The sequence below is a fragment of the Alistipes sp. AF48-12 genome, assembly GCF_003477565.1.
Taxonomy (GTDB): Bacteria; Bacteroidota; Bacteroidia; order Bacteroidales; family Rikenellaceae; genus Alistipes_A; species Alistipes_A hominis.
On sequence record NZ_QUDJ01000002.1, the window covers coordinates 1 to 57,671 of the forward strand.

Sequence of the window (57,671 nt, forward strand, 5' to 3'; positions counted from 1 at the left end):
GGCAACAAACCGGGGAAGTCTCGCGCGAGACTTCCCCGGAATTGTCGAAGCGACGGCGGTTATTCGTCTTTATCGGTATCGGCATACGCTTTCAACAGTTTCTCCTGCACATCGGCCGGCACCTGCTCGTAAGAGGCGAACTTCATCGAATAGGTCGCGCGCCCGTTGGTCAGCGAACTGAGCGTAGTCGAATAACGATACATCTCGGCCAGCGGAACCCGGGCTACGAGACGCTCGAATCCTTTGTCGCTGCTCATCCCTTCGATCATCGCGCGGCGGTTCTGCAGATCGCTCATCACGTCGCCCATCTTGTCGGACGGCACGAGCACCTCGACGCTGTAAATCGGCTCCATAATCTTCGGGCCGGCCTTTTTGAAAGCTTCCTTGAAAGCATTGCGGCCCGCCAGTTTGAACGACAGCTCGTTCGAATCGACTGGATGCATCTTGCCGTCGTAAACCACCACCCGGATATCGCGAGCATACGAACCGGTCAGCGGCCCCTCTTCCATCTTCTCCATAATCCCTTTCAGGATGGCCGGCATGAAACGGGCGTCAATCGCCCCGCCCACGACGGCGCTGCAAAATACGAGCTTCCCGCCCCACGGGAGCGCTACTTCCTCTTTGGTTTTGATATTCAGCACCAAATCCTTACCGTCCACCTTATATCTCCCGGGATCGGGCATCCCCTCGAAATAAGGCTCGATTATCATCCACACCTCGCCGAATTGGCCCGCGCCGCCGGACTGTTTTTTATGACGGTAATCGGCGGCAGCCACTTTGGTAATCGTTTCCCGGTAAGGGATTTTCGGCGCGAAAAACTCCACGTCGATCTTATTCTGATTCGCCAGTTGCCATTTCAGGATATTCAGGTGGTGTTCGCCCTGCCCCTGCACGATCGTCTGTTTCAGTTCTTTCGAGTACTGACCAGGATCGTCGGATCCTCGAAATGAGCCCGATTCAGCAGCTCGCCGAGCTTTTCGTCCTCTCCCGTCTTGACCGACCGGACGGCCGCCCGGTAACGGGGTTCCGGGAATTTGATCGGTTCGATCTCGATTCCCGATCCGGCGGCGGCCAGCGTCTGGTTCGTACGCGTGCCCTTCAGTTTCACGGTGCAGCCGATGTCCCCGGCCTCCATTTCCGTCACTTTGACGCGCCCTTTGCCTGCCACGGCGAACAACTGCGATATCTTCTCTTTATTTCCCGTTTTCGAATTGATCAGTTCCATGCCTTCGGCCACCCGACCCGAAACCACCCGGAAGAAGGTCATCTCGCCAAGATGCGGTTCGACGGCGCTTTTGAATACGAACAGCGCGGTCGGAGCTTTGCTGTCGGCCGGGACTTCGCCGCCGTCCACGTTCCGGAAAGCGGGAGCCTTGATCGGGCCGGGAGCCACGTTGATAATAAACTCCATCAGCCGTTTCGCCCCAATATCGCGTTTGCCCGAAGCGCAGAACACCGGCACCAAGTCGCGTTTGGCCAACCCGAGTTTCAGCCCCGAACGCATTTCGTCCTGCGTCAGCACGCCTTTGTCGAAATAGAGTTCCATCAGCGACTCGTCGTTCTCGGCGGCCGCTTCGGTCAGTATTTGATTCAGTTCGCGGGCCCGCTCCATTTCGGATTCGGGGATTTCGAGTTCCTCGCGGATCCCGGTATCGCCTTTGAACTTGTACATTTTCATCAACAGCACATCGACGAACGCATCGAAACCGGGCCCCGGATTGACCGGATACTGCACCAGCACGGGTTTCACGCCGGAAGCCACCTTTAGCGATTCGAGCGTATTTTCCCACGAAGCCTTTTCGCTGTCCAATTGATTGATCACGGCGATGATCGGTTTCTCGTGCGCACGCGCATAGCGCGCCTGAATTTCCGTCCCCACTTCGAAACCGTTCTGCGCATTCAGCAACATCACGCCCACGTCGGCTACTTTGAACGCCGAAAACAGCCCGCCGCAAAAGTCGTCCGAACCCGGCGTATCGATGATGTTCAGCTTACACCCGTTGTACTCGGCGAACAGGATCGTCGGGTAAATCGACCGTTTATACAGATGTTCGACCTCCGTGTAGTCCGACAGCGTATTGTCGTTTTCGATACTGCCGCGGCGGTCGATCACCTTTCCGTCAAAAGCCATTGCCTCGGCCAGAGTCGTCTTTCCCGAGCCTGAGGCGCCGAGTAGGACTACGTTTTTGATCTCGTGCGTTGTGTACTTCATAATCGAAAAAAGTTTTAGGTTCGACTTCGATTCAGATTCACTAAACAGCTTTAAATTTAGAAAAATAATCGCGAAAATGCAACGGTTTCAAAAGATTTTCATAATTTTCAACCCGTTTACGGCAGTCCTTTTTCTCCGACGTTGGAAGGGATGCCGCAAATTTCGGAAAATCACAAAATCCGAAAAAAATGGATACCCTGTTGATCATTCTCGCGATCCTCTGTACGCTGGGCGGCGTCGCCGGCTGCATCCTGCCGATATTGCCGGGGCCGCCGCTGAACTTTCTCGCCCTGCTGCTGATGCGCTGGAGCGGACACGCCGGTTTCGACAGCCGCTTCCTGTGGATATGGGCGGCCGTTACGCTGATCGTCTCGGCATTGGATTATCTGCTGCCCGGCTACCTGGCCAGGCGTTTCGGCGGATCGAAATACGCCGCGACCGGATCGACGGTGGGTATGATCGTCGGACTGCTGTTTTTCCCGCCGGCAGGGCTGATCGTCGGGGCTTTCGCGGGCGCGCTGATCGGGGAACTGCTGTACGACCGCGACGATCTCCGGAAAGCCGTCCGGGTAGCGATCGGTTCGTTCGTCGCATTTCTGCTGAGTACCGGATTGAAACTGGCGGCATCGCTCGCAATGGGTTATTACGTGATCCGGGCCCTGTTCGTATAGAAAGCGTCAATAGCTGAAATAAGGAATGGTATCGATGGTTTTGATATTCAGTTCGCGCAGCGCCCGCACCCCCCGTTCGTAAAAAACCGTATTCTCAAGCATCCGGTTGTCGTGCGCATCCATGCCGACGATGGCCGTACACCCTTCGTCGGCCGCGATTTTCCAGAAGTCGGGATGCGGGAACATAACCTCTCCGCGCTCCTCCCGGTAACCGAGCAGGCTGACGTTGTATTCCAGCGGCAGGCCCGTCCGGTATGCTTTGCGGCAAATCCGGCGGCTGATCCGGGCACAGTGCTCGTCGAACGTTTTATAACTGTTTATGAACAGATCGGGATGCGCCAGGTAAGCAAACATTCCGGCTTCCATCCCTTTGAGTACGCTCTCTTCGTACATTTCGAGCATTTCAAGCGTCCGGGTGTGCATACCGAAATAAGGATATCGCTCGTCCGATTCGTAAAAATGATTGCCGAAAATCACGTAATCCAGCCGCTCGCGGCGAATCGTCTCCCAAAGCCAGGGCATGTATTCCGGAAAATACTCGCACTCGAGTCCGACCCTGATCTCAATCCGATCGCGGTATTTCTCGCGCAGGGCGCGCACGCTCGCCAGATAGCCGGGCAGTTCGTCGAGCATCATCCGCACTTCCGGAACAAAAGGAGAATCGTATTTCCACGGCGTATGGTCGGAAAATCCGAGTACTCGGAACCCGCCGGCAATGGCGCTCAGCACGTAATCTTCATCGCTGCCCACGGCATGATGGCAACGGGCGGTATGGGTATGATAGTTCGTTTTCAGCATGATTTCGTAATCGGTCCGCCACAGTAAAACGGCAAAATCCTGCGGCAAAATTAATTTCTTTATCTTTGCCGCACAAATAAAAACCGGCATCCGGCCGGCAAACACGCAACGACCATGATTAAAGCGGTATTTTTCGACATCGACGGCACGCTGGTAAGTTTCAAAACCCACCGGGTTCCCCCGTCGACGGTACAAGCGCTGGAAAGACTGCGCGCCCGGGGAATCAAACTGTTCATCGCCACCGGACGTCACCACGCCGATCTGAACAACCTCGGCGGGCTCGCATTCGACGGTTACATCACGCTGAACGGCCAGTACTGTTACGACGACCGCGGCGTGATTTACAAGAACTGCATCCGTGCGGAAGATATCCGAACGACTGTCGACCTGCTCGCCCGCGACCCGTTCGGCTGCCTGTTCATCGAAGAGCACCGGATGTACATCAACCGGATCGACGACAAGGTAAAAATTTCGCAAAAGCTGATCAACTTTGCCGATCCGCCGGTCGTCCCGGCCGAAACCGCACTGCACAACGATATCTACCAACTCATGGCGTTCGTAGGCCCCGAACAGGAACGCACGCTGATGGATTCGCTCCCGCACTGCGACTCGACGCGCTGGAACCCGTACTTCATCGACGTCGTCCCGGCAGGCGGCAGCAAACGACTCGGGATCGACGCGATGATCCGCGCGCACGGAATCGACCTCGCCGAAACGATGGCTTTCGGGGACGGCCAGAACGATATCGAGATGCTGCGCCACGCAGGAATCGGAGTCGCGATGGGAAATGCGGCGGACGAAGTCAAACGGGCGGCGGACTACGTCACCACCGGCGTCGACCGCGCAGGAATCGCCAAAGCGCTGCGTCATTTCGGACTGTAAACCCCGCTCGCAAGAACGAAACGGCCTGTCTTCGAAGACAGGCGTTTTCGTCTTCGCACCGGAAGCTATCGTGCGGATTTGGATTTGAAAACCCACGCATCCGGGAACAGGCCGGACACCTCGTTCTTCATCCGATTCGCCTCGGTTTCGGCCGTAGCCCCGAAAACGGAAACCAGAATCTTTCCGTTCGGCATCGGGATTTTCGCATATTCCAGTTGATCGTTTTTCTTTTTGGCCGACGCGATGAACTTCTCGGCATTCTGATCCGTGCTGTAAGTACCCACGATCACGTAATAGTGCATTGCAGCAGTCGCAGGAACTAATTTTGCCGCAGGAACGGTCGCCGGCTCGCGCACCGGTTCGGGCTGTTTCGCAGGCACAGCGGCAGACGAATCCACTCCCGCCGGAGCACCGGACTCTCCGGCCGAGGAATCGGAACCGGCCGCCGCAGGAACCTTCACGGCCGGAGAATCCGGCGCGGCCGGGACAGACGCCGGCAATACGGGCTGTTCAGACAGCCGCACGATCCGCATCTGTTCGCTGTATTCGTACCACACGATCGCGCCAACCGAAATTCCGACGCCGATCAACACCGCGAAAACGACCCACATCGCCACCCGTTTCGCATCGATCCGCCCGGGCAGGCGCACCGCACCCGTATCCACCGGATTCAACGCCTCCTCCAGACCGGGATCGGGCGTAAAAACGCCCTCGCGGATATTGCCCACCGCCCCGATCGTCACTCCCTCCTCCGAGCAGTTTTCGGCGAGCCAGCGGTTATAGATCTCCCGCGCCTGTTCGGGATCGGTCTGGTCGTACCCAGCGATCAGATCCACGATGTGCGGAATCCCCGGCAGTTCGTCCGTTACGAGTTCCACCCGGTTGACCGGCGGCGTTACGACGCCCGGCTTCTGCATTTCTGCGGGAACCGTCACCGCATACAGCGTTCCGATCCCCGGCAGGACAACGCCCTGACGCTTCGCCAGCGCGTTATACACCAAATTACTGACCTGATCCATTATTTCGTTTTCTTAGAAAGTTCTTTTGCAGGACGTTTAAGCGCCCGGTACAGGATGACGACGCCCAGAATCACGAACGGGACGCTCAACCACTGTCCCATATCCAACAACATGCCACGTTCGAACTCTTCCTGCGGATTCTTGATGAATTCGACGAAAAAACGGAAGCCGAACAGCGCGATCAGGAAGATACCGAACATCACGCCGGGCCGCTTCCGGGCGACGTCCTTGCGGTAATACATCCAGCACAGCACGACGAACAGGATCAAGTAGGCGAGCGCCTCGTAGATCTGGGTCGGGTGCATCGGCACGGTCTCTCCGGCCCTTACGAAAACGAATCCCCACGGCAGCGAAGTCGCCTCGCCGTAAATTTCGGAATTCATCAGGTTCCCGATCCGCACCAGCGCGCCGGCAATGCAGACGGCAATCGCGATGCGGTCCAGCGACCACATGTAAGGCATCTTGTTTTTCCGCGAAAAGAGCCACAGCCCGACGAGCAGCCCGACGGCGGCTCCGTGACTGGCCAGTCCCCCCTGGTGAATATACAGGATTTCGACGGGATGGGTCAGGTAATAACCCGGATCGTAAAACAAGCAGTGCCCGAGACGAGCGCCGATGATCGTCGACAGGACGCCGTACCAGAAGATCGAATCGAACATCTTGTCGCTGTACCCCTCGCGTTTGATCAGGTTACTGAATATATAGGCGCTGATTCCGAGCGCCAGCGCCCACATCAGACCGTAATAGCGGATCTCGACCGGCCCGAACGTAAACAGGGTCGGATGCACGTCCCATCGGACAAACAACGGTAAAAGCGAATTCATCATTTCGATTCCAGGAATTGATCGGGTTACTACGGGTCGTACGAACCCGGTATTTCGAACAAATATAGCTATTTTTAGCCAAAGTAGCACACCCGGCAGCCCTTTGGCGATTATCCGGAAAGCGAAAGCGCCGCGACCCGGGTCGCGGCGCTTCGTTCCGGCGGCGGGAAACTCACGCTTGATATATTGTTTCACCAATTTGGTAATGTATTTACCGACGATATCGAACTCCAGGTTAACGACCGTTCCCACCCGAAAAGTATGGAAATTGGTATGCTCGTGCGTGTACGGGATAATCGCCACCTGAAACGAACCCTCGGCCGAATTGACAACCGTCAGACTGACCCCGTTCACGGCGACCGACCCTTTTTCGACCGTGATATTGCCCGCCGACGGATCGTATTCGAACGTATAGTACCAACTGCCGTCGGCCTCGCGGATCGCCGTACAGCGCGCCGTCTGGTCGACATGCCCCTGCACGATATGACCGTCCAGCAGCGCGTCGGGCCGCATACTGCGCTCCAGATTGACCAAATCGCCTTCGGTCAGCCCTCCGAGGTTCGACTTGAGCAGCGTCTCGCGGATTGCCGTGACCGTATAGCGGGAGCCGTCCAACTCCACAACCGTCAGGCACACGCCGTTGTGCGCGACGCTCTGATCGATCTTCAACTCCCCGGTAAACGGACATTCCAGCGTGAAATGCCGGTTTCCCCGCTCCTCGCGGATCGCCACGATCCGCCCCGTCGTCTCTACAATTCCCGAAAACATAATCTTACAAACTTTTTTTGATGATAATCCCCCTTACGATAAACAACTTCGTAATTTCGCTGCTGCGGATCGAAATGGGATCGTACTGTTTGGTATTACTCGCCAGCAGCTGGATATCGGTCGGATCTTCGCCGAAACGGATAATGCGTATTCCCCGGAAATACTGGGTCACCACCAGATAAGCCTCCCCGGGAATAATGGCCGGAACCGTCCACTTTTTCAGAATGACGATCGACCCCGCCGGAATCTCGGGTTGCATGGCCGTCCCGATATTCAGGGCGGCGAGATCGCAGTCGTTGAACAACGGGACATTGATCCGGAAACGCGGTTCGGAACGCAAGTCGGACTCTACGGCCGAAAGCACGTCCATCCCGTAATAAGGCACTCCGCCTCCTTCGGGGACGGTCGCCGGCTGCGATTCGATAAACATATCCCCTTCGCCGGTCAACAGCCACCCCTTGCTTACCGTCGGATACTTGGTCGTAATCAGGTTCGCCAGGTCGCGGCTGATCCCGTTATTGCCTCGTTTTATCTGGTAGAGGTTTTCACTCCTCTTTAAACCGATATTCAAGGCGAACGAGTTTACAGACAACCCGGTCCACTTTATTACGCGTTCAAGTCTATGCCACGTATCCAACATGCGGTATTATTATTTTATTTTGCAAATGTACATCATTTGTCCTGAAATGACGCAACATATAACAAGATAATATTGCAAAATAGCATTAAAAATTGAAAAAACGCGCTCTTTTTCAAGAACAAATCGGTCAATACGGCAAACCGTCTTGAATTTATTCAATCTTCCGAAAATATAAAAAGCTCTTTTTATCCCACTTTTCAACGCGCTGCGCAAATTTCGTTCGCTCCGCCGCTCCCGTCGAAAAAACCGGCTCCGTTTTCCGGCAGAAATCCCGCCGGGAAGCCCCGCAAAACCGATCCGGAAGCGCCGCGCGACAAAAATTACAAAACGCAGACCGCACATCTTGCGTCTCCCGCAAAAAAAGGCGGAAGCGGCGAAGAGCCGACCCGGACAAAGACGCACGCGCGACGGTCAGGGACGGAATCCGGCAACCGGAACGGATTCCGAAACCGGGATTTCACGACAAACGAAACGAACCCCGCCACGAACGCCGTTCCGTCGGCGCATAAAACCGACGATATGTACGATCGTTTCGCTATTTTTCTTATCTTGCAATCAATTAACCGCCCGTACCCGCCGGATCGCTCCCGGCCGTGTCCGGACCGATCCGCAGACTCAACCTATTTAATATTAAAAATGCGCCATTTTTATCTATCAGTCGTACTCCTATCGGGAATACTTCTTTGCTGCTGCACCCAACGCGAATTTACGCTGGAATGGGCGCTCAGCCTGGCAGGCGACAACCGGGCCGAACTGGAACGGGTGCTCGACCACTACAAACAAAATCCGGCCGACAGCCAGAAATACCGTGCCGCAGTCTACTTGATTACGAACATGCCGGGGCATTACAGCGTCGACTCCGTTCTGGCCAACCGTTTTTGCGACAAGGCCGACTCGGTGATGGCGATCCCGCTGGACACGTCGTTCCTGGAGCTATCGAAAACGGATTTCAACATGGCCCGGAATCTGGACTGGGAAAAGTTCAAAGTCCCCGCCCTCGAAAAGATTTCGAAAGAGATGCCTTTCAAACAGGAATCCCTGAGACCCGACATCCAGGTAATCAAGGCCGATTACCTGATTAAAAATATCGACAGCGCTTTCGCGACCTGGAAGACGTCGCCGTGGTCGGCACATCTGAATTTCGACCACTTCTGCGAATTCATCCTCCCCTACAAAGTGCAAGACCCGTTCCTGCCCGACGACTGGCGCGAATACTGCCGGAAATTCTGCGATTCGATCGTGGATCTGAGCGACATGGATCGCTGCCAATATTACAAAAACTCGATCCATTGGGCCGCCCGGTTCGTCAACAGCGCGCTGCTCCCGAACATGCGGATCATCGGCCCCTATACCTACAACGGCAACCAACCTATCAGGATGTCGACCTGGATGAAAAAACACTTCGTCTCGTGCGGCGAAAAAGGGATCGTCTGCATGGCGGTCATGCGGAGCAAAGGCATTCCGATGGCCGTAGACTACACGCCCCAGTGGCCGACCGGTTACGAGGGCCACTCCTGGTGCGCGGTGCTGACCACCGCCGGCGGCAACTACGAAAAGTTCGATCCGTTCGAAGGGTTTCCGGGCGAAGCCTACCGTCCGGGAGAAACCATGGCGAAAGCTTTCCGGGAAGGGTACGCCATCAATCCGCTGCTGTTCCGTATCAACCGCTCGGGAGAAGACGTTCCTCCGTTTCTGCGCAACAGTTTCATCAAGGACGTAACGTCCGAGTACATGTCCACGCAGACGATCGAGGTATCCATTCCGGACAGCCTGAAACAGCAGAACAGGTTCGCCTACCTCTCCATGTTCGACAACAAGAACTGGGTTCCGATCGCATGGGGCGAAGTGAAACGGTCGAAAGTCCGCTTCGAAGACATCGGGCGCAGCGTCGCCTACCTGCCGTCGTATTACATCGACGGTAAAGTCGTCCCGTTTTCCTATCCGTTCACGCTCGATGCGAACGGACGGGCGGAGTATATGATCCCGGACACGACCCGGCTGCAATCGGTAGACCTGACGCGCAAATACCCGCCCCATTACCACGTGTACAACACGACCAAAAGGTTGATCGGCGGCAAATTCCAGGCGGCGAACCGACCCGACTTTCGGGATTCGGTCACGGTATTCGAATTTCCGGAAGGGTGGAACGATCCGACCGGGACGATCGACCTGAGCCGGGATACGGCCAAATACCGCTACTGGCGTTTCCTGTCTCCGCCCGACCGGCACAACCAGATGGCCGAAGTCCGCTTTTACCTCGCCGGCGACACCGTCCCGAACACAGGTAAAATCATCGGCACGCCGGGCACCCGAATCGGGGACCCGAAAAACCACAAGGAGGCCATGTTCGACAACGATCCGTTCACGTTCTTCGACGCGCCGTTCCCTTACGACGGATGGGCCGGCATGGACTACGGGAAACCGGTTTCGATGGACCGCATCCTGTTCGTCTACCGAAGCGACGACAACAACGTGTGGATCGGAGACGAATACGAGCTGTTCTACTGGAAAGACCGACACGGTTGGGCCTCGCTCGGCAAACAGAAGGCAGAAAACCTGAAACTGCACTACGACAGCATCCCCACCCACGCTCTGTTCTTCATCCGCGATTACACGCGCGGGGTTCAGGAACGCATATTCACCATCGAGGACGGCAAACAGGTCTGGTGGTAAACGCCGCGAGCAGAGCCCCGGCGCCGATTCTCCGCAGCATCACCAATCGTTCCGCCGGAGATGCTTCAGGTAATTCCGGGCTTCGGCTTTTATGCGGATCGACGTGGAATTCATGATCCGGACGGGAAAGGCGACGAGCGCTTTGGCCGTTTGTCGGGCACGGAGCGTATCTCCCTGCGACCGATACAGCCGGAACAGACAGTACCGCGGATAGATACGCGTCGGAATCATCTGCCGGGCCTGCGCGAAACACGCCTCCGCTTCACGGAACCCGTAAACGTTCAAATAAGCGTTTCCCAGATCGCACAGCGTTTCCGACGTCTTCCGCACATGGGCATGATAAACGGGGAATACGCCCAGGCAATCGCAATACCGCCGGTTCAGATAAAGATGCCGGCAGTATTCCCACATGAAACCGGGATGATAGATCACGTCCGGGAGACAGTCTTTCACCCGGTTCAGGCTCTCTTCGGAAGGAGACCGCATATAATCCTGCAAACGGCCGGAAGCGCGTTCGTAACGTCCCTGAAACCGAACGGCCATGCCGGCGACCGCCAAAACGAGCGCGACCGCGACGCCCCGTCCGACAGCCGGCACCGTCGCAGTGCGAAGCGGACGCAGTCGCAACAGCCCCGGCAACAGGGCATAATAAAATTTCAGCGGATAAATATCCGACGTATAGGAAAAAAACGAAAAGACCAGCAACGCCAGTATCCCGCCCCGGATCGGATCGCGGAAACGGCCCGCACGGGATTTTCCGAAAAGGGACAGCAGGAATCCGCCCGCGAGCAGCAGGCCGACCGCGCCCTGCTCGCATCCCACACGAATAAACTCGTTGAACGCCCGGTGATTGTTCCCGGCGACATCCAGGAACGGAGACTGAGGATTCTCCGCAAAATATTCGCTCTGAGCATCCATATAGCGCGAAGCGTAAGAAGCGATCCCGCTGCCCGTAACGGGCGACTCGACGAACATCCGGCAACTGACCCGCCAGATCAGCAGCCGAGCGTCGGCCGAACCTTTTTTATACCCGTACAGCGCGCACAGGACGCCGGCAAAAACGACTGCCGCCGCGATCTTCAGTCCGACGGGAATCCCCGTCCATCGAATCCCGGCGGCCCGGCAAAGCAGCCAGGCCAGCGCCAGTAGCACGGCAAGCCAGGCGGCACGCGAATCGGACAGAGCCAGCAGACAGCCGACGACCAGCACGGCAACCGCCCATCCGGCAGCCGACGGCCAGCGTCTCCGACGTACCGCCCGGATCGCCAAACCGGCGCCGACGACCCAGCAAACGGCCAAGTAACCGCCGTAAGGCCCCGGATTCATAAAACTGCCGGTAACCGGAAAAAGGTTGTGGTTGGACGGAAGTACGTCCAGCCACTGTAAAAATCCGACCGCCGCCTGCACGCAACCCGAACAGACGATCGCTCCGAGGACGAGCGGCACGGCGCGCTCCGGCACGCTGCGAGCCAACAGGTATCCCAGCAACAGGGAAATCCACTCGAAAATCGGCAGGGCGTCCGTTCCCCCGGCCTTAACGAACAACAGGTTGCACGCGCCCCACGACAGGTACAGCGCGAGCAGCACGTCCGGCAGCGCGATACGGAGCCGTCTACCGGGAACCAGCAGCGCCTTCAACAGAAAAATAAAACCCAGAGCATACAGGCAGACGAACGCCGCCCGGAAACGGCACAGCGCGGAAAAGCAATCGAAAACCAGCGGGCACAAAACGACGAAGCCCCCGAACAGACCGTAAACCAGGTATCGTACTTTTTTCATTCCGATCCGACAAAGATTAGATAATCAAAGATATAAAAAAGAAGCGCGACCGGCGAACCGGACCGCGCTTTCTTTTGCACCTTACCGCATATTCCGGCGTTCCGTTACTGTAGCGGCGTTTCGTTCCCGTTCCAGATATCGGCGGTTTCGAGGGTCGTCATAGAATAGTCCTTCGGCTGATATTTCTTTTCGGACAGCTTATTGACCTTGCCGTCGTCGTCGATCTGGTAAACCGTGTCGATCCGCTGGGCATTCAACGAAGAGATCTTTTTCTGGATATAATCTTCGTAAAAATAGATCGGCGTCGGCGAAGTCGGCTTCAATTCGTAAACGAAAAGCTTCATCTCTGGCGTAATTTTGTATTGCTTCAGTTTGATATCGCTAAATTTTACTTCAACCTCAACCCAATCAATCTGATTAGCATTAAAATCATAAGTAACCAACAACATATTCCGGGCATCCGATTGGCCCACATTTACACCTAATGTCGTATAATTAGAATTTCCCGGTTTACGGAATTGAAAACAACCAACACAAAATTCTTCCTTATCCGGATCAGAATAAGTCTCTGGTTTTGTCCGTTGAAAATCCTGATAAATTATATCAGGAAATTTACGGTCTTCTTTTTGAATGTAAATCCATTTTTGAGACTGTTTAGGCACGTTGGCCGTTGGCGTAGGAAGAACGGGAACGCCTTCAATAACTTCTTTTATCGTTTGCGCCTGAACCGTACTTTCAACAAAAAAAGCAAAAAGCAAAAAAACAATCAAAAAAATCTTTCTCATTTTCAGGACAAACAAGAATTACACTGTTACATAATATATAAAAAGAAGCGCGACCGGCAAGCACCGGCCGCACTCTTTTTACATTATCGCCGGGAAAACGCCTGCAGGCTCGTCGGTTTACTGAAGAGGTACTTCGTTCCCGTTCCAGATATCGGCGGTTTCGAGGGTCGTCATGGAATAGTCCTTCGGCTGATATTTCTTTTCGGACAGTTTATTGACCCTGCCGTCGTCGTCGATCTGGTAAACCGTGTCGATCCGCTGGGCATTCAGCGAAGAGATCTTTTTCTGGATATAATCTTCGTAAAAATAGATCGGCGTCGGCGAAGTCGGCTTCAACTCGTAAACGAAAAGCTTCATCTCTGGCGTGATTTTGTATTGCTTCAGTTTGATATCGCCGAATTTAACCTCCACATCGACCCAATCAATCGGAGAACCGTCGAATTCATAGGTCGCCAGAAGTATGTCCCTGTAATCCCCTTCGTCGATACTAATCCCCAGAATCGTAAATTCGGAATTCCCCGGTTTGCGAAATTGACAATATGCAGTACAATCCGTTTCCCGATCCGGATCTTTATAAGTAATACGTTGATTACGTTGAAAATCCTTGTAAGTATAATCCGGGAAACCCCTGTCTTCACCAGGGACATTATAAGCAGCTCGACGTTGTTTAGTTATATCCGAGGATGGAGGAGCCGTAACAGGAATATTGTCAATAACCGTTTTCATCCATTCCGATTGGGCTATGCCATGAGTTGCAAAAATCAAAAGCAAAAATCCAGTTAAAAATATTTTTTTCATAACTTTAGTTTAATTATTCTTTACGGTTTTGTCGGTTGCGATATGGTTTCTTCAAGATTTTTTCCGTCATTCGGTCTAACTTGGCTTACAGTATAGCAACTTTTATTATCATTTGCGGACGGATTAAATAATACAACTTTCTCAATTTCATAATACAATCTGTTCGTACTATTATTACAACCTTTATCTACAAAGTCTGTTCCCGTTTCAATATAAGTAAAATAATACATTTTTTGGCGGTCATCGTACCCCCTCCCGGTAACGAGAATCCAATGATCGGTCGTTCCTTCGTTAGAATTTAGCCCCAATTTACGATCAACACCAACTATAATTGGCCTCCCCGCCTCTAAATGCCGTTTAATACATTTATAAGCCAACCCAAAAGTAGTCTTGTAATCCACTCCATAATGTTTAAGCATTCCTCGCTCTTCCCACATCAACTGATACACATGATCCGCCCCCCCCATATTGTCCTTTCAATCCATAATTATCCATTATTGCCTTCGCTGTAAGCAGGCAATCTCCGGTTTGATGATATCCTACAAATTTACTCCTATCCAGCAAATCAGTATGCATTCCGGCCGGAATCCCCGGAGTAGAGGGCGTTCCTCCACCGCCTCCGCCGCTGCCGCTTCCTCCTCCTCCGCCGCCGTAACCGCACAACCCGTTGCAATTTACACCGCCGCCATACGGACATTCCGGATTCGTACAAAACGTGTGAGGCCCCGAAGGATCGGGATTCTGGTCGGGAGTGACTATGATCGGATAGCATATCTCGCACAACGTCGCGTAAGGGTACGACGTGCCGCATCCCGAACAAACGAAACCTATATCGACCGGACCGTCCTCTGAATCGTTGGTTCGCATCAGCATTGCCGACGGCGTCTGCCCCAGATTCAGCCGCATCAACACCGAATCTTCACCTTGCGAAGCACGCTCCGATTGCGGAATGCCCCGGCTCAGCTTCACCCGCTGCTGCCTCCCGTCTTTACGGAGAAATGCGCTCAAATACTCCCCGTGTTCATTAGAAAGGATCACCAGCCCGCTGTAATCCACATCTTTCATGTAGCGGTAATTTTTAATATCCTGCTTCCGCTTCGCAAAACAAGCCGAATCGGGGATAAAGGTAGCGATAAAATAAAATGTTTCGCCGGTCTCGACGTTCTTTTTCAGGATCAGTTTGCTCAGACCGGTCGACAGGTAGGACGACGGCTTGCGACCGTTCCGCTTTTCCGACACGGCGGCCTGCAGCGGAGTCCCTTGAACCGCAAGCGGAATTTCGATCGACACGGCCAGGCCGTTATCGTCGGTCTGCCGCCCTTTCGACCACTGAGGAGTCAACACCGGGCCGCCCTCGACTTCGTCGGCGCCGGGCAGCGCCTTGGTGACGGGAGCGTGCGCATGGCCTGCGCCGATGGTTACGCCGCGAAGGTCCTCGGCCGTCCGTTCGAAATAGGCGCGGGCCTCCGCGACCGAAAACTGATCTGAAATTTGTTCGACATCGTTTTCAAAAATGTCGTACTCGCTGCTGCAGCAATATAAACACGCAGTGCCAGCCAGACATATCAGTCCGGGTAAAAATTTTTTCATAAAAATACGTTAAATTGAGTTTAAAATAAGGTTCGACGTTCCCCGCGACGGGAATGGAAAGCGCGTAACTCTCCCCGCTGTTTGCATTTCTTTTTCCGATTGAATTCCTCCTTTTTCAAATTACGAGGTAAAAGGATCGATCCGGAACGGCCGGCGCTTACACAACACCGGCAGGATCATCGTCTTTCCTTAAGATTAAATAATTTGTTGAATAAAAAATGTTATTTTTATTAAATTGCCGCAACACGCTGCAAAACAACCTACAGCATGATACGATACGCTTTTCGTCTTATTTTATTACCTATATCCGACAAATTTAAAGTTCAAATATAGTAAAATTCGCCTGTTTGCAAAAAAAACCGGCGAACGTTCGCACTACCGCAGGGGCAGAAATACCGCTGTACTTTTGGGTTTTACAGTACGAATCGTAATTTTGTATCTATATAGAAACGACCCTATGAACCTGCCCGAACGAATCATTCTCCTGGTGTCCGTATTATTCACCGGGATCTCATGCAGCCGCAACGAACGCCTCGAAGCGGTTCTGCGGCTGGCCGGAAGCAACCGACCCGAACTGGAAAAAGTGCTGGACCGTTATGCCGCAGACGAGGCGGACAGTCTGAAATACCGCGCCGCGGTTTTCCTGATCGAAAACATGCCCGGCCACATCGGGTACGACCGGACGCAAATGGACTCGCTGACTTCGCTGATGATGCCCGTATTCCGGTCTTCAACCCCGATTCCCGAAAAAAAGGAAGCCGTGGAACGGATATGCCGGCAGTGGGACGAAGACCACGGTAAATTGACGATCAGGCAGGATATCGAAGTGATTACGGCCGACTATCTGATCGACCATATCGACCTGGCGTTCGAAACCTGGCGGAGCGATCCGTGGTGCCGGCATCTGAACTTCGACGAATTTTGCGAGTTCATCCTCCTTACCGGTGCTTCGAACTGCAGCCGCTGGACGACTGGAGACGGGACAACCGCAGCGTATTCCGCCGGGGACTGGACCATAAACTGAAATACGCGGTACGACTGGAAAAATATTCGTTGCAGGCGTGCCGCGAAGTGTATTCCGAAATGCGCAGGCAATTCGGTATGACCGAATCGAATTTCCCGTTCTCCCGGGACTATTCGGGCTACCCGCTGCTTTCGGCTAGAATGCTGATCGAAAACAGGGTTTACCGTTCGTGTTTCGAAACCGCGCTGATGACCATGATCAACATGCGGAGCACCGGTATTCCGGTCGCATTGGATTTTACCCCCCAGTGGGCGGAACGAAGCATCGGGCACACGTGGAACGCACTGCTGACGAACGAGAAAAAAATCATCGCTTTCGGCAGTTTCACGGACGAAGAGCCCGGAATCTTGCACAAGGCCTGCGAAAACATGGTCAAGGTTTTCCGATATACCTACACAATGAACCACAAGTTACTGGAACTGAACCTCAAAGAAAAGGAAGTGCCGGGAACTTTCCGGAACCTATTTATACGGGACGTTACGGAGCAATACATGCAAACGACGGATCTGACCGTTCCGGTGAAGTTCAATGCAGATATCGAAACCCATTACGGTTACCTGGCTGCTTTCGACAATTCGGAATGGGTTCCGCTGGATTTCGGGAAAAGGGACGGATCGAAAATCCGTTTCGGCAACATCGGCCGCACGGCCGCACTGCTTCCGGTCGTCATCGATGCGTCCGGATTCGTCCAGCCCGTGAATTATCCGTTTTCCATTACACGGGACGACGAAATACGCTATTTCATCCCGGACACGGTCAACCGGACGACTCTTACGCTGAAAAGAAAATATCCGGCGGCCTATCACTCGGCGGAAGGCGGACGGCGGCTGATGCAGGGAGTCATGCAGGCCGCGAACGAACCGGATTTCTCGGATGCCGTTTCGTTCCGGGCTTTCGAAACCTGGCAGCCCGCCGTAACGATCCGCGCGGACACTTTGCCGCCCTACCGCTACTGGAGATACATCGCTCCGCCGGAAACGCCGATCGCAATCGCGGAAATGATGTTCATCGACCCAGTCGACACGGCCCGGAAAATAACCGGGAAAATCATCGGAACGGAAGGTTGCAGCGGATACAATGTAAAAGAACATCTGACCGACGGCGACTTGCTGACCTATTACGAATCTCCGAACTGGGGCAAAAACGACTGGATCGGGATGGATTTCGGCGCCCCGGTTTCCCTGAGCAAAGTAATTTGCTATGCCGTTTCCGATGCCAACAGCATCGAATTCGGCGACACTTTCGAACTGTTCTATCACAACGGGAAAGAATGGCGTTCACTCGGAAAAAAGACGGCTTACGATGCTGTGCTCCATTACGGAGACGCCCCGTCAGGCAATGCGCTGTTCGTGTTGAAAAACCTGACCAAAGGTGTCGAAACACGCATTTTCACTTACGAGAACGACGAACAGGTCTGGTGGTAAATTCGCTGGGGACAGAATTTTAGAAATCGTCGTTCAGAAAAAAGCGAACGGAATTTCTGCAGGCGCGCAAAATCATCCCTGCGGCTTACAGCTACCAATCCCTGCCTGAACGCCGTTTCTCAGGACAAACGGCAAACCGGTCACCGCATTGCCGACAAGCATTAGAAAAAACCTCCTCTGTCCACGACCCGCAATAAAAAAAGGTTTAAAACTTCCGTTTCAAACCTTTTCGACTTTAACTGCTGTGGGAGCACAGGGATTCGAACCCCGGACCCTCTGCTTGTAAGGCAGATGCTCTGAACCAGCTGAGCTATACTCCCGAATGCTTATGAACGTCGGCAACCGTCTTATTCCCGATTGCGAGTGCAAAGATAGGCAAAATATTTATTCCTCCAAATATCCGGGAGATTTTTTTGAAATTTTTACGCCCGGAGGAGCGATTGCACGCAGGCGGAAGACACGAAAGCGCGGAGGTGCAAAACGAAAAATACCGGAAAGACACGGTCTCTCCGGTATTTTTCAAATCGGCAGGCTGCGCGATAACTTACTTGCGAATCGCAGCTACGCCCGGCAGTTCGATTCCTTCCATGTATTCGAGCAGGGCGCCGCCGCCGGTCGAAACATAGCTTACCTGGTCGGCCAGACCGAACTTGTTGATGCAGGCAACCGAGTCGCCGCCGCCGATCAGCGAATAAGCGCCTTTCTTGGTAGCCGCCACGATTGCATCAGCAATCGCGCGCGACCCTTTGGCAAAGTTATCCATTTCGAACACGCCCACCGGGCCGTTCCACAGGATCGTCTTCGATTCGGCGATCACCTTCGTAAACTCGGCGGTGGCCTTCGGGCCGATGTCGAGACCTTCCCAACCGTCCGGAATCGCATTCGACGGAGCGATCTGAGTTTCGGTGTCGTTCTTGAACTCTTTTCCGCAAACGGCGTCTTCGGCGAGGTAGATCTTGACGTTCATCTCTTTGGCCTTGGCCAGGATGCCGAGCGCCGTTTCAAACTGATCGGGCTCGCAGATGCTGGTTCCGACCTTACCGCCGAGGGCCGCTTTGAACGTATAGGTCATACCGCCGCCGAGGATCAGATTGTCCACGCGTTTCATCAGGTTTTCGATCACGCTGATCTTGGTGGAAACCTTCGATCCGCCGAGAATGGCCGTAAACGGACGGGCCGGCGCTTCGAGCACTTTGTCGATCGCTTTCAGCTCGCCGAGCATCACGTAACCGAACATCTTGTCGTTCGGGAAGTATTCGGCGATCAACGCCGTCGAAGCGTGCGCGCGATGCGCCGTTCCGAACGCGTCGTTGATATAACAGTCGGCATAGGAGGCCAAGCGTTTGGTAAACTCTTTTTGGCTCGCCTTCAACGCTTTTTTTGCAGCGGCTTTCTCCTCGTCGGTCGCATTCTCCGGCAGTCCGCGCGGTTTGCCCTCTTCCTCGGCGTAGAAACGGAGGTTTTCGAGCAACAGCACCTGTCCGGGTTTCAGCGCAGCGGCCTTCTTGGCAGCTTCTTCGCCCATGCAGTCGCCGGCGAAATCGACTTTCACGCCCAGACGGGCTTCGATTCCCGGGATGATGTTCTTCAGCGAAAACTTGTCTTCCGGGCCTTTTTTCGGACGTCCCAGGTGCGACATCAGAATGGCGGAACCGCCTTCGGCCAGCACCTTCTTGATGGTGGGGATCGCCGCACGGATGCGGGTATCGTCGGTAATTTCGAGTTTTTCGTTCAGGGGCACGTTGAAGTCCACGCGGATAATCGCGCGCTTGCCCTTGAAATCGTAGCTGTCGATCGATTGCATAATACCAAAAATTATTAGGTTAAACTTTTTAAATATCTTTAAGAATTCCCCAAAGTTAAGCAATGTCTCGATATTTTTTCCACTTTATTAGAATTTTTTCAGGGAAAAACGTAACTTTGCTTATAATTAACTTGGGTGGAAAGGCCCGAAATTTACGGAAGGAGGAATATGGCAAAAATTTCACTGGATGCGGTCGACCGCAAGATACTGGGATTTCTGATCAAAAACGCACGGATGCCATTCCTCGAGATCGCGCGGGAATGCGGCGTTTCGGGAGCAGCCATCCACCAACGGGTCAAAAAGCTGGAAGACGCCGGCGTCATCCTCGGCTCCCGGTTACAGGTAAATCCGAAAGCGATGGGCTACGACGTCTGTGCGATCATCGGCATCCGGATCTCCGACCCGACGAAAACCGTACAGACGGTCGAACACCTGCGCAAAATACCTGAAATCACCGAATGTCATTTCATTACGGGCAAATACAACATCCTAATCAAGCTCTACTGCACGAACAACGAACACCTGATGCATACGATCTTCGACCATATCCTGAAACTGCCCGAAGTCTCGCAAACCGAAACGTTCATCTCGCTGATCGAATCGTTCGACCGGCAGGTGGAAATACCCGATCTGGAGGAATAACACGATGGCAGCAATTCGACTTACCAAGGAATTTTCGTTCGAAATGGCCCATACGCTGGCCGGATACGACGGTCCGTGCCGCGAAATCCACGGCCATTCCTACAAGTTGTTCGTCACGGTAAAAGGCGAGCCGGTCGCCGACGCCGCCGAACCGAAATACGGCATGGTAATGGATTTCGGCGAGTTGAAACGGATCGTGGGACGGCTGATCGTCGACCGGTACGACCATGCGCTGGTCATGCGGGCGACCGCCGATAACGGCGAACTGATCCGAACGCTGCGCGGCAACTACGCGAAAATCGAAGTCGTCGACTACCAGCCGACCTGCGAAAACATGGTCGCCCGTTTCGCCGCCGCGATCGGAAAAGAGCTGCCGGCAGGGGTCGAACTGTTTTCGATCCGCCTGCACGAAACGGCCACCTCGTTCGCCGAATGGTTCCGCTCGGACAACCGTTAACTCCGACCGCCATGCAGCAGCCCGTCGTCTATTTTCAAAAAACGTTTTCGAAAGAGGAATTCCCTTTCGAAAACCTGTCAGGGGCCGAATTCGAACGATGCAGCTTTACGGAGTGCGATTTTTCGTACGTAAACCTGTCGGGGGCGCTGTTCACCGGATGCGCTTTCCGGTTATGCCGTTTCGTGGTTCCCGACCTGAAACGAGTCCATCTGCAAAGCGCCGTTTTCGAAGAGTGCCAATTGTCCGGCGCGGATTTCGGCCAGTGCGAAGCCCTGGGATTCTCGGTAGATTTCCGGCATTCGAAACTGGACAACTGTTCGTTCCGCAAACGCAAAATGTCCGGAACGCCGTTTTCGAAAAGCGTCCTGAACGACTGCTTTTTCACCGAAAGCGACCTGACGGGCGCCTCGTTCGACGACTGCTCCTTGCCGGGAACCGTGTTCGATCGCTGCACGCTGAAAGGGGCGGACTTCCGCTCAGCATCGGAATTCGCGATCGACCCGGCGCAGAACAACCTGCGGAAAGCCAAATTTTCAACCTATAACCTGGCCGGACTGCTCTCCGGATACGGCATCGTAATCGAATGACGCCCGGCCCGCAAACGAAAAGATGAAAAAACTATTCCTGATCGACGCTTACGCGCTGATATTCCGATTCTATTACGCATTCATTGGTCGTCCGATGCGGAACGCCGACGGCGTCAACACCTCGGCTGTTTTCGGCTTCGTCCGCTACATCAACGAGATCATTCGCCGCGAAAACCCGCACTACCTCGGCGTGGCGTTCGATCCGCCGGGCGGCAATTTCCGGCACGAACTGTTCGCCGACTACAAAGCCAACCGCGGCGAAACGCCGGAGGACATCATCGTCTCGGTTCCGTACATTAAGGAGTTCCTCGAAGCGATGCGAATCCCGGTGATCGAAGTCCCCGGATACGAAGCCGACGACGTGATCGGCACGCTGTCGCGCGAAGCGGCCGAAGCCGGATTCGAAGTGTTCATGGTCACACCGGACAAGGACTATGGCCAGTTGATCCGTCCGAACGTCTATATCTACAAACAACGCAAAGGCGGCAACGAAGGAGTCGAAATCATCGGCTGCGAACAGGTCTGCGAGCACTACGGCATCGACGACCCAAAACAAGTAATCGACATTCTCGCGCTGTGGGGCGATGCCTCGGACAACATCCCGGGCGTGCCGGGCATCGGCGAGAAGAGCGCCGTGAAGCTGATCTGCCAGTACGGTACGGTCGAGAACCTGCTCGACAATACCGAAAAACTCTCCGGCAAACAGCGGGAGAATATCGAACGATTGCGCGAACAAATCCTGCTGGCCAAACGGCTGGCAACCATCGAACAGCACGTTCCGGTGGCTTTCGAACCCGAAAAAATGGTCATGGAATCGCCGGACGCCGACCGTCTGGCCGAGGTTTTCCAGGAACTGGGGTTTCGCTCGCTGCTGCAGGAAATGCGGCAAGGACATCCCGACGCCGGCATTCTGACGGACGGCAAACCCGCGCGGCCCAAATCCGGCGTTTCGCCTTCCGCACCCCAGACGACCGGGGCTCCGAACCTGTTCTCGGCGCTCGAACAAACGGCAGGCGGGAGTTCCGGACAGGCCGACCTGTTCGGCGCAAGCACCTACGAAACGATCGACACCGTCGCGCACACCTACCACATCGTCGAAACGCAGCAAGCGCTCGAAGCGCTGCGCGACCGGCTCGCCGCCGTCCGTGAATTCTGTTTCGACACCGAAACCACCGGCTTCGACGTATTCGGCGACCGGCTGGTCGGTATTTCGGTCGCCGTCGAACCGCACGAAGCCTGGTACATCCCGTGCAACCCGGAAAACACGAAAAGAATCATCGACACGCTACGCCCGGTTTTCGAAGACGAGCGAATCGCTAAAATCGGGCAGAACGTCAAATTCGACATCATGATGCTGCGCAGCGCCGGCACCGAGGTGCGCGGTATGCTTTACGACACGATGATTATCCACTACCTGCTGGACCCCGAATCCCGGCACGGCATGGATCACCTCGCCCGCACGCTGCTGAACTATTCGCCGGTACCGATCGAAGAGTTGATCGGCAAAGGGGTCCGCCAGATCACGATGGACCGCGTGCCGATCGAAAAAGCGGCCGCTTACGCCGCCGAAGACGCCGACGTGACGCTGCGGCTGCAACTGCGCCTATGGCCGCAGTTGCAACAGGCCGGACTCGAAGAACTGTACCGGACGATCGAGGAACCGCTGATCCGCGTGCTGGCCGACATCGAGATGACCGGCGTAAAGATCGACGCCGAAGCGCTGGCGGCCTCGGGCCGCGAGCTCTCCGGACAACTTGTCGGACTCGAAGAACGCATCCGGGAACTGTGCGGCGATCCGTCGCTGAATGTCAACTCGGCCAAACAACTGGGCGAGGCGCTGTTCGCCCGGCTGAAGATCGACCCGAACCCGCGCAAGACCAAAACCAAACAATATCGCACCGACGAGGAGTACCTGCAGATGCTCTCCGACCGCCACCCGGTCGTCGGACTGATCCTCGAATACCGCGGCCTGCGCAAGCTGCTTTCGACCTACGTCGAAGCGCTGCCGCAACTGATCAATCCGCAGACCGGACGCATCCACACCTCGTTCAACCAAGCCGTCACCGCAACCGGGCGGCTCAGTTCGACGAACCCGAACCTGCAAAACATCCCGGTGCGCGACGAACAGGGCCGCGAGATCCGCAAGGCGTTCGTACCGTCGGACGACGAACACCTGCTGCTCTCGGCCGACTATTCGCAGGTCGAACTGCGGCTGATGGCGCACTTGAGCGGCGACGCGGTCATGATCGACGCCTTCGCGCACGATGCCGATATCCACACGGCGACCGCCGCGCGAATCTTCGGCGTCGCTCCGGCCGACGTAACGCGCGAACAGCGGCGGCAGGCCAAAACGGCCAACTTCGGCATCATTTACGGCATCTCCGCTTTCGGGCTCGCCCAACGGCTGCAAATTCCGCGCACCGAAGCGAAAGCGATCATCGACGGATATTTCGCCACCTTCCCGGGCGTCAAAAAATACATGGAGGACGTGGTAAGCAAAGCCCGCGAAACCGGCTACGTCAGCACGCTGTTCGGACGCAAGCGGATGCTGCCGGACATCCGTTCGGGCAATGCGGTCGTCCGCGGGCTGGCCGAGCGCAACGCGATCAACGCCCCGATCCAGGGCGGCGCGGCCGACATCATGAAACTGGCGATGATCGCCGTACACCGCGAGTTGCGCGAACGCGGACTGCTGTCGCGCATCATCCTGCAGGTACACGACGAACTGGTCATCGACCTGCTGAAAAGCGAAGAAGACGAAGTGCGCGAACTGGTCGTCCGTTGCATGGAGAACGCCGCGCGACTCAAAGTAGCGCTGATCGCCGACTGCGGTATCGGGAAGAACTGGGTCGAGGCCCATTGACTTCCCCTGAAAATCTGACGGACGACCGGGAAAACCGGACAAAACCGCCTGCAACGCAAACGGCCGGAGCGATATCGCTCCGGCCGTTTGCGTTGCGTTCCGTTTCGGGAACCGCGCGCCTTCCCGCGCCGTTATTCGACCCGAATCGCCTCTTTCGTATCGAAATCATACGATGCCACGAGGTCGAAATCGAGCTGCTTGCGTTGCAGATCGGCCCGCGTCACGCGGATGCGCACTTCGTCGCCCAGGGTAAACGTCCGCTTGTGCTCGCGCCCGCGAACCGCGTAATTCTCCTCGTCGAACACGTAAAAATCGTCGGTCATGTCGCGCAGCGCGACCATCCCTTCGATCTTCGTATCCTCCAACTCGACGTAAATGCCCCACTCGGTAATGCCCGAAATATGGCCGTCGAACTCCTGATCGAGCTTGTCGAGCATGAATTCGACCATTTTGTACTTGATCGAGGCCCGTTCGGCATCGGCGGCACGCACCTCCATCGCCGACGAATGCTCGCACAGGCGTTCGTAATACTCCTTATCCTCGGACTTTCCGCCGGCCAGGTAGTGCGCGAGCAAACGGTGCACCATCATATCCGGATAACGACGGATCGGCGAAGTAAAATGCGTATAATAGTCGAACGCCAGCCCGTAGTGCCCGATATTGTCGGTCGAATAGGTCGCTTTGGCCATCGAACGGATCGCCAACGTCGAAATGATGTTCTCTTCCTTACGGCCGTGTATTTTCTTCATCAGCCGGTTGATCTCCTTCGCCACGGCCTTGTTTCCCTGCGCCTTCATCTGATAGCCGAACCGCGTTACGAAACTGCGGAACTGCGCCATTTTATCGGTGTTGGGCTTGTCGTGAATCCGGTATACGAACGTGCGATCGCTGTTCTGCACTCCTTTGCGCTTGCGGCCTACGAATTCGGCCACCTTGCGATTGGCCAGCAACATGAACTCCTCGATCAGTTGGTTCGACTCTTTGATCTCCTTGAAATAAACGCGCAGCGGTTTGCCGTTCTCGTCCAGTTCGAACTTCGCCTCGTCGCGCTCGAAATTGATCGAACCGTTGCGGAAACGCTCGGCGCGCAACTTTTGAGCCAGGTCGTTCAGCAGCAGGATTTCGTCGGACAGATCGCCTCGTCCCGTTTCGATCACGTCCTGCGCTTCCTGATAAGTGAACCGGCGGTCGGAATAAATCACCGTCCGCCCGAACCATTCCTGCTGCACTTCGGCTTCGGGGCTCAGCTCGAAAATCGCCGAGAAACACAGTTTTTCTTCGTTCGGGCGCAGCGAGCACAGTCCGTTCGACAACCGTTCGGGCAGCATCGGCACCGTTCGGTCGACCAGGTAGACCGACGTGGCGCGGGACTGTCCCTCGGCGTCGATCATATCGCCCGGATGCACGTAGTGCGTCACGTCGGCAATGTGTACGCCGACTTCGAAATTACCGTTCGGCAGGCGCCGGATCGAAAGCGCGTCGTCGAAATCCTTCGCATCGGCCGGGTCGATCGTAAAGGTCGTCACGCCGCGCATATCGCGCCGGCGGGCGATCTCCTTCGCATCGATCGTATCGGGAATCTTCTCGGCCTGCTGTTCGACCTCTTGCGGATAACTGTACGGCAGATCGAATTCGGCCAGAATCGCATGCATTTCGGTATTGTTGTTCCCCGGAGTGCCGAACACGTCGACGATCTCCCCTTCGGGACTCTTCATCGTATCGGGCCAGCCGACAATGTTGACCAGCACTTTCTGTCCCTGTTTCGCACCGTTCAGCGAACGTTCGGGAATAAAAATATCGTGCGCCATCTTACGGCTATCGACATGCACGAAAGCGAAATTGTCGGAACGTTCGACCACGCCGACGTACTTTTTCGGCGAGCGATCGATCACTTCGACGACCTCCCCTTCGGGATTTCCGCCGCGCCCCTTACGCGTAATGGCCACTTTCACCCGGTCGCCGTGCAGCGCATGTCCGGCGCGCGACGCATTGACGTAAACATCCTTGTCCATCCCTTCGACGATCACGTAAAGCGCGCCCGAAGAGGTCATATCGACCGTTCCTTCGACCGTTTCGCGCTGCGAACCGCTGAGGCTGTATTTTCCCTCGGATACCTGACGGATCACTCCCTGCCTGAGAAAGTCGTGCACGATCGCGCGCACCTGATCTTTCTGCTCCCGGGTCGCGGCTCCGGCGGCCGCACTCAGACTTTTCACCGAATAACGTTTGTCCGGCAACGTGCGGAACAGCTCCATGATCAGCGTTGCGGGATCGGTGTACAGACCTTTTTCCTTGCCGGAGGTCTTTTTTCCTTTTGCCATAATCTCTCTTTTAAACAGGTACAAAGTTAGGCAAATAGTTCGCATTCTTCCAAAACAGTCGGAAGAATTTGTACGAAACTGCGGATCAGCGGATTTTCCCGTCCGTAAAGCGGTGCAGTCCGCGATCTTTCATCCACAGGCCGAGGTAGCAGAACGCCGCATGGTAGGCGACCCACTCCTCGCGCGACGGATAAAAGTCTTCCTGCCGCTGCTGGTAATACTGTCCCGTCGTATCGCGGGCCTGCATCCGCAACATCTCCTGCGCCCGCACGTCCGCCCAGGCCGACGCCGGGACGTCGAAACCCTTGTCCCAGCCGAAAGCCATCGCCATCACGTCCATCATCAGAAAATTCGCCTGGCGGCCGTACCCCCAGTCGTTGCCTTCGGGGTAGTAAATCTGCGGAGTCGCCTCCCCTTTATCGCCGCGCACGTACATCGTGCGACCGTCGCCGACCGGGCGGAGCGCCAGCGTCCGGTACAGTAAATCGCCGTTGTAAACCGTCGCCCGCGGCATCCGCAGACCCGCCAACCGCCAGATCCAAGCGTTGTACCCGTTGTGCATGAAAGCGGTCATGTAATCCGGATGCAGGATATTGTGGTTGACCACGATTCCGTAAGCATCCACATTGCTGCCGCGCAGGATTTCGTTCAGTCTGAAACCATTGATCTTCCGTTTACTGCGCAAATCCTGCGGTGCGGCGTAGGCCGAAAGCTGCAACTCGACCGACTTATCGTACCAACCCTTCCAATGCGGATGCTCCGGCATCATCGCGGCGGCGATCACCAGAATCGTCGAGTTCCACGAATTTTCCTCGGCCTTGCTGTCCCCCTTGAAGACCACTTTCCCGTTCGCATCCCTGTAATACGGAACCTCGTAGTCGATCAGCCGGTCGGCCTCGTCGACGGCCATCCGGCGTACCAGCTCCCGATCCTGCGGCGTCAGGTCGTCCCACAGCAGCCAACCCGCCGTAGCGGCGAAACTGGCCCACAGCGCGCTCTGCCACTCGTGTCCCCAGCCTTTGTCGCCGGCATTCACCCGATGCCGCGCCGCGAGCGAGGCAGTCATTCGCACCGCCTTGGCGACCGCTTCTGTTTCAGAAACGCCGGTAACCGCCGGATCGTATACCCCGAATTTCAACGACACGGCCAACGCGAGCGCTTCGCTGGCCACCGGACGGATATGATGTTCGCGGATCCCGCCGAAATTGAGGTATTCGCCCGACTGGCCTCCCAATTTTTTCACCTGGTCGTACCACTTGTTCAGCGCATATTTGTTGCTGTTCAACAGAATCGTTCTCACGCGGTCTTCCAACCTCCCGCTTACCGGAGCCGGATCGAACCGGGCCCAGCGTACCGGCGCTACCGCTTCCGGATCGTTCCCCGACGGACGGACGGTCCCGACAGCGCGGGAACACCCGCAAACGCAGGCGAAAACCAGTAAAAATCTCAGCGGATCGTTTTTCATAATATCGGATTCAAGTTAGTCTCATACGCGAGGCATCCGGCTTATGCAACCGTTTGCACAAAGATATGGATTTTACTGCAGAAACGAAAACCGTCCCCCCGGAATCCGGAGGGACGGCCACGATATCGTCCGTTTTTTCTAACGGTGTTTCTCTTTATACTTATCGATCTGCTTTTTAATAGCGTCGAGACACTGATCGATCGCTTCTTCAAAAGTTTTGCAACGACGTTCGGCAACCAATTCGCTGCCGGCGACATCCATTTTTACGACGGCCACTTTATTGCCCAGTTCATCGTCTTTGTCGACTTTCAGGTTTACCTGCGCGGAGAGAACACCCTCAACAAACCGATCCATTTTGTCCATTTTGTGTTGAATGAAGTCGACGAGTCTCTGGTCGGCATCAAACTTTACGGATTGAATCTGCACTTTCATAATTATCCTCCTTATCTTTTTTAGCCCTCGGATGGGCGTGATTATAGATCTCTTTGAGCTTCTCGATGCTGTTGTGCGTGTACACCTGCGTCGTTTCGAGACTGGCGTGTCCGAGCAGCTCTTGAATCACTCGGATATCGGCCCCGTGGTTCAGTAGGTGAGTGGCGAACGTATGCCTCAGCACATGCGGGCTGCTCTTGCCTTGTACGCCCGCTCCTTTCAGCACCTCATGCACCGCATTGTACACTTCACTGCGCCCGATCGGCTTTCCTTGTTGCGTTAAAATTAAGAAATTATTTCCGTTTTTACAAATATTTTGCGCTTCGATCAGCTCCCGATAATGCCGTACCCGCGCGGCTACCGGCTCGATCACCGGGACGATCCGCTCCTTATCTCCTTTGCCCCTCACCTTCAACGTCCGGTATCCGTCCGAGAAATCTTCCGTCCGTATACCGGTCAGTTCTGCAAGACGGATGCCAGTCGCGTAAAACAACAGCACCACGACGGCGTCCCGTTCCGTAGAAAAATCGTCGGATGGTTGCATCAGCGATGCGACGATGCGCTGCATCCGGCTTTCTTCGACGAACGACGGCAGTCGCTGCGGCGTTTTCAGCGCCGTGATATGCGCGAAAAGATCCGATTCAACGATCCGTTGCTTGCGAAGGTAGCGAAAATAGGCCTTTACCGACGAGATTTTCCGGTTGATGCTCCGTGCCGCCATTTTTTCCGTGCCGCCGAGCGAGACGATCCAAGCCCGCAGATCGTCGGCCGTCACCCGCGCCGGGTCGAACGGTTCCGCCCCGTCCCGCGTACAGAACCGAGCGAAGCGGCGGATGTCGTCTCCATAGGCTTTCACGGTCAGTTCCGAATAACGCCTTTCGGCGCGCAGGTATGTCAGGAATTCGTCCATTGCCGTAAAGGTAAATAAAAAACCGTCCGGAACGTAGTTCCGGACGGTCTCGTTTATGATAAAAACACGCGTACTATTCTTCCTCCCGCTTCAACTGCTCGACGTAGATCGCATGCAGCTTGTTCTCACGCGCCGTAATGGACGGCTTCGTAAAATATTGGCGGCGACGGAGTTCTTTCAGCACACCGGTTCTTTCGTATTTTCTTTTAAATTTTTTGAGTGCGCGTTCAATGTTTTCGCCCTCTTTGATCGGCATGATAATCATTTTGCAAAAATGGTTTTAAATTTTTTAGTAATCAAAATTCGTAAATCGGTGTAAACCGACGCTCCCGCGCGGGTTTACTGCACTCTGAAACAGAGATACGGAGAGAGCTTCTCAGCCTGCTGCTCCGAAATGATATGTTGCTCTGTCAAATCTCTTATACTACGCCAACCTCCTTTTAATTGTCGGTATTTCAATAACCGGTTTAAAACTCGTTCCGGCAGGTAGGATGATCCCTCAACTGCAACGGGAGTGCAAAGTTAATATCAATTTTTTGAATTTTACTACTGTCTACCCAAATTTGTTGCAAAATGCGGCGATAATTTTCATCGGTCATCCCCTCGATCTCGCGTAGCTGCCCGATCCGGGCGAATCCGCCGAGCCGTTCGCGGTAACGCACGATTCGGCCGGCCGTCAGCGGCCCGATCCCCCTCACCGCGACCAACGCGGCCGAATCGGCTCCGTTCAGCTCGACCGGGCCGGAAACCGAATCCGGCGCACCGCGCTTCTCCAGAAGTTCTTCACGGCGCCCGACAACCGAATCAATCCGGATATAGGGTTCCAGTTTTCGGTAGCGGTCGGCCGACACCATACGGCAGCGCGCGAAGTCGGCGGCCGTGCGGAAAACGGCTCCGGCCTGCCGGTAATGCACGATGCCGTCGGCCTGTTTCGGCGAAAAGCCCAGGCGCAACAACCCGTCCCGGTCGATCGTGTTCGGATCGAAAAGAAACAGCGAATTCTGCGCCGGAATCCGCCCCTCCCGGACGGAATCCGTCCCCGTCTCCGGTTTCGAAAAATTTCCTCCTGCGCGGATCGCGATATAAGGCGACAATTCGCGGAACTTCCGGTCGGAAACCATACGGCAGCGCGCGAAGTCGGCGGCCGTACGGAAAACGGCCCCGGCCTGCCGGTAATGCACGATGCCGTCGGCCTGTTTCGGCGAAAAACCCAGACGCAACAACCCGTCCCGATCGACCGTATTCGGATCGAAAAGAAACGGTCGGACGGAATCCGTCCGGTACTCAGCCGCCCGCGCACGGGAATTTTTCGCCCGATACGACGAATCGAGCGCCCGATCGCCGTACATCGTGAAACTCCGCTCGAAACGGGGTTTGCCTTGCCACAGAAACAGCAGCGCGATCAGCACCAGCAACGGAATCAGCAGCAGGATCCGCCTCCCTTCGCGGCCGGAGCAGGTCGTCCAGGCCTTCAGCAACGCTTTCAGACGCTCTTTCATCGGATTCAGTATTCGGCGGACGCGCGCCGTTGCAGTTTCAGGTAGCGCAACGACGGGGACTCCGTCCGCGGCCCGAGTCCGTACTCCTCCCAGCGGGCGTCGACCCGCGCGATCGTTTCGGGCGACGACGCCACCACGTTCGGCCAGCGGCGCGCGAACCCATTCACTCCGCCGGCTTTCGTCCGGGCGTCGAAAATCGCCGTGCCGCCGGAAAACGCCACGTCGCGCGACGGATCGCAGTTCGACGAAGCGAGCCACAGCAGATCCCCGTAGGAAAATCCGTAGGCCCCGGCATCCAACAGGACGGCCAGCGGCAGGTCCGAGACCCCGTTCCGTCGCAGAAACGCCGGAACATCGGGTACGACGGACGAGGCGGCATAGAGCAGCAACACGCCCCACGACGCGCACAGCGAATCGTCCGCCCTCTCCACGCCGCAACAGTTTTCCCACCGCTGCGGCAGTCCGACGGGCGGTACGGCGCCGTCCGGATCGACCCCGGTCAGATCGAGGCCAGTTTTCCGCCGAGCCCCATCCGGGGAGCGGCATGATCGAGCACATCCAGCGGCCCGCGCGACAGCACGACGTCTTCCGGAACGCGCACGCGGCGCAGCAACTGCCGCAACACCTCCGGATCGCGGACGTCCCTGCCAGACGATGCGACCGCCATGTATTTGTTGAACATCATCTGCCCCGCGCCCCACAACGACGAAGCGACCTTCAACGCTTGCCCCGGATAGTTCCGCACGATATCGACGACCGCAATGTTATGGGCCGCACCCTGCACGGGCATATACAGATCCCTGACCTCCGAAAGCATAGCCCGGCGGATCGGCGCGAGGAAAATCTTTTCGGTAGCCTTGGCGATGTAAGCGTCCTCCTGCGGCGGCACGCCGACGATCGTCGCCGGATAGACCGCGCCCCGGCGGTGCGTAACGGCCGTGACGTGGAACACCGGATAAGCGTCTTCGAGCGAATAGAAACCGGTATGGTCGCCGAAAGGTCCTTCGGTCGTCTTCGGCTCGGCCGGATCGACATAGCCCTCGATCACGAAATCGCAGTCTCCGGGCACCCGCAGATCCGAAGTCAGGCAGCGCACCAGTTCGACGGGACGGCGACGCAGAAACCCGGCCAGCAAGTACTCGTCCATGTTATCGGGCATCGGCGCCGTCGCAGCATAAGTGTACGCCGGATCGCCGCCCAGACACACCGCCACCGGCATTCGCCGTCCCAGCTCCGCATACCTGCGGTAGTGGCGCTCGCCGGTCTTATGCAGGTGCCAGTGCATTCCGGTCGTATGCTCCGACAGGATTTGCATCCGGTACATCCCCACGTTGCGCACGCCGCTGTCCGGATCGACCGTATTCACCAGAGGCAGGGTCACGAAGCGGCCGCCGTCGTGCGGCCAGCACCGGAGCACCGGCAGCAGACTGAGACGGGCCTCTTCGCCTGTCAGCACGACCTGCTGGCAGGCTCCGCGCCCGCCGCGGTTGCGCGGCAGCCAGCGCGACATCTTTTCCAGCACCGGCAGCATACGCAACTTGTCCATCAGCGACGGCTTCGGCGAAGTCAATTCGCCGAACAGCGCGTCGATCCGCTCGGTAAGCTCTCCGAGCCGTTCCACGCCGAGCGCCATCGCGATCCGGCGGTCGGAACCCATCATGTTGGTCAGCACGGGGAACGCCGTCCCGGTATTTTCGAACAGCAGGGCCCTTCCCCCTCCGGGCCGCTTCGACTCGCGGTCGGTCAATTCCGCAATCTCAAACTGCGGATCGACCGGCACGCGGACCCGGGCCAGTTCGCCGGCCCGTTCGAGCGCCCCGATATAATCGGTCAGATTTTTATACATAGCACGATTCGAATGAAATCTTTCGGATACGGTCTCCGTACGGACCGATCCGGAAGGCGCGGATCACTGCACCAGCAGGTTGCACCCCCGGATTTCGCTGCCCGAAATACGTCCCAACATCCGGAACGCCCCGTCGCCGCACACGACGCCGAGGTCTTCGGTCTGTACGAAAGAACACGAATAAAGGTTCGCCAGATCGATGACGTTGATCCCGCCCGTCCGCCCGGCAGGCAGCGTGCAGAACGGATCGTTCAGATCACGCACCGACACCCGCATCCACGACGGCGTCCGGAAGATGCCCTCGCCGGCGGAATAGGCCTGCGACATCAGCTCGGCCATCCCGTATTCCGAATGGACGGACGGTACGGAGAACGCCCGGCACAACAGTTCGTGAAACGCCTCGCGCGGCAATTCCTCGCGGTGTCCCTTCATGCCGCCGGTCTCCATCACCACCGTATCGTACAGCGGTCCCGGACGCCGTTCGGCCAGATCCCACAGCGCATAACTCACTCCCAACAACACTTTCCGCGCCGTACACGCCCGCATATCGCGCAACAGGGCCTCGTGGTCGTACAGATAAAAACCGCCGCCGGCCCCGTCACGGATCAGCCGGTCGGCCATGTATATCAACGACGACCCTTCCCGTTCGAGGTAGCTGGGCAGCAACGCAAAAACGGCGACCTCGCCGACCGGCCCGTAAAACCGTTCGAAAGCGCGCGTAAAAGCCTGCCGGTAAAGCTCCAGGTCGGCGACATAATGTTTCGCCGGCGTCTGACCGGTCGTGCTGCTACTGGTAAAGACCGTCTCCGGCTCGCGGTCGGCCGCATAAACCCGACGGTTCTTGAAAACCCCGATCGGTAAAAAAGGGATTTCGGAAACCCGCCCGACGGATTGCGGCCCGATCCCGAGCAGGCCGAGGTACTCTCGGTACGGCGCACAAGCCTCCGCCTGGAAGCGGAACACTTCCAGCGCCAGCCGGTCGAACTCTTCGTCGTCGCGGACAGAAAAAATCCGGTTCGGATCGATCATCGCCCGACCTTTTACAGTTGCAACAGGAACCGTTCGCATTCCAGCGCGGCGGCGCACCCCGACCCGGCCGCGGTGATCGCCTGCCGGTAATGCGGATCCTGCACGTCGCCGGCGGCAAAGACGCCGACAATGTTCGTGCGGCAACTCCCCGGCGCCGTTTTGATATATCCTTCGTCGTCGAGTTCCAGCGAGCCCCTGAAAATCTCCGTATTGGGCTGATGCCCGATCGCCACGAAAAAACCGGTCACGCCGAGTTCTTCCTCCCGACCGTCGGCACGGCGCACGCGGACCCCGGTTACGCCGGAATCGTCGCCGAGCACCTCCTGCGTCGTGGTCTCGAAACGGATCTCGATGTTCGGCGTGGTCATCACGCGTTCCTGCATCGCCTTCGACGCCCGGAAACGATCCTTACGCACGATCATATACACTTTCCGGCAGATCGTCGCGAGATAGGCCGCCTCTTCACAGGCCGAATCGCCGCCGCCGACCACCACGACGTCCTGTCCCCGATAGAAAAAGCCGTCGCACGTAGCGCACGCCGACACGCCCATCCCCCGGAACCGCTGTTCGGACTCCAAACCCAGGTAGCGGGCTTCCGCCCCGGTAGCGATAATCAGCGCTTCCGCCTCGATCCGCTTCTCGCCGTTGACGGTCACCCGAAACGGACGCATCGTGAAATCCACCCCGGTCACCGCACCCATCCGGATATCGGCCCCGTATCTGATCGCCTGCTGCTTCATATTCTCCATCAGGACGCCCCCGTCGATCCCGTCGGGGAATCCCGGAAAATTCTCAATCCGCGTCGTGGTCGTAAGCTGTCCGCCCGGAGCCATCCCTTCGTAAAGGATAGGCGTAAAACCCGCGCGCGAAACATAAATCGCCGCCGTATAACCCGCCGGCCCGCTGCCGACGATCAGGCATTTCGTTTTTTCGGTCTCCATATCGTTATTTTTAATCGTTGCGTAAGTAGCTGCAAAAATCAAACAGATTATACAAATATAGAGGATATTTTCGAAACGGCGCGAATCCGGACGAATTCGTTCCGCCGCGACGGGCCCGGCCGCAGCCGGCGTCGCGGAAATTATGATTTCCCGAAAAAAATGCCTATTTTTATAGCCATAAAAAACAAATCGCCGTATGAGACTGCGTTCATTGATCTTGTCTATTGTCGTAACCATTTTACTTTCAGGATGTTCGTCCGTAAAATCGTTTTTCGGCAGTTCGAAAAAACAGCAGCGGCAAAAGGCCGGAACGGAAGTCGTGGCTGAAAATATTTCCGCACGGACATCCGAATCCGACGGCAATTCGCTCTCTGAAAATTTAAAATCCGATAACAACGTGTGCGCAATTCCGGGCGTAGAACGTCCGGAAGCGATGATCAAACCGCTGAAGGCGCGACCGGAGATGAGTTTCGGCGAAACCGAAAGCGCGAACGTCCGCATCCCGTTGCGTTATAACAATCCGTTCCCCGAATCGGGCGAACTGGTCGTTCCGCTGTGCGAGCTGGAGACGGAATTCTGTTATCCGTATCCGGGAAAACTGATCTCCCCGTTCGGGCGACGCGGACGTTCGAACCACACCGGTATCGACATCAAGGCGATCCCGAACGACACGATCCGGGCCGCGATGCCGGGCGTCGTGCGGATGTCGAAACCGTACAGCGGATACGGCAACCTCGTCGTGATCCGGCATTACAACGGCATCGAGACCGTCTATGCGCACCAGTCCCGGAATCTCGTCCGGGTGAACGACGTCGTCGAAGCCGGCGACCCGATCGGGTTGGCCGGAAGAACCGGCCGGGCGACCACCGAGCACGTCCATTTCGAAGTACGCGTCGCCAGCGAACCGGTCAATCCGACGCTGCTCGTCGATCCGGACAACCGTTGCCTGCGCAGCGACCAAACTCTTTACTGTTATAACCGGGGCGGAGCGATCCGCGTCTCGACAAAACGCGCGACGACTTATATTCCGGACAGCGACGGCAACCAGCCGATTTTTGCCCAGACCCTCGAACCGGCGGATAAAACGGCCCCCCGGGAATCGTCGCCCGCGACAGCCGCCGAGAGAGACAACTCGCCGCAACAAACCGCGCCGACCTACCACTATGTGAAAAAAGGGGAAACCCTGTCGCACATCGCGGTAAATTACTCGACGACCGTCTCGAAGTTGTGCGCACTGAACGGGATCAAGCCGAACAGTCTGTTGCAGATCAAACAGAAATTGCGCGTCAAATAGCCGTCCGCGGATTTTGAACCGCTCCGCACATGAAACTGCTCGAATTTATCGTCGCCTCGTCGTTACTGACCCTGATGCCGGGTCCGGATATTTTGTTTGTCATGGCCCAAAGCATCGTCCAGGGACGTAAGACGGGGATCGCGGTGGCCTTGGGGCTTTGTTCGGGATTGTTCGTACACACGGCGCTGGCCGCGCTCGGCATCTCGCTGATCATCGCCTCTTCCCCGATCCTGTTTGCCGCCATCCGTTACGCGGGAATCGCCTACCTGATCTATATGGGCATCGTTTCGCTCAGAAGCCGTAACGACGCATCCGTCTCCATCGCGGACAGCACGGCCACCCTGCAAAACGAATCCGCCGGCACGTTCGGCAAGCTCTACCGGACGGGAATCACGATGAACCTGCTGAACCCGAAAATCATCCTTTTCTTCCTCGCGTTTTTTCCGCAATTCCTCGACAAAACATCCGCGACGCCGCGCATCGACATCCTGATCCTCGGCACGACGTTCGCAGCAGTAGCGATTACGATCTTCACGATCGTAGCCCTGGTCGCCGACTGGGTCTCCGCACGGTTCGGCGCACGGCAGATCCCGCCGGCCACGCTGGCCTGGATCCGGGCCGGAGTCTACTGGACGATCGCCATGCTGTTCCTGTTCTACTGACGTCAGCGGCAATTGCCGTCCACGCAGCCCCGGAATGAAAAATATTTCTGCATCAGGTAGCTGTAAGCGACCGAGATCGCTTTGGTGAGGGCGTTCGACGGCGTAGGATAGATCCCGATCACGCCGACGAACAGTTTCATGCACAGATAATTCAACAGGATCGAGCCGCACACGCTCATCAGGTAACGGAACAGTTGCACGCGTCCGCGCAATGGCGAACCGTGAAACGCGATGTGACGGTTCAGCCAGAACCCTGTGAAGAACGTGATCGGAAAAACGATCATCCAGGCGGCGTTATACGACGAAACGGCGACAAAGTCGCCAAGATGCACGACGCCCTCCTTGTCCAGCACGAAATTGTAAAGAATGAAATAAAGCAGCAGGTCGAACCCCATGTTCGCCCCGCCGCAAACCGCGTAACGGAACGTCTGTAACGGCACCAGCCGCCGCAACGGCGGCAGGTAGAAAATATCGATGATGCGGGTCAGTCTCCGGGCGAACGTCATTTCTTTTTCAGGTTTTGCTGTTTTTCCTGCAACGCGTACATCTGGTCGCGGTAAGCGGCGGCGGCGGCAAAATCGAGTTCGCGAGCGGCATTTTCCATCGCTTCGCGGGCGATCTTGATCGCCGATTCAAGGTCGTGCTCGGTCATGTAGGCGGCCACCGGATCGGCCGCCACTGCAAAGCCGCGGTCCCCGGTCAGGTCGTACAGCGCGCCTTCCCCTTTGCGGCCCTGCAACGCTTCGCCGGAAAGGATCGCCCGGCCGCTCTTGATCGCCTGCCGCGGCACCACGCCGTGCAGGTTGTTATAATGTATCTGCTTTTCCCTGCGGCGGTTGGTATCCTGTATCGACAGCCGCATCGAATCGGTGATCTTATCCGCATACATAATTACCCGTCCGCCGACGTTTCGCGCCGCGCGCCCCGCGGTCTGCGTCAGCGAACGCGCGCTTCTCAGAAAGCCCTCCTTGTCGGCGTCCATGATCGCCACCAGCGAAACTTCGGGCAGATCGAGCCCCTCGCGCAACAGGTTTACGCCGATCAGCACGTCGAACAATCCGGCGCGCAGATCGTCGAGGATCTGCACCCGTTCGAGCGTATCGACGTCGGAATGAATATACCGGCAGCGGATTCCCATCCGGTCGAAATATTTATAGAGCTCTTCGGCCATTCGTTTGGTCAGGGTCGTCACCAACACCCGCTCGTCCGCTTCGGCGCGGATTTCGATCTCCTCGACCAGGTCGTCGATCTGGTTCAGCGTCGGACGCACCTCCACCGGCGGATCGACCAGCCCGGTCGGGCGGATAAACTGTTCGACCACCGAACCCTCCGATTTGATCAGCTCGTAGTCGGCCGGCGTGGCGCTCACATAGATCACCTGATTTTCGAGCGATTCGAATTCATTGAACTTCAACGGTCGGTTGTCCAACGCGGCCGGCAACCGGTAGCCGTAATCGACCAAGTTGTTTTTACGCGAACTGTCCCCGCCGAACATCCCCCGTATCTGCGGGATCGTCACGTGACTCTCGTCGATAATCAACAAAAAGTCTTTCGGGAAATAATCGATCAGGCAGAAGGGCCGACTGCCCGGCGAACGCCCGTCGAAATAGCGCGAATAGTTCTCAATCCCGGGACAATAACCCAATTCCTTAATCATCTCCAGGTCGTATTCGACGCGCTGTTTGAGCCGCCGGGCCTCGGTCGGCTTACCGATCGACTCGAAAAACTCGCATTGTTTCCCCAGATCAAGCTGGATCATCCGGATCGCCTGCTCGACCCGTTCGCGCGTCGTCACGAACAGATTGGCCGGATACACGATCACGCGTTCGAGCGATTCGAGCCGCTGTCCGGTCACCGGATCGATCAGGCTGATCATCTCGATCTCGTTATCGAAGAAAACCACCCGATAGCACTTCTCGCCGTAAGCGGCGAAAATATCGACCGTATCGCCGTTTACACGGAACGTGGCCGGCCGGAAATCGTTCTCGCTGCGGGTGTAGAGCGCATCGACCAGCGCGTACAGCAGTTTGTTGCGACTGATCACATCGCCGACTTTCAGCTCGACCGACGTGGCGTGGAAGTCCTCGGGATTGCCGATCCCGTATATGCACGACACGCTCGATACGACGACGATGTCGTTACGGCCGCTCAACAGCGACGAAGTGGCGCTGAGCCGCATTTTCTCGATCCCTTCGTTGATCGACAGATCCTTTTCGATAAAAGTGTCCGTCGTCGGCAGATAGGCTTCGGGCTGGTAATAGTCGTAATAGGAGACGAAATATTCGACCGCATTTTCCGGGAAAAAGTTTTTGAACTCGCCGTAGAGCTGCGCCGCGAGCGTTTTGTTATGGCTCATGATCAGCGTCGGCTTATTCAGCGCGGCGATCACGTTGGCCATCGTAAACGTCTTGCCCGAACCGGTAACGCCGAGCAGCGTATTGTGCCGGCAACCGTCCCGCAACGCCGACACGAGCTGCCCGATCGCTTCGGGCTGATCCCCGGTGGGGCTGTATTCCGATACCAGTTTGAAATCCATGGTGCAAAGGTAAGAATTGATTTAAAAATCCGGTCACGTCGTACCGTTTATTCACAAAACCGGAATTAATGGCTATTTTTGCATAAAATTTAGCACTTTTCCGGATGGGTTTACTTGGGGTCTTACTGTTGGGAGTCGGATTGAGTCTCGACACGTTCGCCGTCTCGCTGTCGCTGGGATTCGCCGGGTGCACGACGCACCGGCAGCGGATGCGTTTCCTGATCGTCATCGGCATCTTCCACTTCCTGATGATCATGGCCGGCTGGTTCCTCGGCGAAAACGTGAGCCGGCTGATCGCCGACTACGACCACTGGGTAGCCTTCGGGCTGCTGGCGATCGTCGGCGGCAAGATGATCAAAGAGGGCCTTTCCGCCGAAGGAGAATCGGTCAACTGCAACGACCTGTTATCGCTACGCAATACGCTGCTGCTCGGCGTGGCGCTCAGCATCGACGCGCTGATCACCGGATTCAGCCTCGGGATGGTCAAGATCAGGTTGTTCGACGGACCGCCGCAGGGCAACACCCTGCTCGCGGCGCTGCTGATCGGCCTGTCGGCTTTCCTGATCTCGGCCGCCGGACTGAAGATCGGCAAACGCGTTTCGTCGCGGCTCGGCCCGAAAGCCGAAATCTTCGGCGGCTTGATCCTGATCGGCATCGGCGTCAAAATCCTGATCGAACACCTCAGCTAGAGCGTTCCGGCCGGCGCGCCGCATCCTACAATCCGAAAATTATCGTAACTTTGGATTCCGGAAACACCGTTTATCCCTATGATCGACAAAGCAACCATAGACCGTATTTTCGCCGCCGCCAACATCGTCGAGGTGGTCGGCGACTTTGTCACCCTCAAAAAGAAGGGGATAAACTACCAGGCGTGCTGCCCTTTCCATAACGAAAAAACGCCGTCGTTTGTTGTCTCGCCGTCGAAGGGGCTATTCAAGTGCTTCGGCTGCGGCAAGGGAGGCAATGCCGTGACCTTCGTGATGGAACACGAAAACATGACCTATCCCGAAGCGTTGAAATACGTCGCCCGCAAATACGGCATCGAGGTCGCCGAACGCGAACAGACTCCCGAAGAGGTGCGCCGCAACGACGACCGCGAGAGCATGATGGTCGTCTCGTCGTATGCCGCCGACTATTTCGTCCGGACGCTGCACGACACGCCCGAAGGACAAAGCATCGGTATCGGCTATTTCCGCGAACGCGGGTTCTCGGACGCCACGATCCGGAAATTCGGACTCGGCTACTGTCCCGACGGCGGCGACACTTTTACGCGGCAGGCGCTGGCCGACGGCTACAAAGAGGAGTTCCTGGTCGGCACCGGACTGACGATCAAACGCGAGACGGGCGGCTATTACGACCGTTTCTGCGGCCGGGTAATGTTCCCGATCCACGGGATCAGCGGACGCGTAACCGCATTCGGCGGCCGGACGATGCGCACCGACAAGAAAGTCGCGAAATACCTGAACTCGCCGGAATCGGAGATCTACCACAAAAGCGACGTCCTGTACGGAATCTATTTCGCCAAACGGGCGATCACGCAGCAGGATTGCTGTATCCTGGTCGAAGGTTACACGGACGTCATCTCGATGCATCAGTCCGGAATCGAAAACGTGGTCGCCTCGTCGGGCACCTCGCTGACGGACGGGCAAATCCGGTTGATCGGCCGCTTCACGCGCAACGTGACGGTGATCTACGACGGCGACAGCGCCGGCATCAAAGCCTCGCTGCGCGGGATCGACATGATCCTGAAAGACGGCCTGAACGTGCGGGTCGTGCTGCTGCCGGACGGAGACGACCCCGACTCGTTCGCCCGCAAGCACAACGCGACCGAACTGCGCGATTTCATCCTGTCGCACGAAGAAGATTTCATCTCGTTCAAGACCCGGTTGCTGTTGGCCGAGGCGGCGGGCGACCCGTTGCGCAAGGCGGCGTTGATCGCCGACATCGTGCAGAGCATTTCGGTGATTCCGGACGCCATCACCCGTTCGGTCTACACGCGCGAATGTTCGCGGCAAATGGAGATCGACGAACAGATCCTGCTGCGCGAGATCGCGCTGCGCCGCGTCGAACACACGGCCGGCAACGAAGCCAAAGAATTTATCCGCAACCAGGAAATCATCCGCCGGCGCACGGAAAACCAACCGGCCGCCATAGCGCAAGTCGAAGCGGGCAGCAGCATCGAAGAACTGGAAAACGAACTGATCAAATACCTGCTCAAGTACGGCGAGCACGACTTCGAGTACGTCGAAGGAAAGGAGGTCGTCGAACTGAACGTGGCCGAAGTGATTATAAACGACCTCGACCAGAACGGCATCGTGATGAAAAACGCCGTACTGCACAAAATATACGAAGAATACAAAACGCTACGACAGAGCGGCGAAGGAATCGGCATGAACCATTTCATCAACCACCCCGATCCGGAAGTCAGCAATGTCGTGGTAAACCTGCTGACCTACGACGACAATTACATGGTCAGCAAACTGTGGAAAAAATTCGACATCGTCGTCGAAAGCGAACAGGAGCGGCTGCCGGTGGCGGTTCCGCGGGCCGTGATCCTGTACAAGTCGAAAGTGATCGACGACATCATCGCCGGGCTGCGGGCGAAGCTGGCCGACCAGTCGCTGCCGGAGGAGGAACAAGCCACCCTCACCCACCAGATTTCGGTTCTGAACCAGGAACGGACGCTGATCTCGAAAAAACTTTCGCGGCTGATCGTCTGAATGATTGCCCCGCGGAACCGCCACCGGCAGCCGCTCCTGTTCGCTTTCATCCGTTTGCAAAAAATATTTGCCGCATTTTTTCGTATCTTTGAATCCGGAATATTTAAAAACGGACTATGAGACGACTGACCCTCCTTTCTTTTGCATTCGCCTTGCTGCTGCCGCTCTCGGTTTTTTCCGCAAAAACAAAAAAAGCGGTATACGTTATTCTGGACGGAATTCCGGCCGACGTGATCGAACGGCTCGATCCGCCGGCCATCAAAGCCGTCGCAGCCGAAGGCGGTTACTCGCGCGCCTACTGCGGCGGAACCGTCGGCCGGTACGACCAGACGCCGACCATTTCGGCCGTCGGTTACAACTGCATCCTGACGGCCACCTGGGCCAACAAGCACGAAGTCTGGGACAATTCTCCGAAACCGGACTATAATTACTGGTCGATTTTCCGGATCGCCAAGGAACAGAAGAAAAATTTCAAAACGGGGCTTTATTCGAGCTGGACGGACAACCGTACCGTCTTGCTCGGCGAAGGGCTTCCCGAAACGGGCAATTTGAAGATCGACTACGTCGCGGACGGGCTCGACCTCGACACGAAAAATTACCCGAAAGAGAAAGACGACCTCCATATTTTCAAGATCGACGAAGCGATCTCCGAAGCCGCCGCCGAAGGAATCCGCAACGACGCCCCGGACATGAGCTGGGTTTACCTGTGGTACACGGACGACGCGGGACACTATTACGGCAACGGCGATTTCATGGACGAATACGTGATGAAAGCCGACAAGCAGGTCGAACGAATCCGGGAAGCCGTGAAATACCGCGAAGCCAACTACGACGAAGAGTGGCTGCTCATCGTGACGACCGACCACGGACGCGGCCCCGACGGATACCACCACGGCGGGCAGTCCGAACGCGAACGCACTTCGTGGATCGCCACGAACGTGCAGCCGAATGCGCACTTCGCCGCTCCGCTGCTGTCGATCGTAGACATCGCCCCGACGATCTGCCGCTACCTGGGCTTCGAAGTTCCGACGGACGTGCTGTGGGAGCAGGACGGGATGCCCTTTATCGGCAAGGCGGACATCGCCGGCATCCGGATCGACCGCAAAGGCAACGCCGTCGAACTGGGATGGACGAGCCTGAACGACAAAGCTACGGCCACCGTATACGCCGCCCGCTCCAACAACTTCAAACAAGGTTCGCCGGATCGGTGGGTCAAGGTCGGCAAAGTGAAAGCCGGCGCGGGAAGTTTCACCTACGACCTCTCCGCAAACCCGGACGGTTTTTATAAATTCGCCGTCGTAACGCCGAATAACCACCTGACCTGCTGGGCTCCGGCCAAGTAACCGTTCGGGAAACAGGCAGGGGCTCCCGCAAGCGAAAGCGGCCGTCCGGAGATTCCGGACGGCCGCTTTTTTATTCGGGGAAACAGGTGGGCAAAGCAGCCTCGACGGACGCACCGGAATCCATACTCGGAACCGATTGTCGATTCTCGGTCCGGCCGGAAGGGCCCCGTTCCTCCCTCAAAACAAACCGGGCCGCCCGAAAGGACGGCCCGGCCTCGTCTATGCATACAACCTATTCGGCATTCAAAATCTCCAGGATCTTGATCGCAGCGGTCGAGATCGGAGTTCCGGGACCGAAAATAGCGGCGGCGCCGGCTTTGTACAGGTCGTCGTAATCCTGGTGCGGGATCACGCCGCCGACAATCACCACGATGTCCTCGCGGCCCAGCTTCGCCAGTTCGGCGACGATCTGCGGAACGAGCGTCTTGTGGCCGGCGGCCAGCGACGATACGCCCACCACATGCACGTCGTTTTCGACGGCCTGTTTGGCGGCTTCGGCCGGGGTCTGGAACAACGGCCCCATATCGACGTCGAATCCGATGTCGGCGTAACCGGTAGCGACTACCTTCGCGCCGCGGTCGTGCCCGTCCTGACCGAGTTTGGCGATCATGATGCGGGGCTGGCGACCCTCCTTTTTGGCAAACTGCTCGGCCATTTGTTTGGCCTTCGCAAAACTTTCGTCGTTTTTCACTTCTGCTGAATATACTCCTGATATTGAACGAATAACAGCTTTGTATCGTCCTACGACCTCTTCGCAGGCATCCGAGATTTCACCGAGCGACGCGCGCACTTTGGCGGCTTCGACGGCCAGTTCGAGCAGATTCCCCTTCTTCGTGCGAACACATTCGGTAATAGCGGCCAGCGCGGCTTTCACTTTCGCTTCGTCGCGGTTGGCGCGAAGTTCGTTCAGACGCTTGATCTGGGCTTCGCGGACAGCCGTATTGTCGACGGCGAGAATGTCGATCGGATCCTCTTTTTCGAGACGGTAACGGTTGATTCCGACGATCGTATCGTTGCCCGAGTCGATGCGCGCCTGTTTGCGGGCGGCCGCCTCCTCGATACGCATTTTCGGAATACCGGTTTCGATGGCTTTGGCCATACCGCCGAGCTTTTCGACCTCCTGGATCAAATCCCAGGCCTTGTGCACGATCTCGTTGGTCAGCGATTCCACGTAATAGGAACCGGCCCACGGATCGACCGCGCGGGTAACGTTGGTCTCTTCCTGAATATAGATCTGCGTATTACGCGCGATACGCGCCGAGAAATCGGTCGGCAGCGCGATGGCTTCGTCGAGCGCGTTGGTATGCAGACTCTGGGTGTGCCCCAGCGCGGCGGCCATCGCTTCGATCGCGGTACGCGCCACGTTGTTGAACGGATCCTGTTCGGTCAGCGACCAACCGGAAGTCTGCGAGTGCGTACGCAGCGCCAGCGATTTCGGATTTTTCGGGTCAAACTGCTTGACAATCTTCGCCCACAGCAGACGGGCGGCGCGCATCTTGGCGATCTCCATAAAATGATTCATGCCGATAGCCCAGAAGAACGACAACCGCGGAGCGAATGTATCGACGCTCATGCCGGCATTAACCCCCGTTCGCAGGTACTCCAGACCGTCGGCCAGCGTATAAGCCAGCTCGATGTCGGCCGTAGCCCCAGCCTCCTGCATGTGGTAGCCGGAGATCGAGATCGAGTTGAACTTCGGCATATTCTTCGACGTGTACTCGAAAATATCGGCGATGATCTTCATCGAAAATTCGGGCGGGTAAATATAAGTATTGCGCACCATGAACTCCTTCAAGATGTCGTTCTGGATCGTACCGCTGAGCTGGTCGAGCGTGCAGCCCTGCTCCAGACCGGCCACGATGTAGAACGCCAGCACCGGCAGTACGGCGCCGTTCATCGTCATCGAGACGGACATCTTGTTCAACGGAATGCCGTCGAACAACACCTTCATATCCTCCACCGAGCAGATCGACACGCCGGCCTTGCCGACGTCGCCGACTACGCGCGGATGATCGGCGTCGTAACCGCGGTGCGTAGCGAGGTCGAACGCCACCGAAAGCCCTTTCTGGCCGGAAGCCAGGTTACGGCGATAGAACGCGTTCGATTCGGCCGCGGTCGAAAAACCGGCGTACTGACGGATCGTCCACGGACGCATCACGTACATCGTACTGTACGGACCGCGCAGGAACGGCGCGATACCGGCGGCATAATTCAGGTGCTCCATGCCTTCGAGGTCTTCGGCCGTATAGGTTCCTTTCACGGCGATGTGCTCGGGAGTTACCCAGGGCTCGTTTTCCTTGCACCCTTTCGCGCTGCAGCACTTTGCCGCGGCGCCTGCATATTTTAAATCTGAAAATTTTGCTCTCATGACAATCCCTGTTTAAATACCGAGTTCTTTAAGATAATACTGGAGGGTTTCGAGCACGTTGTTGCGGACGCTGATAAAGTTCTTGATCCCTTGTGCTTCGAGCTCCTCTTTGCAAGCGGGCGCCCCGGCAACCACGAAAATCGCCTTGTCGCCGAGCAGCTTGAACGCCTCGGGAGCCAGCGTAGCGTAGTCGTCGTCGGCCGCGCAGATCACCACGATCTCGGCCTTCGCTTCCAATGCGGCTTTCACGCCTTCTTCGACGCTCTTGAAATAGGTATTGTCCTGCACGCGGATCCCGGCGCAGGCGAAGAAATTGCACGAGAACTGCGCGCGGGCGCGGGCAAAAGCCAACGCTCCGCAGGTCAGCATGAAGGCCTTCGGCTGTTTGCCGCTGCGGTCCACCTTCAGGCGCATCTGTTCGAAAGCCATCGCGCCGCGGTACGGCTTCAACGGACGTACGCCGTCTGCCGCCTGGGACGCGCAACCGCATTTGCAGGTCGATTTCCCGGTAACGACGTCTTCGGTAATCGCCTCGTCGGCCACTTCATTGAAATTAGGGAACTGGTTGGTTCCGAGCAGCGTCTCGCGGCGGGTCGCGATATTCGAATTCTTTTTGGCGGCGGAAGCTTCGACCTGATCCTGGATAAAACCGGCTTCGAACGCGGCGATGTAACCGCCTTTCTCTTCCACCTGCCGGAACAGGTTCCACGCCTGCTCGGCGATCGAATTGGTCAGGTTTTCGATATAGTACGATCCGCCGGCGGCATCGCAAACCTGGTTGAAATGCGACTCTTCTTTCAGCAGCAACTGCACATTGCGGGCGATACGCGCCGAAAAATCGGTCGGTTTTTCGTACGGCGTGTCGAACGGCAGCACTTCGATCGAATGAACGCCCGATACGGCGGCGCTCATCGCTTCGGTCGTGCCGCGCAGCATGTTGACATACGGGTCGTAAACGGTCATGTTCCATTTCGAGGTCACCGCATGCACCTTCATCTTGCTTGCGCAGCCGCGCGAAGGATTGTACGGCGCCATGATATTGGCCCACAGCAGCCGCGCGGCGCGGAACTTAGCGATCTCCATGAAGTAGTTCGAACTGATCGCCATCGAGAAACGCAGCGCCGGAGCGACCTGATCGACGCTCAGGCCCTGCTCCATCAGTTTCACCACGTATTCGTGGCCGGCAGCCAGCGTAAAGGCCAGTTCCTGCACGATCGTGGAACCGCTGTTATGGAAAATCTCGCCGCTGACGTTGACAAAACGAATCCTCTTGTATGCGGCTCCCTTCGAGATCAGCGACGCCAGATTCTCAAAACCCTTGCACTGCCCGTTCTTGCAGGCCATCGTTCCTTTCAGCGTCAGCTTTTTGACGATCGGGTCGAGCACGAAAGAGGCTCTCACCGTTTCGGGATCGACTCCCTCCTTATCCATTTTATCGATAAAAAGGCCCGCTACTTTTTTGGTGGCACAGCCGCTGAAAACGAGCTCGGTATTTTTTACCGAAATCCCGGACAGCAGCGTATCGAGGTCGGCTGCGGAAAACTCCTTGTCCCCGATCACGAAACCGATCGATTCGACCCCTTTGGTCAACAGGACGGTAGCCTGTGCATTGGCCTCTTTCGGACATCCGACCTCGATGGTCTGGACGATCCGCCAGTTGTTGTCTTTCCCGGTACCCCGTACGTACGGAAATTCCCCGCACTGCGAACCGAGGTACTTGATGCCGTCGAGATTCTCGGCGCGGTAGTACGGGCGGACATTGAATCCCTCGGCCGTTCTCCACACGAGTTTTTTCTCATAATCGGCCCCTTTAAGGTCTACCGCGATCACCGATTCCCACTGCTCGGTCGAAACCGGCGGAAATTCGGCGAACAGCTTCTGTTCCTTATTTGCCATAGTTTTATGATTTGATAAGATTAGTTTTCCCCGCATCTGAAAAATCAAATGCATACAAAGTTATAATTTTTTTACGAACAGACGGCAAACCGCCGGACATTTTCGCCCTTCCCCTACGAAAACAGACCGACGCGATGCGACAATACGGCTACGCGATCGCACGAAGAGTCCGGATCGACGGTCGGCAAAAAGCGGACGGATACGACGCGGTTTTGCGAAAAAAACGTATTTTTGTTCCACCGAATCCAAAATTTAAAAATCTGACCTATGAAAAAACTGCTATTCTTCTGCGGCGTCGCGGCCGTCTTATGCAGCTCTTGCGGCAAACGGATCGCCCGCGTCGAATCGGTCGACATCGTACCGCAGCCGGTATCGGTCGTCGCCTCCGACGGGGCGTTCGACCTGACGAAAAACACCAAAATCTGCCTGCTGTCGGACGACTCGACGCTGAACTACTCCGTCCGCCTGTTCAACGGCCTGCTCGACAAATCGTTCGGCAAACCGCTGCCGGTGATTAAAAGCACGCAGCCCGAAGCGGGCGCGATCAACGTGCGATTGGGCGGCCTGCAACCCGAGGAATATACGCTGAATATCCGTCCGGACGGCGTCGACATTACCGGAGGAAGCCCCGCCGGCGTATTTTATGCCTTCCAGACGCTGCGGCAGTTACTGCCGGTAGCCGTAGCGCGGGGCGAAAAAGCCGGCGTCATCGAATTGCCCGTCGCGGAGATCGCCGACAAGCCGCACTTCGCCCACCGCGGCGGAATGCTGGACGTGTGTCGTCACTTCTTTACCGCCGACGACGTGAAAACTTTCATCGACATCCTCGCTATGCACAAACTCAATCGTTTCCACTGGCACCTGACCGACGACCAGGGTTGGCGGATCGAAATCAAACAATACCCCAAACTGACCGAGGTCGGCGCGTTCCGCGACCGCTGCAACCTGCAAGCCGAAGCCGACGCACCGAAAGATTCGGTTCCCTACGGCGGTTTCTACACGCAGGACGAAATCCGCGACATCGTACAATATGCCGCAAAACGGTTCATCACGGTCATCCCCGAAATCGAAATGCCGGGCCACGCCTCCGCTGCGCTCGCCTCCTATCCTTACCTCGGCTGCAAAGGCGAAGGGTATGTCGTTCCGTCGACCTGGGGCGTAAAAGCCGACGTGTACTGTGCCGGCAACGATTCGACGTTCCGGTTTATAGAAGGCGTCCTGTCGGAAGTGGTCGAACTGTTCCCGTCGGAATACATCCATATCGGCGGAGACGAATGCCCGAAAATCAACTGGCAGCAATGCCCGGCATGCCAGCAGCGGATCAAAACCGAAAAGCTAAAAAACGAGAACGAACTGCAAAGTTATTTTATGCAGCGGGCCGAGAAATTCCTCGCAGGCAAAGGCCGCAAGATCGTCGGCTGGGATGAGATTCTCGAAGGCGGCATCTCGGAAACGGCGACCGTCATGTCATGGCGCGGTTCCGCGGGCGGTATCGAAGCGGCTAAAAAGGGAAACCACGTCATCATGGCCCCGAACTCGCACTGCTATCTGGATTACTACCAGACCGACAAGACCGAAACCGAACCGAAATCGATCGGCGGACATCTTCCGATCGAGAAAGTGTACTCGCTCGACCCGTACGAAGGGCTGAACGCCGACGAACAGCAGTATATCCTGGGCGTACAGGGCAACCTGTGGACCGAATTCATCAGCGAATTCGACCATGCCGAATACATGCTGCTGCCGCGCCTGGCCGCGCTGGCCGAAGTGGGCTGGTCGTACGACAACAAAGATTTCGACAGTTTCAAGAAACGCGAAACTTCGCTGGCCAGGCTGTACGACGCTTACGGGTACAAGTATGCCAAACACATGTTCCCCGCCGACAGTACGGCCACGGACACGACAAAATAAAAAACCGGTAACGGCCGCCTACAATCCGATACCGAACTTGAACAAAAAAGCGATGCGGGAATCCGCATCGCTTTTTTTACCGCCTTCCGAAAACGCATCCGGCGACACGACCCGTCTATCACCGACAAAACCGTGAGCCGGCTGACAGAGTTCTATCGCCGGACACTGAAACAGGAATAAAAAAATTTAACCGTCACAAGCACCAACAACCGTATTCGTCACAATTGGGAGTTCGCCCTGAGGAACAACAAGCCGTACAACTTCCGCCGTCAGCATAAGTCGTGGTGCATTGTCCTCCCGGGCAACCGGAGTCTTCATTTTCGGTTAACGCTTCAACGTTTTGCATGAATAAATCGCCGACCGCATTCTTGTACCGAGCGGTAAATACGGTTACTGCCGCAACAGCGGTAACAAAACCCGATCCGCAAAAACGAACAGATTTTTTCTTTTCATTATTCCTTCATTCTCATCATTACAACTATCGGATTATCGTCCGATGTTATCTCGCCCAAACCTTCTACGAAAATCTTGTCTGAACCGTTCCTGGGAAAATCGATCATGCTGCTCGGGATAATCACATCGACCAAGTAGTTTTTATAATAAGATGAACACAACTCGGGAAACTCGAATTGAGATAAATATAGGCCGGGAAATCCGTCAGGTCGTTTTTGATTCTTTTCGCATGATAGGTCATAGGTCTTATCTTTATACCTGATATAATAGCGGACGTCCTCTTTCCGAAAGAATCGTTCCTCTGCGCCTTCTTTAAAATAATACGAAAAGGACATTATATCGGAATTATTGATATTTAAAACGGGGAACATGGCTACACGATTCGCACTCTTATATATAATATGCGATTTCAAGCATTACAATAGAAAAAAATCGTGAAAACAGAAAAAATAACAGGCCGTATTCCTAACGGTTGAAAACATCCGACAAACAATTTGCAGTTAATTAGAAGTCAGGTGCACGTGTCGACTATTCGGCAACACGACTCAAAATAAATCGTACACCCGCAAATCCCGTATCGGAATCGCGTCAATTTCGGCAGCCAAAGCCGCGCTGAAAAAGGCCGGAAAGCCCCTATTCCTTTTGTTTCCCGGCGTCGATCAGATCGATAAACTGCGCCGCCACGTTCCGGATATCGTACTGCGACAGGTCGATTCCCCGCACCTGCGCGCGGTAATCGCCGCGAAGCGCCGCGCGGAACCCGTCCGGATCGAACGTGCGGTCGTTGAACGACAGGATCGGCCGGCCGGTCATCGCATAGTCGATCAGCTTGCTCGGCGTAGCGTTCGACGTAGTATTGTCGAAATTGATCAGAAAATCGGCCGCGCCGAGCCGTTCGATCAGCCGTTCGCGCGGCAACGCTTCGCGCAGCACGATCCGGCCGCGCACTCGCTGTTGCGCTTGCCGGATCATTTCGGCGAAACAAGGGTCCAGGCAATTGATATACAGATCGAAGCGAAAATCCGCATCCAGCGTCTCCAGAAAATCGAAAAAGAAGCGCGGGTCGCGGATCCGCTCGTAGAAACGACCTGCGTAGGCGAACGTCGGCTGCGGATTCGGCTCGTAAGGCCGGCGTTTCACGGCGTTCAGATCGAATCCCTGCGGAATGATTTTTATCCGTTCCCGGCTCTTATAAGGCGTGTAACAGCCCAACGCCTTTTCGACCGGAATCGTAAAATAATCGAACCGGCGCCCCCAACATTTCAAGATCAGGTAATAGGCAGGAAACACGTTCGGCGCCACATCGCCGCGGAACGGCGGATCGCTGAATTCGGCGATCGTCACGGCATGCCTCAGGTTCGGATTCCGCCGCATCGCCCGGGATACGGCCCGGTGGATCGCGGCCGGATACGAAATCGACAGCACGGCGTCGAACGGCTCGTCCAACGCGACCAACCGCCGGAAAATCCCCGGATTGTATTTGGCGAAAAACTCGTGGCAGTAAAAATAGAGAATCCAGCGCTGTGCGAATTTCGGGATAAATCGGCGGATGCTCTTGTTTCTGCGGGCGACCGCCGACCCGCCCTGTCCCTCTACCGTACCGTCGGCAAAAATCACCCGCAACCCGTCCGCCTGCAACGGATCGTCGCGAAAAACCTGCCGGTTCGGAATCAGCAACGTTACCCGGTGTCCTTCGCGCGCCAGCTCGCGCGCCAGCTCGGTCGTGCGGAACGCCCGAGGCGAAAGCTCCGGATAACACGCATCCGAAACCATCAGTATTTTTTTCGAATCGCTCATAACCAAAGATTTTGAAACGCCGGGAGCCGTTCAGTCCCGAAACTCCCGCGGCAGAACGCCTACTTACCGGTCAACAGACCGCAGGTAATATTCCACCGCATCCGAAGCAGGTACCACCCTTTCAGCGGCTGCAGGCGGCACAGGTAGCCGAATGCGAATACGCAGGCCCCGCCCCATTTGACCGCCTCGGCCAACAGACGTTTCGGGAACGAAACGCCCCCTTCGGAGCGGGTGCGCACCCGCTCGCTGACGCCGATCATCCGGGTCAACCGTTCGAAATAAGCCCGCGTCAGCTTCGACGCCGGCGTAATATGGTATATTTCAGCGCCCGGAACGTAGTAATAACGGATGCCTTGCGCCCGTACGCGCATAAAGAAGTCTTTCTCCTCGCCCCCCATCGGGTTAGCTCCCGAACGTCCGAGCGCCGTGTTGAAATTACCGAACCGATCGAACAGCCGGCGGCGGAAACCGGAATTGCCGACGCCCGGGTACCGTTTCCCGCGAAACGGCACCATGCGGTCGCCCAAATCGAACGCCCCGGTGATCATTTTCTCGATATAGTAGGAGTACCACGCCGGCAACGGCGCTTCGTAAACCGGAACAACCGCCCCCCCGGCAGCATCCAAACCCGGATTGTTTTCAAAAAAACAAAAATAGCTTTTAGCAAACTCAGGATTTGCCTCTTCGTCGTCGTCGATGAATACGATGTACTGCCCGACCGACGAAGCGATGCCGCAGTTGCGCGCATAGGAAATTCCCTGCGACGTCTCGGTCACCATCCGCACCTGCAACTGCGGATGGCTGCCGGCAAAACCGGCGACCACCTCGGGCGTATTGTCCGACGAATTGTTGTTGACGACCAGTATTTCGAACAGGCCGGGCGACAGCGTCTGACGCGCAAGACTCTCCAGCGTCCGGAGCAGGTACGGAGCCCGGTTGTACGTTGCGACTACGATCGACAGTTTTTTCATAGATGTCCTCGCGGAAAATTTTTGCGGTTCCGTCCCTTTTTCAGTAATCTACAACCCGGCGATGTAATCGTTCATGGCTTTTTCCTGCGCTTCGATGCTTTGCAGCAGCTTGAACTGCGCCTTCGAACGCTGCCAGTTGTGTTCCGGATGTTTGATCTTGTAGTAATTGTCGCCGTCGAGGTAATCCGCCAAAAATCGTACCGTCTGCATGTAGGTCAGCAATTGTGCTCCGTAGGGCAGGTTCTCGCGCTCGACGGGCGTCAGAAACGATGCAGTGCTCTCGACATACCCTTTGGCGAAGGCGCGGAAAATATCCATATCGACATCCACTTTGTCCAGATCGGGATCGTCCTCGGCTCCGGTATTGGCCGCCGTGCGGATGAAATCGCCGAAATCGGACAGCACGAACCCCGGCATCGTCGTGTCCAGGTCGATCACGCACAACGGGCGATCCTGCTCGTCGAACAGGATGTTGTTGACCTTCGTATCGCAATGCGTGACGCGTTTGGGCAGCTCTCCGGCGCGGAAAAGCCGTTGCGCGAGGCACATCCTGTCGGCGCGGGCCAGCAGTTCGTCGACCATCCACCGCACACCTGCCAGGCGTCCCTGCGGATCGCGGGCCGCCACTTCGCGGAAACCTTCGAGCCGGAACTCGATGTTGTGGAAATTCGGGATCGTCTCCCCGAGCGCCCCCTCGCCGATATCGGCGAGCATCGACTGGAACTCGCCGAACGCCTGCCCGGTCAGGTAAGCCAACGGGCCGGTGATGCTCTCATGCGTAACGGAACCGGCGATAAAAACCATCATCCGCCAGTAGTTTTCCCCGTCGAAATAATAGAGTTTGCCGTCTTTGGTCGGCACGACGCGCAACACCCGGCGTTCCACATCTTCGCGGCCCGCTTCGGTCAACTTGCGGCGAATGTGCGAAGTAACCCGCTCGATGTTGCGCTGCAACAGGCCGACGTCCTGGAAAACAAGGTGATTAACCCGTTGCAGCACATAATCCGGCACATCGCCCGCCGTCGAAACACGGTAGGTATCGTTGATCCATCCGCTGCCTACCGGAGCGATCTTTACGACCTCGCCGGCAATATCAAATAACGTTACGATCCGATCTATCTTTTCCATAATCTGCTTATTTCATTCGCCGACGCCGCTATTTGACGGCATGCGAAAATCCGTTGACTCGGTTCCAGGCTCCGCGTGTAAAATCGGGCACTTTTACAGGCATCCCGCGATGTTTTACCGACGTTTCGGTCAGTTCGACCAGCGACGACCATTCGGCGGCGTCGTACACGTCCTGATCCAGCGGCAGCCCGTTGTGCAGGCAGTAGATCAACCGGTAATCCATGATAAAGTCCATGCCGCCGTGCCCGCCGACCTGACGCGCCTTCTCGCCGATCTCTTTGGAAATGGGGTGCTCGTACTCGGCCATCAACTGATCGAACTCCGGCTTCGCCAGGAACGAATGCGCATTCGGTTCGAGAGCGATTCCCTCGACAGGATATTTCTGTGCGAAACCTTTCGTACCGCTGATCTTATGCAGGCGGTCATAGGGACGCGGGCTGGTCACGTCGTGCTGGATCAGGATCGTTTTGCCTTTGGCCGTACGGATCAACGTGGTGTTCATATCGCCCAGTTTGTAATCGGTTTCGGCATACTCGGAATCCTTCCCGAATTTCCCGGCAGCGGCCAGCGAAAGTCCCTTTTGGTCGGTAGATACCGAAACCAGGTAGTCCATCTTGTCGCCGCGGTGAATATTCAGGATTTGGCAGACCGGCCCGAGACCGTGCGTCGGATACGGGTTGCCGGTATGGTCGGTATTGTATTTCAACCGCCACATATCGTAATATCCGGTTTTGTCGTCGAGGTTCAGCGAGCGCAGGTCGTGGATATAAGCTCCCTCTACGTGCATCACCTCGCCGAAAAGCCCTTGTTGCGCCATATTCAGCGTAGCCATCTCGAAAAAGTCGTAGCAGCAGTTTTCCAGCATCATGCAGTGGCGGCGCGTTTGCTCGGCCGTATTGACCAACTGCCAGCACTCGTCGATCGACATCGCGGCCGGAACTTCCAGCGCCACGTGTTTCCCGTGTCGCATCGCGTAGACGGCGATCGGAGTGTGCAGCAGCCACGGCGTGCAGTTGTAGATCAGATCGACGTCCTCCCGTTCGCAGACCTTTTTCCAATCCTCCGCGCCGGTATATCCGGCGGCGGCGGGCAGCCCGGCGTTTTTCAGCGTCCCCTGGGCATTCTCCACCAATTCCGGACGCACGTCGCACAGCGCTACGATCCGCACCCCGTCCAGGTGGGTATAACGTTCCACGGCCATCGAGCCGCGCATCCCGAGTCCGATAAAAGCCACCCGAACCACCGGAATCGGATCGCAGCGCAATTGCAGCACGTCGGTCTGCCCTTTCGCGCGGGCCGGCTCGGGGAATTCGATCATTCCGTTGCGCGCTTTCGGAGACTTGCCTGTCGCCGTCTCCGGGATCGCAGCCGCGAACAGCATCGCGAAGGCGACCAGTAAAACACTTATCCGTGATTTCATAACATTTCGGAATATTACTTCAATAAGAAGACAAATATAATAAAAAGCCCCGAACTTCCAGCGATCCGCGCCGACATTATGCGGCATACGGCGAAACGGGCGCCGCAGACTGAGCGCCCGCGAAAACAAAGCGGGGGACGCCCCAAAGGCATCCCCCGCAAAAATACACCGTTGTTATAAAACTATTTCACGGTGTTCATGTATTCGATCAGCTCGAGCACTTTGTTCGAGTAACCCCATTCGTTGTCATACCACGAAACGACTTTCACGAAACGCGGAGAGAGCTGGATACCGGCTTTCGCGTCGAAAATCGAAGTACGCGCGTCGCCCAGGAAGTCCGAGGAAACCACGGCGTCTTCGGTGTAACCGAGGATGCCTTTCAGTTCGCCGTCGGCAGCTTCTTTCATGGCTTTGCAGATTTCGTCGTAAGTGGTATCCTTAGCCAGCGTACAGGTCAGGTCTACGACCGATACGTCCAGGGTCGGTACGCGCAGCGACATACCGGTCAGTTTGCCGTTCAGCGCAGGAATCACTTTACCTACGGCCTTAGCGGCGCCGGTCGACGACGGGATGATGTTGCCCGAAGCGGCGCGGCCGCCTCTCCAGTCTTTCATCGAAGGACCGTCTACGGTCTTCTGGGTAGCGGTGGTCGAGTGAACGGTGGTCATCAAACCTTCTACCATACCGAATTTATCGTTCAGCACTTTGGCGATCGGAGCCAGACAGTTCGTGGTGCAGGATGCGTTCGAAACGATCGTCTGACCGGCGTAAGTTTTGTTGTTCACGCCCATTACGAACATCGGGGTATCGTCTTTCGACGGAGCCGACATAACGACGCGTTTCGCGCCCGCTTTGATATGAGCTTCGGCTTTTTCCTTGGTCAGGAACAGGCCGGTCGATTCAACGACATATTCGGCGCCCACTTCGTTCCATTTCAGGTTTGCGGGATCTTTTTCAGCAGTTACGCGGATCGAGTGGCCGTTGACAACCAGTGCGTTTTCCTTCACTTCGATCGTGCCTTTAAACTGACCGTGCATCGTGTCGTAACGAAGCATGTAAGCCATGTAATCCACCGAAATCAGGTCGTTGATTCCGACGATTTCCAAATTGTCTTTGGCCATTGCGGCACGGAACACCAGGCGTCCGATACGGCCGAAACCGTTGATACCAATTTTAATCTTTGACATAATTCTACTTATTTTGAAAGGTTAATCAATTGCCGAAAAATACCTTATAATACACCGTTGCAAAAGTATATAAAAAACAGGGAGCCTGCAAAATTATTTTAAATTTTTTTAGTAAACCGCCTCTCCCGCGGAACGTCCGTTCGGTACGGCCCGCCCCGCTACATTTCCACCTCCCGGGCGCGCTTGGCCATCGCCGAAGCGAACACGAAATCGTTCAGCTCGCGGTTATCGGCATGCAGAATATCGTGCTTGGTGCCTTCCCACCATTTCTGCCCCTGATGGATAAAAATAATGTGTTCGCCGATCTCCATCACCGAGTTCATGTCGTGCGTGTTGATGATCGTCGTGATGTTGTATTCCTGGGTGATCTCCTGGATCAGGTTGTCGATCAGCACCGACGTCATCGGATCGAGCCCCGAGTTCGGCTCGTCGCAGAACAGGTACTTCGGATTCAGCACGATGGCGCGGGCGATCGCCACGCGCTTGATCATCCCGCCGCTGATTTCGGCCGGGTACAGATGGTTCACGTCGCCGAGGTTGACCCGTTTCAGGCAAAAATTCACCCGGTCGCGCTTCTCGCTCATGCTCATCGTCGTGAACAGGTCGAGCGGCAGCCGCACGTTCTCCTCGACGTTCGACGAGTCGAGCAGCGCGCCTCCCTGGAAAATCATGCCGACCTCCTCGCGGATCGCCTTGCGCTCCTTGAACGGCAGCCGGTTAAAACAAACGTCGTTATAGTAGATATTGCCGCTGTCGATCTTATGCAGCCCGACAAGCGACTTGAGCAGTACGGTCTTTCCAGAACCGCTTTGTCCGATAATCAGGTTGGTGATTCCGGGAGCGAAGTCGGCGGAAATGTCGTTCAGCACCACGCGTCCGTCGAAAGACTTTACGATATGTTCGGCTCGAATCATGCTATGTCAAAAGTAACTGTGTAAGAATCAGGTTAAATATCAGAATCACGATACTGCTGACCACGACGGCCTGCGTACTGGCCCGCCCGACTTCGAGCGAGTTGCCGTTGGCAAAATAGCCGTAAAAACCCGAAATGGACGTGATGATGAACGCGAATACGGACGACTTGATCAGCGAATAAGTGATGTAGAAAGGTTTGAACTGGTACTGCACGCCGACGATGTAGGAATCGGGATTCACCGCCCCGGTCAGTATGCTCACGACGTATCCGCCGGCCACGCCGATAATCATGCTCAGGATCGTCAGGAACGGGAAAAAGAATACGGTGCCGATGATCTTCGGCAGAATCAGGTAGCTCGCCGAATTGACGCCCATGATCTCCAGCGC

Annotated in this window: 46 protein-coding genes, 1 tRNA gene and 2 pseudogenes (1 of these 49 running past the window's edge); 15 read left to right on the forward strand and 34 right to left on the reverse strand. The window is 56.2% G+C overall.

Annotated features, from left to right (window positions below):
- Positions 1 to 59: 59 nt before the first annotated feature.
- Positions 60 to 2,212 (reverse strand): annotated as a pseudogene (locus DW082_RS01220) (elongation factor G).
- 188 nt (positions 2,213 to 2,400) lie between these two features.
- Between DW082_RS01220 and DW082_RS01225 the strand changes: the two are divergent.
- Positions 2,401 to 2,883, forward strand: a complete 483-nt coding sequence (locus DW082_RS01225; RefSeq protein WP_101571714.1) for a DUF456 domain-containing protein — start codon at positions 2,401 to 2,403, stop codon at positions 2,881 to 2,883.
- Between the two features lie 6 nt (positions 2,884 to 2,889).
- On the opposite strand, the gene DW082_RS01230 is transcribed toward DW082_RS01225, so the two are convergent.
- Positions 2,890 to 3,678: a histidinol-phosphatase gene (locus DW082_RS01230; protein ID WP_118457115.1), complete on the reverse strand. Its 789-nt coding sequence runs from the start codon at positions 3,676 to 3,678 to the stop codon at positions 2,890 to 2,892.
- A 117-nt stretch (positions 3,679 to 3,795) separates the two neighbouring features.
- Here DW082_RS01230 and DW082_RS01235 point away from each other — a divergent pair, with 117 nt between their 5' ends.
- Positions 3,796 to 4,563, forward strand: coding sequence for a Cof-type HAD-IIB family hydrolase (locus DW082_RS01235; RefSeq protein WP_118456983.1), 768 nt, complete (start codon positions 3,796 to 3,798; stop codon positions 4,561 to 4,563).
- Between the two features lie 65 nt (positions 4,564 to 4,628).
- On the opposite strand, the gene DW082_RS01240 is transcribed toward DW082_RS01235, so the two are convergent.
- The 4 genes and pseudogenes from DW082_RS01240 to DW082_RS01255 all read right to left on the reverse strand — a co-directional run bounded on the left by DW082_RS01240 (position 4,629) and on the right by DW082_RS01255 (position 7,745).
- Complete coding sequence (locus DW082_RS01240) at positions 4,629 to 5,582, reverse strand: SPOR domain-containing protein (protein WP_118456985.1); 954 nt, start codon at positions 5,580 to 5,582, stop codon at positions 4,629 to 4,631.
- Complete coding sequence (gene lgt, locus DW082_RS01245) at positions 5,582 to 6,406, reverse strand: prolipoprotein diacylglyceryl transferase (RefSeq protein WP_055202469.1); 825 nt, start codon at positions 6,404 to 6,406, stop codon at positions 5,582 to 5,584. The genes DW082_RS01240 and lgt overlap by 1 nt, the downstream gene beginning before the upstream one ends.
- 177 nt (positions 6,407 to 6,583) lie before the next feature.
- A pseudogene (locus tag DW082_RS01250) lies at positions 6,584 to 7,174 on the reverse strand (riboflavin synthase); the annotation flags it as partial.
- Between the two features lie 4 nt (positions 7,175 to 7,178).
- Positions 7,179 to 7,745: a S24 family peptidase gene (locus DW082_RS01255; RefSeq protein WP_257937045.1), complete on the reverse strand. Its 567-nt coding sequence runs from the start codon at positions 7,743 to 7,745 to the stop codon at positions 7,179 to 7,181.
- A 705-nt stretch (positions 7,746 to 8,450) separates the two neighbouring features.
- On the opposite strand from DW082_RS01255, the gene DW082_RS01260 reads away from it, so the two are divergent.
- On the forward strand, positions 8,451 to 10,487 hold the full coding sequence (locus tag DW082_RS01260; protein WP_118456987.1) for a hypothetical protein: 2,037 nt from the start codon (positions 8,451 to 8,453) through the stop codon (positions 10,485 to 10,487).
- Between the two features lie 39 nt (positions 10,488 to 10,526).
- On the opposite strand, the gene DW082_RS01265 is transcribed toward DW082_RS01260, so the two are convergent.
- From DW082_RS01265 to DW082_RS01285, 5 genes are all read right to left on the reverse strand, one after another.
- A complete protein-coding gene (locus tag DW082_RS01265) occupies positions 10,527 to 12,266 on the reverse strand; it encodes an O-antigen ligase family protein (RefSeq protein ID WP_118456989.1) in 1,740 nt (579 codons plus the stop codon).
- 104 nt (positions 12,267 to 12,370) lie between these two features.
- Positions 12,371 to 13,051 carry a hypothetical protein gene (locus DW082_RS14225; RefSeq protein ID WP_147386941.1) on the reverse strand — a complete coding sequence of 227 codons (681 nt, stop codon included), beginning with the start codon at positions 13,049 to 13,051 and terminating at the stop codon, positions 12,371 to 12,373.
- A gap of 117 nt (positions 13,052 to 13,168) precedes the next feature.
- Positions 13,169 to 13,849, reverse strand: coding sequence for a hypothetical protein (locus DW082_RS14230; RefSeq protein WP_147386942.1), 681 nt, complete (start codon positions 13,847 to 13,849; stop codon positions 13,169 to 13,171).
- A 20-nt stretch (positions 13,850 to 13,869) separates the two neighbouring features.
- The gene (locus DW082_RS01280) at positions 13,870 to 14,250 is read right to left on the reverse strand and encodes a hypothetical protein (protein WP_182424056.1); all 381 of its coding nucleotides are present in this window, start codon (positions 14,248 to 14,250) and stop codon (positions 13,870 to 13,872) included.
- A gap of 10 nt (positions 14,251 to 14,260) precedes the next feature.
- Positions 14,261 to 15,439 (reverse strand): hypothetical protein, encoded by a 1,179-nt coding sequence (locus DW082_RS01285; RefSeq protein WP_118456995.1) that lies wholly within the window; start codon positions 15,437 to 15,439, stop codon positions 14,261 to 14,263.
- Between the two features lie 457 nt (positions 15,440 to 15,896).
- Here DW082_RS01285 and DW082_RS01290 point away from each other — a divergent pair, with 457 nt between their 5' ends.
- Entirely contained in the window at positions 15,897 to 16,463 is a 567-nt protein-coding gene (locus tag DW082_RS01290; protein WP_118456997.1) for a hypothetical protein, read from the forward strand.
- Entirely contained in the window at positions 16,361 to 17,887 is a 1,527-nt protein-coding gene (locus DW082_RS01295; RefSeq protein WP_147386944.1) for a discoidin domain-containing protein, read from the forward strand. Before DW082_RS01290 ends, DW082_RS01295 begins: the two co-directional genes overlap by 103 nt.
- 245 nt (positions 17,888 to 18,132) lie before the next feature.
- Here DW082_RS01295 and DW082_RS01300 read toward each other — a convergent pair.
- A tRNA-Val gene (locus DW082_RS01300) sits at positions 18,133 to 18,207 on the reverse strand.
- Between the two features lie 224 nt (positions 18,208 to 18,431).
- On the reverse strand, positions 18,432 to 19,691 hold the full coding sequence (locus DW082_RS01305) for a phosphoglycerate kinase (RefSeq protein WP_055202485.1): 1,260 nt from the start codon (positions 19,689 to 19,691) through the stop codon (positions 18,432 to 18,434).
- Between the two features lie 168 nt (positions 19,692 to 19,859).
- Between DW082_RS01305 and DW082_RS01310 the strand changes: the two genes are divergently transcribed.
- Genes DW082_RS01310 through polA form a run of 4 tightly spaced genes read left to right on the forward strand, consistent with a single transcriptional unit; the run spans position 19,860 to position 24,240 of the window.
- The gene (locus DW082_RS01310) at positions 19,860 to 20,333 is read left to right on the forward strand and encodes an Lrp/AsnC family transcriptional regulator (RefSeq protein ID WP_055202487.1); all 474 of its coding nucleotides are present in this window, start codon (positions 19,860 to 19,862) and stop codon (positions 20,331 to 20,333) included.
- Between the two features lie 4 nt (positions 20,334 to 20,337).
- On the forward strand, positions 20,338 to 20,790 hold the full coding sequence (locus tag DW082_RS01315) for a 6-carboxytetrahydropterin synthase (RefSeq protein WP_118457001.1): 453 nt from the start codon (positions 20,338 to 20,340) through the stop codon (positions 20,788 to 20,790).
- A gap of 11 nt (positions 20,791 to 20,801) precedes the next feature.
- Positions 20,802 to 21,377, forward strand: coding sequence for a pentapeptide repeat-containing protein (locus DW082_RS01320; protein ID WP_182424057.1), 576 nt, complete (start codon positions 20,802 to 20,804; stop codon positions 21,375 to 21,377).
- A gap of 22 nt (positions 21,378 to 21,399) precedes the next feature.
- Positions 21,400 to 24,240, forward strand: coding sequence for a DNA polymerase I (polA, locus tag DW082_RS01325; protein WP_118457005.1), 2,841 nt, complete (start codon positions 21,400 to 21,402; stop codon positions 24,238 to 24,240).
- A gap of 131 nt (positions 24,241 to 24,371) precedes the next feature.
- Here the strand turns inward: polA and rnr are convergent, their stop codons facing one another.
- The 10 genes from rnr to trxB form a co-directional block, all read right to left on the reverse strand.
- Complete coding sequence (gene rnr / locus DW082_RS01330; RefSeq protein ID WP_118457117.1) at positions 24,372 to 26,561, reverse strand: ribonuclease R; 2,190 nt, start codon at positions 26,559 to 26,561, stop codon at positions 24,372 to 24,374.
- Positions 26,562 to 26,646: 85 nt separating this feature from the next.
- Positions 26,647 to 28,026: a hypothetical protein gene (locus DW082_RS01335; RefSeq protein WP_118457006.1), complete on the reverse strand. Its 1,380-nt coding sequence runs from the start codon at positions 28,024 to 28,026 to the stop codon at positions 26,647 to 26,649.
- 138 nt (positions 28,027 to 28,164) lie between these two features.
- On the reverse strand, positions 28,165 to 28,458 hold the full coding sequence (hpf, locus tag DW082_RS01340; protein WP_055202497.1) for a ribosome hibernation-promoting factor, HPF/YfiA family: 294 nt from the start codon (positions 28,456 to 28,458) through the stop codon (positions 28,165 to 28,167).
- Positions 28,427 to 29,368: a tyrosine-type recombinase/integrase gene (locus tag DW082_RS01345; RefSeq protein WP_055202499.1), complete on the reverse strand. Its 942-nt coding sequence runs from the start codon at positions 29,366 to 29,368 to the stop codon at positions 28,427 to 28,429. The genes hpf and DW082_RS01345 overlap by 32 nt, the downstream gene beginning before the upstream one ends.
- A 73-nt stretch (positions 29,369 to 29,441) precedes the next feature.
- Positions 29,442 to 29,633, reverse strand: coding sequence for a 30S ribosomal protein S21 (rpsU, locus tag DW082_RS01350; RefSeq protein WP_055202501.1), 192 nt, complete (start codon positions 29,631 to 29,633; stop codon positions 29,442 to 29,444).
- 202 nt (positions 29,634 to 29,835) lie between these two features.
- Complete coding sequence (locus DW082_RS01355; protein WP_118457008.1) at positions 29,836 to 30,867, reverse strand: helix-hairpin-helix domain-containing protein; 1,032 nt, start codon at positions 30,865 to 30,867, stop codon at positions 29,836 to 29,838.
- 5 nt (positions 30,868 to 30,872) lie between these two features.
- Entirely contained in the window at positions 30,873 to 31,298 is a 426-nt protein-coding gene (locus tag DW082_RS14820) for a hypothetical protein (RefSeq protein WP_259335453.1), read from the reverse strand.
- 68 nt (positions 31,299 to 31,366) lie between these two features.
- Entirely contained in the window at positions 31,367 to 32,713 is a 1,347-nt protein-coding gene (locus tag DW082_RS01360) for a menaquinone biosynthesis decarboxylase (protein ID WP_259335454.1), read from the reverse strand.
- A 63-nt stretch (positions 32,714 to 32,776) separates the two neighbouring features.
- Positions 32,777 to 33,742, reverse strand: coding sequence for an acyltransferase (locus DW082_RS01365; protein ID WP_101571750.1), 966 nt, complete (start codon positions 33,740 to 33,742; stop codon positions 32,777 to 32,779).
- A gap of 11 nt (positions 33,743 to 33,753) precedes the next feature.
- Positions 33,754 to 34,683: a thioredoxin-disulfide reductase gene (gene trxB / locus DW082_RS01370; RefSeq protein ID WP_101572049.1), complete on the reverse strand. Its 930-nt coding sequence runs from the start codon at positions 34,681 to 34,683 to the stop codon at positions 33,754 to 33,756.
- 196 nt (positions 34,684 to 34,879) lie between these two features.
- Here trxB and DW082_RS14405 point away from each other — a divergent pair, with 196 nt between their 5' ends.
- Together DW082_RS14405 and DW082_RS01380 are read left to right on the forward strand one after the other, a co-directional pair.
- A complete protein-coding gene (locus DW082_RS14405) occupies positions 34,880 to 35,977 on the forward strand; it encodes a peptidoglycan DD-metalloendopeptidase family protein (protein WP_153497792.1) in 1,098 nt (365 codons plus the stop codon).
- Between the two features lie 29 nt (positions 35,978 to 36,006).
- Positions 36,007 to 36,639: a LysE family translocator gene (locus DW082_RS01380; RefSeq protein WP_118457010.1), complete on the forward strand. Its 633-nt coding sequence runs from the start codon at positions 36,007 to 36,009 to the stop codon at positions 36,637 to 36,639.
- 2 nt (positions 36,640 to 36,641) lie between these two features.
- On the opposite strand, the gene DW082_RS01385 is transcribed toward DW082_RS01380, so the two are convergent.
- Both DW082_RS01385 and uvrB read right to left on the reverse strand, forming a co-directional pair.
- A complete protein-coding gene (locus tag DW082_RS01385) occupies positions 36,642 to 37,145 on the reverse strand; it encodes a GtrA family protein (RefSeq protein ID WP_055202513.1) in 504 nt (167 codons plus the stop codon).
- Positions 37,142 to 39,175: an excinuclease ABC subunit UvrB gene (gene uvrB, locus DW082_RS01390; protein WP_055202515.1), complete on the reverse strand. Its 2,034-nt coding sequence runs from the start codon at positions 39,173 to 39,175 to the stop codon at positions 37,142 to 37,144. Before uvrB ends, DW082_RS01385 begins: the two co-directional genes overlap by 4 nt.
- A 104-nt stretch (positions 39,176 to 39,279) precedes the next feature.
- Between uvrB and DW082_RS01395 the strand changes: the two genes are divergently transcribed.
- The 3 genes from DW082_RS01395 to DW082_RS01405 all read left to right on the forward strand — a co-directional run bounded on the left by DW082_RS01395 (position 39,280) and on the right by DW082_RS01405 (position 43,238).
- Positions 39,280 to 39,864 (forward strand): manganese efflux pump MntP family protein, encoded by a 585-nt coding sequence (locus DW082_RS01395; RefSeq protein WP_118457012.1) that lies wholly within the window; start codon positions 39,280 to 39,282, stop codon positions 39,862 to 39,864.
- Between the two features lie 78 nt (positions 39,865 to 39,942).
- Positions 39,943 to 41,895, forward strand: coding sequence for a DNA primase (dnaG, locus tag DW082_RS01400; RefSeq protein WP_118457014.1), 1,953 nt, complete (start codon positions 39,943 to 39,945; stop codon positions 41,893 to 41,895).
- A gap of 116 nt (positions 41,896 to 42,011) precedes the next feature.
- Positions 42,012 to 43,238 carry an alkaline phosphatase family protein gene (locus tag DW082_RS01405; RefSeq protein ID WP_055202521.1) on the forward strand — a complete coding sequence of 409 codons (1,227 nt, stop codon included), beginning with the start codon at positions 42,012 to 42,014 and terminating at the stop codon, positions 43,236 to 43,238.
- Between the two features lie 232 nt (positions 43,239 to 43,470).
- Here DW082_RS01405 and scpA read toward each other — a convergent pair whose 3' ends face one another.
- Together scpA and DW082_RS01415 are read right to left on the reverse strand one after the other, a co-directional pair.
- On the reverse strand, positions 43,471 to 45,606 hold the full coding sequence (scpA, locus tag DW082_RS01410) for a methylmalonyl-CoA mutase (RefSeq protein WP_118457016.1): 2,136 nt from the start codon (positions 45,604 to 45,606) through the stop codon (positions 43,471 to 43,473).
- A 12-nt stretch (positions 45,607 to 45,618) separates the two neighbouring features.
- Positions 45,619 to 47,502: a methylmalonyl-CoA mutase family protein gene (locus DW082_RS01415; RefSeq protein ID WP_101571758.1), complete on the reverse strand. Its 1,884-nt coding sequence runs from the start codon at positions 47,500 to 47,502 to the stop codon at positions 45,619 to 45,621.
- A 267-nt stretch (positions 47,503 to 47,769) separates the two neighbouring features.
- Between DW082_RS01415 and DW082_RS01425 the strand changes: the two genes are divergently transcribed.
- On the forward strand, positions 47,770 to 49,413 hold the full coding sequence (locus DW082_RS01425) for a beta-N-acetylhexosaminidase (protein ID WP_055202527.1): 1,644 nt from the start codon (positions 47,770 to 47,772) through the stop codon (positions 49,411 to 49,413).
- A gap of 1,086 nt (positions 49,414 to 50,499) precedes the next feature.
- Here DW082_RS01425 and DW082_RS01435 read toward each other — a convergent pair.
- The 7 genes from DW082_RS01435 to DW082_RS01465 form a co-directional block, all read right to left on the reverse strand.
- Positions 50,500 to 51,663 (reverse strand): glycosyltransferase, encoded by a 1,164-nt coding sequence (locus DW082_RS01435; protein ID WP_118457019.1) that lies wholly within the window; start codon positions 51,661 to 51,663, stop codon positions 50,500 to 50,502.
- A 59-nt stretch (positions 51,664 to 51,722) separates the two neighbouring features.
- Entirely contained in the window at positions 51,723 to 52,634 is a 912-nt protein-coding gene (locus DW082_RS01440; RefSeq protein ID WP_055202533.1) for a glycosyltransferase family 2 protein, read from the reverse strand.
- Between the two features lie 48 nt (positions 52,635 to 52,682).
- Positions 52,683 to 53,762, reverse strand: a complete 1,080-nt coding sequence (locus DW082_RS01445) for a phosphotransferase enzyme family protein (protein WP_118457020.1) — start codon at positions 53,760 to 53,762, stop codon at positions 52,683 to 52,685.
- Between the two features lie 28 nt (positions 53,763 to 53,790).
- Positions 53,791 to 55,182 carry a Gfo/Idh/MocA family protein gene (locus DW082_RS01450; protein WP_118457022.1) on the reverse strand — a complete coding sequence of 464 codons (1,392 nt, stop codon included), beginning with the start codon at positions 55,180 to 55,182 and terminating at the stop codon, positions 53,791 to 53,793.
- Positions 55,183 to 55,364: 182 nt separating this feature from the next.
- The gene (gene gap, locus DW082_RS01455) at positions 55,365 to 56,369 is read right to left on the reverse strand and encodes a type I glyceraldehyde-3-phosphate dehydrogenase (protein ID WP_055202537.1); all 1,005 of its coding nucleotides are present in this window, start codon (positions 56,367 to 56,369) and stop codon (positions 55,365 to 55,367) included.
- Positions 56,370 to 56,527: 158 nt separating this feature from the next.
- Positions 56,528 to 57,283 carry an ABC transporter ATP-binding protein gene (locus DW082_RS01460; RefSeq protein ID WP_055202539.1) on the reverse strand — a complete coding sequence of 252 codons (756 nt, stop codon included), beginning with the start codon at positions 57,281 to 57,283 and terminating at the stop codon, positions 56,528 to 56,530.
- Position 57,284: 1 nt separating this feature from the next.
- Positions 57,285 to 57,671, reverse strand: the 3' portion of a protein-coding gene (locus tag DW082_RS01465; protein ID WP_055203506.1) for an ABC transporter permease. Its footprint extends 357 nt past the window's final position; 387 of the gene's 744 nt are visible here — the last part of the coding sequence; its start codon lies off the right edge, out of view — the gene reads right to left on this strand; the stop codon is at positions 57,285 to 57,287.

Coding starts and splice junctions, on each gene's coding strand:
- DW082_RS01320 (WP_182424057.1), top strand. CDS start 20,802: ATGCAGCAGCCCGTCGTCTATTTTCAAAAAACGTTTTCGAAAGAGGAA.
- DW082_RS01405 (WP_055202521.1), top strand. CDS start 42,012: ATGAGACGACTGACCCTCCTTTCTTTTGCATTCGCCTTGCTGCTGCCG.
- DW082_RS01365 (WP_101571750.1), bottom strand. CDS start 33,742: ATGATCGATCCGAACCGGATTTTTTCTGTCCGCGACGACGAAGAGTTC.
- DW082_RS14225 (WP_147386941.1), bottom strand. CDS start 13,051: ATGAGAAAGATTTTTTTGATTGTTTTTTTGCTTTTTGCTTTTTTTGTT.
- trxB (WP_101572049.1), bottom strand. CDS start 34,683: ATGGAGACCGAAAAAACGAAATGCCTGATCGTCGGCAGCGGGCCGGCG.
- DW082_RS01235 (WP_118456983.1), top strand. CDS start 3,796: ATGATTAAAGCGGTATTTTTCGACATCGACGGCACGCTGGTAAGTTTC.
- DW082_RS01385 (WP_055202513.1), bottom strand. CDS start 37,145: ATGACGTTCGCCCGGAGACTGACCCGCATCATCGATATTTTCTACCTG.
- uvrB (WP_055202515.1), bottom strand. CDS start 39,175: ATGGATTTCAAACTGGTATCGGAATACAGCCCCACCGGGGATCAGCCC.
- DW082_RS01415 (WP_101571758.1), bottom strand. CDS start 47,502: ATGGCAAATAAGGAACAGAAGCTGTTCGCCGAATTTCCGCCGGTTTCG.
- hpf (WP_055202497.1), bottom strand. CDS start 28,458: ATGAAAGTGCAGATTCAATCCGTAAAGTTTGATGCCGACCAGAGACTC.
- rpsU (WP_055202501.1), bottom strand. CDS start 29,633: ATGATTATCATGCCGATCAAAGAGGGCGAAAACATTGAACGCGCACTC.
- DW082_RS01305 (WP_055202485.1), bottom strand. CDS start 19,691: ATGCAATCGATCGACAGCTACGATTTCAAGGGCAAGCGCGCGATTATC.
- DW082_RS01425 (WP_055202527.1), top strand. CDS start 47,770: ATGAAAAAACTGCTATTCTTCTGCGGCGTCGCGGCCGTCTTATGCAGC.
- DW082_RS14405 (WP_153497792.1), top strand. CDS start 34,880: ATGAGACTGCGTTCATTGATCTTGTCTATTGTCGTAACCATTTTACTT.
- DW082_RS01395 (WP_118457012.1), top strand. CDS start 39,280: ATGGGTTTACTTGGGGTCTTACTGTTGGGAGTCGGATTGAGTCTCGAC.
- DW082_RS01380 (WP_118457010.1), top strand. CDS start 36,007: ATGAAACTGCTCGAATTTATCGTCGCCTCGTCGTTACTGACCCTGATG.
- DW082_RS01450 (WP_118457022.1), bottom strand. CDS start 55,182: ATGAAATCACGGATAAGTGTTTTACTGGTCGCCTTCGCGATGCTGTTC.
- DW082_RS01335 (WP_118457006.1), bottom strand. CDS start 28,026: ATGAAAAACGATCCGCTGAGATTTTTACTGGTTTTCGCCTGCGTTTGC.
- DW082_RS01440 (WP_055202533.1), bottom strand. CDS start 52,634: ATGAAAAAACTGTCGATCGTAGTCGCAACGTACAACCGGGCTCCGTAC.
- scpA (WP_118457016.1), bottom strand. CDS start 45,606: ATGAGAGCAAAATTTTCAGATTTAAAATATGCAGGCGCCGCGGCAAAG.
- polA (WP_118457005.1), top strand. CDS start 21,400: ATGAAAAAACTATTCCTGATCGACGCTTACGCGCTGATATTCCGATTC.
- rnr (WP_118457117.1), bottom strand. CDS start 26,561: ATGGCAAAAGGAAAAAAGACCTCCGGCAAGGAAAAAGGTCTGTACACC.
- DW082_RS01285 (WP_118456995.1), bottom strand. CDS start 15,439: ATGAAAAAATTTTTACCCGGACTGATATGTCTGGCTGGCACTGCGTGT.
- DW082_RS01260 (WP_118456987.1), top strand. CDS start 8,451: ATGCGCCATTTTTATCTATCAGTCGTACTCCTATCGGGAATACTTCTT.
- DW082_RS01310 (WP_055202487.1), top strand. CDS start 19,860: ATGGCAAAAATTTCACTGGATGCGGTCGACCGCAAGATACTGGGATTT.
- gap (WP_055202537.1), bottom strand. CDS start 56,369: ATGTCAAAGATTAAAATTGGTATCAACGGTTTCGGCCGTATCGGACGC.
- DW082_RS01460 (WP_055202539.1), bottom strand. CDS start 57,283: ATGATTCGAGCCGAACATATCGTAAAGTCTTTCGACGGACGCGTGGTG.
- DW082_RS01345 (WP_055202499.1), bottom strand. CDS start 29,368: ATGGACGAATTCCTGACATACCTGCGCGCCGAAAGGCGTTATTCGGAA.
- DW082_RS01435 (WP_118457019.1), bottom strand. CDS start 51,663: ATGAGCGATTCGAAAAAAATACTGATGGTTTCGGATGCGTGTTATCCG.
- DW082_RS01240 (WP_118456985.1), bottom strand. CDS start 5,582: ATGGATCAGGTCAGTAATTTGGTGTATAACGCGCTGGCGAAGCGTCAG.
- DW082_RS01355 (WP_118457008.1), bottom strand. CDS start 30,867: ATGAAAGAGCGTCTGAAAGCGTTGCTGAAGGCCTGGACGACCTGCTCC.
- DW082_RS01265 (WP_118456989.1), bottom strand. CDS start 12,266: ATGAAAAAAGTACGATACCTGGTTTACGGTCTGTTCGGGGGCTTCGTC.
- DW082_RS01315 (WP_118457001.1), top strand. CDS start 20,338: ATGGCAGCAATTCGACTTACCAAGGAATTTTCGTTCGAAATGGCCCAT.
- DW082_RS01225 (WP_101571714.1), top strand. CDS start 2,401: ATGGATACCCTGTTGATCATTCTCGCGATCCTCTGTACGCTGGGCGGC.
- DW082_RS01290 (WP_118456997.1), top strand. CDS start 15,897: ATGAACCTGCCCGAACGAATCATTCTCCTGGTGTCCGTATTATTCACC.
- DW082_RS14230 (WP_147386942.1), bottom strand. CDS start 13,849: ATGAAAAAAATATTTTTAACTGGATTTTTGCTTTTGATTTTTGCAACT.
- dnaG (WP_118457014.1), top strand. CDS start 39,943: ATGATCGACAAAGCAACCATAGACCGTATTTTCGCCGCCGCCAACATC.
- DW082_RS01445 (WP_118457020.1), bottom strand. CDS start 53,762: ATGGAAAAGATAGATCGGATCGTAACGTTATTTGATATTGCCGGCGAG.
- lgt (WP_055202469.1), bottom strand. CDS start 6,406: ATGAATTCGCTTTTACCGTTGTTTGTCCGATGGGACGTGCATCCGACC.
- DW082_RS01360 (WP_259335454.1), bottom strand. CDS start 32,713: ATGTATAAAAATCTGACCGATTATATCGGGGCGCTCGAACGGGCCGGC.